The organism is Salinibacterium sp. CAN_S4 (assembly GCF_015752305.1).
Taxonomy (GTDB): Bacteria; Actinomycetota; Actinomycetes; order Actinomycetales; family Microbacteriaceae; genus Rhodoglobus.
Window position 1 is genome coordinate 286581 of the sequence record NZ_JADOVB010000003.1, and the last position, 57671, is coordinate 344251.

The following is a 57671-nucleotide window of genomic DNA, read 5'->3' on the forward strand; positions in this document are numbered from 1 at the left end:
CGGCGGCCGGCTCCCCCGTGCTGTTCTGCGACACCGATGCGTTCGCGACGCGGCTCTGGGAGCGCCGCTACCTCGGCGACGGCTCGACCGCGGCCTTCGACGCGGTGCCGGAGCTACCGCGGCGAGGTCTCTACCTCATCAGCGACATCGACGGTGTGCCGTTCGAGCAGGATGGCATCCGCGACGGCGAGGACTATCGCGAGGCGATGCAGCGCTGGTTCGAGGAGGAACTGACCGCAGACGAGCAGCCGTGGGCCCTCGTGGGTGGAGTCGCGGAGCACCGGCTCGCGGAAAGTATTCGACTGGTGGACGAGACGCTGTGGACGCAGTTCAGCAGCCTGCCAGAGGAACCCCAGGCCTGACGCTTCGCGCGGGACCCGTCAGGCTCGCGAGTCGCGCTTCCTGACGGCCATGGCGGCGAGCGCCTCCCAGATGAGACCGTGTGCGTTATTGACGGTGATATCGGCGTGGTCATAGGCAGGGGCGACCTCCATCACGTCGAAACCCACGACATCCAGTTCCAGCACGATCTGGCGCACCATCCGCAGGAGGTCGACTGGAGCGAGTCCGCCCGGGGCGGGAGTGCCCGTCGCCGGAGCGAAACCGGGATCGAGCACGTCGATGTCGATCGACACGTAGACCTTGGCTGCGCGCTCGCGCGCCGCCGTGATCACATCGGTCATGACCGCCCTCGCGCCGCGTTCCCAGATCTCCTGCATCATGAAGTGCTTCAGGCCGTGGTCCCGCATCCACTTCTGGTCTTCTTCACCCGGCCAGTAACCGCGCAGGCCGACCTGGATGAAGTGTGTGCCGGGGATCGCACCGGACTCGATGAGCCGGCGCATGGGGGTTCCATGGCTCGCGAGGTTGCCCTCGAGGATGTTCGCGGTGTCGGCGTGGGCATCGAAGTGGATCATGACCACGTTGCCGAATCCGTGATGCTCCGCCACGGCCGTCGCCGCCGGCCAGGTGATCGAGTGATCCCCGCCGATCACGACAGGCACGATCCCGCGACTCGCGACCTCGTTGACGCGCTCGTAGATGGCCGCCCGTGATAACTCCCACATGCCGTGGCTGGTCACGGCGTCGCCGTAATCGACGACCTCCAGGTGATCGAACATCTCCACCTGCAGGTCGAGGTGGTAGGTCCCTGGGTCGTACGCGTTGGCCCTGAGCGCCCTCGGGCCGAAGCGCGCGCCCGGACGGTTGGTGGTGCTGTCGTCCCACGGGGCACCCACGATCGCGACATCCGGTTGCCACGCGTCCAGTTGGTGCGGCTCGGTGAGCAGGGGGCGCATGCCGAAAGTGGCAGGTCCCACATAGGACTGGGCATCCAGCTGTCGACGCAGGTTGTCGGGAAGATCACGGATCGGCTCGCTCATGGTGCAACGGTAGCGCTACCGGGTTCGGCTCCGGCTGGTGCTGTTCCGGGTTCGGAATTAGTCGCGACCGAACATCGCCATGACGCGGGTCCCGAGAGGCGCTGCGTCATCCACGATGATCGGATCCGGGAAGACTCCCATGGCACGATACTGCTCCAGCAGGGGCTCGTACTCGGATTCGATGGCGCGCAGGAAGTCGGGCTCGAAGGCGGGATCGACCCCGATGAGTCGCGCTACATCGAAGGTGCGCACGATCCGGAAGCTCGTCACGTGCTGGAGGAACTCGCGGGCGGGGAAGTCACCGTAGGAGAGATGCGTCACGGCCTCGAGGTCGTCGAACGCTGCCACGGCATCGCGCGCACGCTGATTGTGATCCCGGTACACCGGCGCAGGATCTGCGCTGTCGAGGATCGGCTCGAACCGAACACCGACCTCCTCCGCGGTGCGGCCGGCGAGCACATCCGGAACCCACGCATCGTCGAACGCGTGGTAGGCGATGGCTGCCCTGAGATCCTGCGGATTCCGCGACGCCCGTTCGGGAAGCATCAGTGCCCACTGGTCGGGCCGGATCTGGTCGACCACCCTGCCGAGGTGCTCGTTCGAGCTGATGAACAATTGCTGGATCGCCATAACTGGCTCCTTTGGTCAGGCTGCGTGCGGATGCCTCGTGGGATCGAGTGTGGCACCAGCGACCGACCTTCGGAAAGAAGCCCGACCCGCCGTGGACCTGGACGCTCAGTTGCTGTGGACGCTCAGTTGCTGTGGATGCTCAGTGGACCTCGACGATCGCGGCCCGCATCATCTCGATGCGCCTGATGACCTGGCGGAGCACTCCGGCGTCCACCCCGATCTCGGTGAGGGCATCGCTCAGGTGACCGACCGAGGCCGTGTAGATCTCATCGGAGATGCCGAGACCAGAATGGGCGGTGCGCATGCTGCGTCCGTCGTAGAGCTCCGGTCCGCCCAAACCGACGGCAAGAAAAGCCCGTTGATGTGACTTGAGTTGATGAAGATCCACACTGTCGAACCACCCAGCCAACTGGGAATCGTCGAGCATACGCGCGTAGAAATTGTCGACGGCCGCGGCAACACCGCCGTCCCCACCAAGCTCGTCGTAGAGCGCCACGAATCCGATCCTCTTTTCTTCGCTGTCGTGAGTGTACAGACTTGTACACCTCGCGGACCCCACTCCCCCCACGAGAGACATCCGAATGTGTGACAGGGTCAAGGGGTGACCGAGATCCCATCGAAAGTGCTGTCCCACAGTGGGTACCTCGCGACCATCGCCCCCGACCGCTGGGTCGACGGCGCGTACACCCTCACCGTCGACGGAACTCCCCAGTCGCAGGTCAACCTCGACGACCCCACCGAGCTCTTCTTCGAATACGTGCGACGCATGGGCCATGTGATCGACCAGATCGGGATGCCAGGGGAGCCGATCACGGCCGTGCACCTCGGCGCCGGGGCCCTCACCCTCCCCCGCTATGTCGAAGCGACCCGCCCCGGCTCCCGCCAGCAGGTCATCGAGCTGGAATCCGACCTCATCGACCTGGTGCGAGCCGAACTGCCGTGGTCGAAGTCTGCCTCGATCAGGGTGCGCCACGGTGACGCGAGGGCTGTGATGGAGAAGCTTCCTCCGGGGCTGCAGGGTTCCGTCGACCTGCTCGTGGTGGATGTCTTCAGCGGCGCCCGCACCCCGGCGCACGTGACGTCTGTCGAGTTCTACCGCAGTGCGGTCGCGCTGCTCGCGCCCCGTGGCATCCTGATCGCGAATGTCGCTGACGGGCCTGGTCTTGCCTTCGCGCGGTCGCAGGCGGCAACACTGGCCGCCGTGACAGGCCATGTTGCGATCCTCGCCGAAACGCAGATCCTGAAAGGCAGGCGGTTCGGCAACCTCGTGCTCGTAGGTTCGGCCGAAGAACTCCCCTTCGACTGGATGCCGCGGCTGCTCGCCGCGGGTCCGCACCCGTCGAAGATCGTGGCCGGGCCCGAGCTGCGTGACTTCGTCGCGAGCGCCCAGGTCGTCACCGACGACAGTGCCGTGCAGTCACCGCCGCCGTCGAAGGGCATCTTCCAGGTGAAGCCGGGAAGCTCGTAACTCTCCCCCGCTACTCAGGAGCCCGTGATGGGATGGCGGCATGCGTATTCCCCCCGCTCTCGCGGCCGTCGCGGTCGCAGCACTCCTCGCCGGCTGTGCCGCCCAGCCCCAGGGCGCACTGACGACTCCCGTTCCTGCCAGCCCCGAAACCCCGGAGGCGCTCGCCCCTGTTGCCCCGATCGGCGAGCCGACCGTGGTCGCCAGCGGGCTGGATGCCCCGTGGTCGATGGTGAGGCTCGACAGCGGTTCGACGCTCATCAGTGAACGCGACAGCCGGCTGGTCAAGGAACTGACGGCCGATGGGACCGTGCGCGACGTGGGTTCGGTGGACGGCGCGGCCCCCGGTGGCGAGGGCGGACTGCTCGGCCTCGCGGTGGCGGCGGATGATCCGACCGGGTTGTTCGTGTACCTGACAGGAGCGGACGACAACCGGATCGTGCGGTTCGACCTCGGCGGCGAGCCCGGCGGATATTCGCTCGGCGCGAGCAGCGACATCCTGACCGGGATAAAAAAGGCGGGCAACCACAATGGCGGTCGCATCGAGTTCGGCCCGGATGGCACGCTCTACGCCACGGTCGGCGACGCCAGTGACACAGCATCAGCGCAGGATCCATCCAGCCTGAACGGCAAGATCCTGCGGATGAATCCCGACGGTACAGCTCCGGCTGACAACCCGTTCGACGGTTCACTCGTCTACTCGCTCGGGCACCGCAACCCGCAGGGCATCGCCTGGGATGACGACGGCCAGCTCTGGGCGGCCGAGTTCGGCCAGAACACCTGGGACGAGTTCAACATCATCCGGCCCGGTGCCAACTACGGCTGGCCGACGGTCGAAGGCACGTCGGATGACCCGGCCTTCGTGAACCCCGTCTACCAGTGGGCGACGGATGACGCGAGCCCGAGCGGACTCACCTGGGTGGGCGGCACCTTCTTCATGGCGGGCCTCGGCGGCGAGCGGCTGTGGGCCATCAACCCCGGCGCACCGACCACCGCGGTGGACTACTTCGCGGATGGCGTCGGGCGCATCCGGGATGTGATTCCCGGCCCGGACGGCTCACTCTGGATGATGACGAACAACACCGACGGCCGTGGCACCCCGCGCGAGGGCGACGACCGGATCCTGCAGGTCGAGTTGGGCTAGATCGACACGGTCGGCACCGGCCGCGAAGGTCTGCGGCTCGGGTTAACCTCTGAGGGTGGCTGAACTGACCAGGGTGCGAACGTGGGCGACCGCACTCATCGACCTGCACCTCGACCGCAGCTGGAGCTTCGAGTTCGACAACGCGAAGACCCGGGCGGGGCTCTGCAACTACACCCACAAACGCATCAGCGTGTCGAAATACCTGGCCGCCCGGTACGAGGACGATGAGATCCACCAGGTGTTGTTGCACGAGGTCGCCCATGCGATAGCGGGCACTCGCGCGGGCCACGGTCCGTTGTGGAAGTCGATTGCGTCAGACCTCGGGTACGAGGGCAACCGGCTACACGACGGAGCCATTGCGACCGAGTTCGCGCCGTGGGTGGGAACCTGCCCGGCAGGCCACACGCACTACCGCTATCGCAAGCCGACGAGGGCGCTGGCCTGCGGCAAGTGCTCGAGGACGTTCAACGCGGCGCACACGATCGCCTGGGTGAAGAAGTAACGAGCAGTCACGCGAAGTGCTGGTCGAAGGCCGCGGCGATGTTCTTCCAGTGGCCGAGCATCATCCTGCGCTCGTCGCGGTCGGCCAGCTTCTCGTGGTGGATGCCGATCGTGGTGCCGGTGATCGTCTCCTTCACTGTGAGCTGCAGGGTCGAGTCGTGCGGCCAGTCGCTCGGCTGCCATGACAACCGCAGCCTGACGTTCTCGGTGCAGCTGCGGATGGTGCCCTTCACGCCGTCTTTCGTGGCGTACTCCGCGCCGTTCTCGGTCGGCAGCGAGTCGATGTCGCCGAGCCACGTTCCGAGCCCGTCGCCGAGCAGGTACTGCCACACGGCGGGCACCGGAGCCGCCACGGTGGTGCGGACCCCCACTTCCCAGCCGGCGTCTTTCGTCTTGCCCGTAGTGTCACTCATGTAACCCACTGTATTGGTTACCCGGGCCCTATATTGGTGAGGTGAGTGACGAAGCAGGACAGTGGTTCACCGCCGGCGACGGCCATCGCTGGCATTTCGATGCAGGATCCCTCGCCCTCGACTTCGCCTACACCGGCGCCATGGGCGACAACCCGGCATGGGAACGACTGCACTCGCCTGCCGATCTCGCGGGCTGGCTGGACGAGCGATTCCCCGAGGTGGATGGCACGGCGAGCGATCGCGACCTGATCGACGCCCTCGCCCTCCGTCAGGCGATCGCGCGCTCGGCGACAGCGATCAGCCGGGGTGACCGCCCCTCCGCCGACGACGTGGACGTGATCAACCTGTTCGCGGCGACCCCGGACATCCCTCCCGCACTCGAGGGCGGACGCCGCCAGGCCGGGCGCACCCGCGCACGAGCGAGCCAGACGCTCTCGGTGATGGCGCGGGAGGTCATCCAGCTGTTCTCGGCAGACCGCGCCGACCGCATCAGGGAGTGCGCAGCCGACGATTGTCAGCTCGTCTTTTACGACGAGTCACGCTCGAACAATCGCCGCTGGTGCTCCATGCAGCGGTGCGGCAATCGCGCCAAGGTGCGGGCGCACCGGGCGCGATTGCGCTGACTAACCAGTGACTAGTCGACGACCTTGACGTCTTTCCAGAATGCGACGTAGTTCGCGAAGTCTTTGCCGACGCGCTCACGCGATCCCGGCAGGGGCTCGGGGTAGCTGAAGGCGCGGTCCTGGAGCAGGGTGTCGCCGTCCTTCACGGAGAAGTACTGGCAGTCACCCTTCCACGGGCAGTGGTAGGGGGTGGTGCTCTTCTCGAGCAGCTCGCTGTTCACGCTCGACGGCGGGAAATACCAGTTGCCCTCGATCGAGATGAGATCGTCTTTCGGTGCTTCTGCGATGATCGTGTCGCCCAGCATTGCCTTCATGGTGCAGCCCTCCGTGGATGAGTAGGTGTCTTCAGTGGCAACGCTACTGCGGCAACCTGAATTCCCTCAGGATGGTGAACTCGGGCGAATCGTTGGCCGCGCGAGCGGCCTCGACCGCGTCACGGCCGCTGCTCGCGAGCAGCTCCTGCCCGGAAACGCACGCCGACAGGAGGTGCCCCGCCGCATTGCGGAGCCCCGCGAATGCTCCGACCGCAGCGGCGGCCTCCGGCGAGATGTAGTCGATGCCGATGTCAGCGATCGCGTCGATGATGGCGCCAGCGGCGAGCAGGTCTTCGACCGCGAAGCGGCCGTCGGGCCCGCCCGCGGCAACCACGGCGACGGTCGCCCGGTCTCCGAGTTCGACCTGCCTCGCGAGCACCCAGTCCGCGACGGCGGCGCGCGCGCCGGTCGAGCCCGTGATCAGGGCACCCGTGTGCGAGATCGTGCTCGGATCCGGCGAGCTGCCGGTGATGGCATCCACCCAGACCAGGATGTCTGCACCGGGCGACAGCGCGTTCGCGCCGTCGATCCCCCAGTCGAATCGCACCTGGTACTGCGGCTGGTTGCGGGGTAACGAATTCACCTCACGAGGATATCGGCCCTATACACCCTCGGTGGTCGCGCGGCACAGGCCCAACGCGCGGCGCTCCGGAGCGGGAGAATGGAGCAATGCGCGTGCTTCTGAAACTCCAACTCGACTGTGCTCCGGATGCCGCGTGGCGGGCGATTCGCAACCCGGCGGTGTTCCGTGCGGTGTCTGCCCCGTTCACGACCTTCGATTCGCTGGAGCCCGGCGGATTCCCCGACAGCTGGCCGGAAGGCGAGCACCTGCTGCGCGCGAAAGCGTTCGGACTCGCTGTGGTCGGCGAGCAGACCATCGATCTCGAATTCCGTGAGAGCAAGAAAGGTGTGCGTTCGGTTCGCGACACCGGCCGCGGATTGTCGGGCCCGCTCGCGCTCGTCGACCGATGGGAGCACACAATGGCCGTCTCGGCGCTGCCCGGTGCCCGCACGCTCTACCGTGACCAGCTGATCGTCGAAGCAGGCGCGCTCACTCCGGTGCTGTGGGTGGGGTTCTGGGCGTTCTGGCAGTGGCGTGCCCTGCAGATCACACGCCTGGCCCGGGACTGGAAATAGCCGAATGACCGCCCTCGATGTCGCAGACTGGCGCCGCCGGATCTTCGCCACCTACGCCGCGGTGCGCGAATCCACCGACCTGCCTGCGGCCCACGACCTGTGGCGCCGTGAGCGCGACGACCTGTTCGCACATCACCCGTCGACACCGCTGCTGCCTGACGACCTCGCCGAGTTCACGGGACTGCCCGTGAAGCCGTATGACCCGGACTGGCGGTTCGAGGTCGCGCTCACGCCAGCCGACGAACGCCGGATGGAGGTCGAGACGGGCACAGACGGAGTCGTCCCGTTCGAGCTGATCGGCGTCGCCGAGGTTCCCGGAGTCGGCCCGCTCGACGTCTGGCGGCTCGCCTCATACGGTGGCGGCATCTTCGTTCCGGTCAAGGATGCCCTGGCCGGTGCCAGCGGAGGAACCTACGGTGGCGGCCGCTACCTGCTCGACACCGTCAAGGGTGCCGACCTCGGATCCGGGAGCGATCCACAATCTCTCGTGCTCGACTTCAACTTCGCGTACAACCCATCCTGTGCCTACGACCCGATGTGGGCCTGCCCGCTGGCCCAGCCGGGCAACACTGTCGCGGTGGAGATCCCCGTCGGCGAGCGCTACTCGGGCTCCCATTAGGCCGTCTGCTAGACTGGTCTCACTTGCGAAACCATGACGGTTTCCCTGCGTCGTAGAACGCTTCCTCTTCTCCCCGGCTGTGCCTGATACAGGTAGCTTTCGGGTTGTAGATACTTTCACGGCGAACGAGAGCGGCCATCGTCGCCTTCGCCACTGGCCGGATCGTTTCCGGCATGCTCAGAAATACCCACACATGACTGAATCAACCTTCAGCACGCTCGGCGTGCCAGCTCCCCTCGTCGCCTCGCTCACCGCGAGCGGCATCCTGGAGCCGTTCCCCATCCAGCTCGACACCCTGCCAGACACCCTGGCCGGCAAGGACGTGCTCGGCCGCGGGAAGACGGGCTCGGGCAAGACCCTCGCCTTCTCCATCCCGATGGTCGCGCGCCTTGGCGGCAAGCTCGCCGGTGGTAAGCGTCGCCCGGGCCGCCCGCTCGGGCTGGTGCTCGCACCGACCCGCGAGCTCGCCACCCAGATCACCACCGCCATGGAGCCGCTCGCTACGGCCTACGGCCTCAACATCACCACCATCTTCGGTGGCGTCTCGCAGCAGCGACAGGTTGCAGCGCTCAAGGCCGGCGTCGACATCGTCGTTGCCTGCCCTGGCCGCCTCGAAGACCTCATGAAGCAGGGCTTCGTGCAGCTCGACGCGATCGAGGTCACCGTGCTCGACGAGGCAGACCACATGGCCGACCTCGGCTTCCTGCCGGTCGTCACCCGCATCATGGACAAGACTCCCCAGACCGGCCAGCGGATGCTGTTCAGCGCGACGCTCGACAACGGCGTTGACAAGCTCGTTCGCCGCTACCTCCACAATGAGGTGCTGCACTCCGTCGATGAGGCCAACTCGCACGTCGCCGCGATGACCCACCACGTTTTCGAGGTCGCTGGTGTCGACGAGAAGAATGAGCTCATCAAAAAGCTCGCCTCGGGCACCGGTCGCCGCATCCTGTTCATGCGCACCAAGCACCACGCCAAGAAGCTCGCGAAGCAGCTGACCGACTCCGGCATCCCCTCGGTCGACCTGCACGGCAACCTCTCGCAGGTCGCCCGTGACCGCAACCTCGCGTCGTTCGCCTCGGGTGAGACTCGCGTGCTCGTGGCCACCGACGTCGCCGCCCGTGGCGTGCACGTCGATGACATCGAACTCGTGATCCACGTCGACCCGCCGGCCGAGCACAAGGCATACCTGCACCGCTCGGGCCGCACCGCCCGCGCCGGCAAGGAGGGCGAGGTCGTCACGATCGTGCTGCCCGCCCAGCGCAAAGACACCGCAGCGTTGCTGCGCAAAGCCCAGATCACGGTCACCCCGCAGCACGTGACAGCCGCCTCGGCGTCGGTCACCGCGCTGGTGGGGGATGTCGCGGCCTACGTCACCCCCGCGCCCCGTGCCGCGGTGCAGCAGCAGGGCGGCGGTCGCTCGCAGGGCGCCAACGCCCAGCGCAAGCGCGCCGGCCGCGATGGATCCTCGGATGCACCCCGCCGCGACCGCTCGGGCCGCCCCGCTTCCGGAAACGGTCGCGGTTCAGGCCGCCCGGCAACCGGCGGAGAACGCCGCGGCAGCGAGCAGCGCACAGACCAGCGTTCGGCCCAGCCGCACGCACAGTCCTCGCATGCACAGTCGTCACACGCCCAGCCCGCCCGTGCCCCTCGCGAGGAGCAGGCACCGTCGCGACCGCGCGGCGGCAACGGTCGCGCGCAGGCCGCCGGCGGCCCCATCCGCGTCGGCCAGGTCGTCCGTCCGAATGCCGGTGGCGGACAGCGTCGCGGACGCTGATCCTCCGGCCACCAACGCCACAGCGGAACGCCGCTCGAACCTCGGTTCGGGCGGCGTTTCCGCGTTCGCGGACAAAGTTTGCGGGCGTCCATAACTCCTGCAGTTCGCGCCGGAGCACGCGGTTGATCGGCCCAACAACGGCGCAACACCGCTGTCACGCCGCAACCTGCAGGAGTTATGAACACGCGGTGACGGCGCCGACCCGGAGTGCACACACCCACGTGTGCACCCCGGTTCACGAGGGAGAGCTCGTCGCGATCCGCGAGAGTGTTACTTGGCGAGCGTCGCTACAGCCTGCGCCCAGAGGAAGTACTTGTTGGAGCCGAGGTCACCGACCGTGGTGATGTTGAATGCAGCCTTGAGGTGCTCGGCATCGCTGTCGCTCACGCCCTGAAGTGCTGAAACCGGTGCTTTAGCGAGCTCGTCGATGCTCGAGCTTTCGTATGCCTTGTCGAACTTGTCGGTGATGCCAGCCATCATGTGCCCTTCATAGTGGCGAAGATATCGCGACACCACCCTAATAATCCGGCGACTTCCATGGTGAAAATCTTTAGTGAACACGCCCTACGCTGGCCGACCCTCGGCACGCCCGTTCAGGCGTGCCGAGGGTTGCACTAGCGGGTCACCACCACGAAACCGCCCGCACGCACAGTGACCTTCGACGCTCCTGAGATGGTGCGCTCCTCGACCAGTGTTCCTGTGCGGTCGTAGCTGCGCACCGTCGCATCCTGCCCAGCCGCGCCGACTGACGCACGCAACGGCACCAGCGCGGCCGAGTTCACGAGTTCCGTCGAGGCCGACTCCCCGCCAAGCGTGAGGCGCGACAGCAGCGGGCGCACGATGAGCGCGTCCAGGTCCACCGTGCCCTTGAGCCCGGTGACCGTCACATCGGTTCGGGCCGACAGCGCAGGGACGAGCAGCGGCTGGGGCAACAGCGCACCCGGAACCGCGGTGATGCCCTGCTCACCGACCGAGTGCCTGAGCACGCCGATCGGCAGTCGACCGGTGCGCCAGAGCGACGTTGCCTGGGCATCCGCCGGCTGGTCGACGACAGGCTCCACACTGCGAGCGCCAGCGCCTGGAAGGGGAATCGTTGCCGACTCTCCCTTCGCCAGCTCGAGGTATTCGCCCGCGCTGTACTGGGATTCCCCGGTGTACGCGGCGTCCGGAGTGACGACAGCACCGGTCGTGGTCGTGGCATCCTCGGCCTCGACGACGGTCAGGCCATCGGTCAGGGTGATGGATGTCGCGGCGAGCGCTCGAGCGGCGACATCCGGATTCGCATCCAGGGCGATCATCGACAGCAGACCGTGGATCGTGCTCTCTGCGCCACTGTTCCTGTTCACGGAGCCATCGGCCTGCACTCCGTCATACGTCACACCCGTCGTAGGGTCGTAGACGGCGGTGCCAGACTTGTTCGCCCCGAAGTACCAGGCCGCCGTGATGCCGGCGAGCTCCTTCAACCCCGGTTTCTGGGCCGCATCCGCGACATCGAGCAGGGATTGCAGCCTGGAGTCGACCCCGTACGCGATCTGTGTCTTGTCGACCGGGGTCGGCAGCCACGCATTGTCGGGGCCGCCACCGGTCAGCAGCACCGGCACGAACTGGGCGGAATCCGCGACGGCAGGCGGAAGCAACTCACTGCTGCCGAGCGCGACTGACGCCTTCGCGAGGGCCGCCGGCATCTGGGAGGCGTACGCGTGCCACAGCGAGCGCGATTGCGTGTACGGCAGGATCGCGCCATACGGCCAGGTGCGTGTATCACCGGAACCCAGCTGGGCGATGCCGTCCGCCAGCTTCGACAGCGCGGCCTTCGGCGCAGGGTCATCCGGAGCGGCGGTCGTGTACGCGGCGAGGCCGAGCACGGCCTCGGCCGAGATGTCTGCGCCATCGTTGATGAGCCAGGCCGGCACGCTCACGCCGTCAGCGATGTCATAGGTTCCGTAGTCCTGCAGCACCTGGCGGTCGAGCGCTTCGACGCCGAGCTGGAGTCGCTGCTGCAGGAACGCCGAGAACTCTGGATCCACATCCCGGAACGCCGCGTATCCCTCACCGAGCGCCCACAGCGTGCGGGCGAGCCAGTAGCTCGAGCCGCTGTCTGACGGGTCTGGCAGCTCGACGGGCAACGGGCTCGGGTTGAAGTCCCCGTCGCTCTGCATCCAGAGCACCACATTGCCGGCGTTGGGCCCGCTCACCGTCTGGAAATACGCGACGGATCGGAGCAACTCATAGGCCTTGTCACGGCTCTCGACCGAGCCGGTCTGAACCCAGTGCCGCAGGTAGACCACGGCGGCGCGGGTGATGTCGTCAGCGTTGTATGCGCCCTGCCCGTAGTCGCCGGTGGCGGGGTCGAAGGGACCACCCCCGACCCGCTCGAACGTGCCGCCGGGGCGCGCATCGGCGTAGGTCCAGGGCACCGTGAGATCCGGGCTGCCCGCGAGCTCATAGGTGGTGTGCTCGGCGGTGTCGGCTGGCGATACCGTGTCGAGCAGGAAGTCGAGGTGGGCCAGATTGGTGAGCGCGGCCGGAGCCGCTTCCACCGTCGGCGCCGCTGAGGCCGGCGCACTCACCAACCCCATCGTCGCCACCATCGCGGCCATCGTGAGCGACGCCGTCCATCGGCCTGTCGAGGTGTTGTTCTTCATTGAACTGTCCTTTGTCCCGTGTCGTTGGCTAGAGCGCTCTATCGAGGCGAGCGACCCCGATCTTCGTGTCGGCCATGCCGTAGAAGACCCACAGCTGCCCGTCGATTTCTTCGATCGCGGTGGGGAACACCACGTTGGGCACGATGCCGTTGAGCTCCTCTTCCGTCTCGGCTTCGAGCAGAGCCTGCGGGGTGCGGTCGAGCACCCTGGACGGGTCGACGGCATCCAGGATCATTCCGCCCGCCCGATAGTTCACGTTCTTCTGCTGCTCGAACGCGCTGTCGATCACGCCGGTCACTCCGTGATGCAGGATGAGCCATCCCTCCGGCACGCGCAACGGTGGCGGTCCCCCGCCGATCTTCAGTTCCTCGAACGCGAACTCCGGGCCCGCGACGAATCGATGCTGCCCCCAGAGCGTGATGTTCCGGATGTCGGCGAGCACGAGCTCGACGGGGATGTAGCTGATCCAGATGCTCTGCCGCGGGTCATCCACCCCCGCGGGAACGCGCACACCCTCCCCTGGTGCAGTCTCACCGATGTCCCACATCGGTCGGTGCAGCACGGCGAAGCTCTCCACGCCGTCCGGCGCGGTGACCGGCTCGGGAAAGAACACCGTGTCCTTGTTGTGGAAGAGGCCCAGGTCGATGTCGAGGCTTTCCTCGTAGAGGAAGTGCGCCGGACCGAGCCGGCGCCACTCGCGAAGGTCCGTCGACACCGCGATCGCGGTGCGCGGGCCGAGCGGCCCGTAGGCGACATAGGTCATCACGTGGGTTCCGAGGCGCGGGATGAACGTCACACGCGGATCCTCCACACCGGCGTGGTCGGCGCCGTACTCGAATCCGCGATCCGGCTCGAGCACGACACCCTCGCGTACGACACCCGTAGGCTCGCCGTCCACGATCACGACCCTGGCGAGACCCACCCGGCTGACATTGCCGGCAGCGACGATCCTGGGCAGCAGGTAGAGAGTGCCGTCCTGGTCGCGGCCGGACCCGGGGTTCAGCACCCCCTCGGCCTCCAGGTCGTTGCCGGGCTCGGGCGTCATGACGACACCCACTCGTGTCAGCTTGTACGGAAACGTCATCCTTTGACTCCTGATCCAATGTCGGTTGAGGTGAAATAGCGCTGGAACACGATGAACAGCACCACGACGGGTGCTGCGAGAACCAGCGCGCCAGCGAGAATCGCCCCGAACGGGTTCGCCGCTGACGCAGAAATGGTGGTGATGTAGTTGGCAAGCGAGACGGCAAGCGGCTGGAGGGCCGCATCCTTCGTGACGAGGAAGGGCCACAGGAACTCGTTCCACGGGCCGATGAAGGTCAGCAGGATGACCGTGACAAGCGCCGGGCGCACGAGAGGGATCGCGATGCTCCAGAGCAGCCGCAGCTCGGAGGCCCCATCGATCCGGGCAGCTTCGAACAGCTCTTTGGGGAGCTGCAGGAAGTAGGCACGGAAAATGATGACCGCTGTCGAGTTGATAAAGAACGGGAGGATCATCCCGAGGTAGTTATCCGCGAGACCGAAGTCCCTGGCGATGAGCACATACAGCGGGATCATCAGCAGCTGGAAGGGCACGACCTGCACGAGCAGGGCGAGCGCGAAGGTCGTACCCCGACCCCGCCACTGCAGCATCGCGAGCGAATATCCCGCGAGCAGTGCGAACACGAGAGTTCCGATCAGCACTCCCCCGGTGAAGATCCCCGAGTTGACCAGCCCGGTGAGCAGGTTGATCCTGGAGTTGATCGCGCCGTAGTTGTCGAGGGTGAGGTTCGCCGGATTCGGGAACGCACCGCCGATCGTCGGATCGACCGTCGTCTGCAGTGACCCGATCACCATGTAGTAGAACGGGAACAGGAAGACGAGAGCTCCGAGCGCGAGCACGATCCCGCGAATGAGGGAACCGGTTCTCGAGAGTTCGGAGCCCCGCCGCGCACGACGGGTCGTCTTCGGGGGTGATTGTTGCACAGTCATCGGTCGTCTCCTCCCGCGAAGCGGTTCTGCAGGAAGGCGATGATCAGCACGAGGATGACCAGCACGATGCCGATCGCCGCCGCGACATCGGGCTGACCCTGCTGCAGCCCCTTTTGGTACATGATCAGCACCGGTGACGCCGAGGCTCCGTTCGGGCCCCCACCCCCGGTCAGCAGGTACGGCTCGGTGAACAGGTTGGCCCCGGTCACCGTGGAGACGAGGAGCACGAGCACCGTCGCCGAACGCACTCCGGGAACCGTTACGGAGAAGAAGCTGCGTACGGCCCCTGCCCCGTCGGTCGATGCCGATTCGTAGAGTTCCTTCGGTACGGCCTGAAGTGCGGCCAGGTAGAGAAGGATGTAGAACCCGAGCTGTTTCCAGGTGACGAAGATCGCGATCGTAGGCATGGCCAGCTGCTCATTGATGAGCCAGGAAGGATCAGGAGCCAGCGGACCGAGCACCTGGTTGACGAAGCCGTTGCCGCTGAAGAGGAACAGCCAGATCGCGACCACAGCGACGCTCGCGGTCACGTACGGCACGTAGTAGCTGACCCTGAGGAAGGTCTTGAAACGCGTGATTTTGTTGAGCGCTGTCGCGAGAACGAGTGACAACACCACGGTCAGTGGCACGTTGATGAGCAGGAAGACGCCGACATTGGCGAACGACCGGAGCACGGCAGGGTCGCTGAGCGCTGTGACGAAATTGTCGAGACCGACGAAAGGCCGATCCACCTGCGCACCGGGAGCGGCGAAGAAGAAATCGTGGAACGCGATGTAGACCGAGTACCCGATCGGAAACGCGAATACAGCGAGAATGAAGACCAGGTAGGGGGCGCTGAAGAGCAGGCCCAGCGGGTTCCGGCCGAGCAATCGCCCCCGCCGGCGATTCCCGGGGGCGCCGGCGGCGGTAGCCGCCGGCGCCGAAAGGAGGTCGGTCATGGCTACGGCTGCTTCGCGATCTCGTCGATCTCGATCGCAGCGTCATCCAGAGCAGACTCTGGGTCGCCCTTGCCGAAGATCACCGATTCCGACCAGGCATCGCGGAAGGTCTGCAGCATTTGGACGGTGTTCGGTCCCGACGGCACCTCGACGGTGCGCGAGGCCTGGTCACCGAACGCTTCGTAGGCCGGGTTTGCCGCGAAGTAGTCGGCGTAAGTGGACTGCAGATCCGTGCGGATGGGCATCTGGCCGGTCAGCTCGAGCAGCTTCTGGTCCTGCTCGGTGCTCGTCGAGAATTTCAGCACATCCCACGCTGTCGCCTGGTTTTCGCAGGCCGAGTAGAGTCCGATGTTCTTGGCGTCGCTGAAGGTCCAGGCGTCGGCGGGGTCTGTGCCATCCTTCGTCGGGACAGCGACCGAGCCCCAGTTCACGTCGTCATAGACCGACACGGCCCACGGCCCGACGATCGCCATGGACGAATACCCCTCGGCGAACGAGTCGCCCTGGAACTGCTCCTTGCTGGAGTAGTTGTTCTCGTACATGGTCGCCCAGAAGTCGGCGACGTCGTATCCGGCCTGATCGGCGAATGTCGACTCGTCATTCTCGACGATCTGCTTGCCGCCGGTTGCCGCCGCATACAGCGGATAGAAGTCGAACTGCACCTGGAAGAACTCGCTCGTGGGAGCGGGCTGGATGGCGACCGTGGAGACACCGGAATCGACGAGGGTCTTCGACGTTGCGAGGAACTCCTCGTACGTCGAGAGCTTAGGGTTCTCAGGGTCGAGGCCCGCTTCCGCGAACAGATCCTTGTTGTAGAAGATCACGACAGGGTTCGACTTCCACGGCATCTGGAAGTAATCGCCCTCGGGATTCTGGTACTGCTGCGCGATGTCGCCGCTGCGCTCTTCGATGTATTCGGCACCGCCGTCGATCGATGACAGGTCGACGAGTCCACCCTGCTTCTCGAACTGGCCGACGGCAGACGGCGCGGTGTTGTAGATGAGGCACGGAGCGTTTCCGGCGGTAATCGCGGCCCCGATGACCTCTTCACTGCTCTTACCTGCGGGGATCTCCTGTCCCTTGATCTGCTCGTCGGGATTGGCGGCATTCCACGCGTCGACCATCTGCTGGCCCCACTGCACTTCCTGCTCGTTGTTGGAGTACCAGATGGTGATGTCACCTCGTCCGTCGCTGGCGGTGGAAGCACCCCCTCCGCCCGAACACGCCGTCAGGGCGAGTGCCCCCACTGCGATGACTGCTGTGGCAATTGCTTTCGGTGTTCTCACGTTCGTTCTCCTTCATGGATAGGCGCGGCCGCATTGCCGCTGGTAGTGGAGCGAGGGGGTGCGGTGGAATCCAGCACGACGAGCGCGGCGGGGTCCAGGTCGATGTCGGCAACCTGTTCGCCATCGATCAGGCGCAGCAGGGCGGATGCCGCGGCCTCCCCCCACTTGCGGGCGGTGGTCTTGACGGTCGTGAGGGAGGGGTGGAGATATCCACCGACATCGCTGCCGTCGAATCCGGTGATCGAGAGGTCACGGGGAACATCGAGTCCGGCTCGCTGTGCGACACCGAGCCCGGCGATGGCCATGGGGTCGTTCGAGTAGACGATCGCGGTCGGCCGGTCGGTCAGGGCGAGCAGCCGGGCTGTTGCCGCGGCGCCCTCTGCAGCGCTGAAGTCGGTTTCGATCAGGATGTCGTCGGAAAGCCCCCGCTCGCGCATCGCCTCCTGGAACGAGTCACGGCGACGACGGCCGTGGAGCATCACGGCAGGGCCTCCGACGTGCGCAATCCGGGTGTGGCCGAGATCGGCGAGGTGTGCAACAGTGTCACGGATGCCGGCAGCGTCATCCACCGTCACGGCCGGGAACGGGGACGCGATGTCAGGTCGACCGAGCGTGACAGCGCTAAGCTCCAGTTCGCTCGCGAGCGCGAGTCGCGAGTCATTCGCACGGAGGTCGGAGATGATCACGCCATCAACCCGACCGTGACTGGCCAGCTGGCGATAACTCCTGGCTTCAGCCTCTTCGCCCTCGACCATGCTCAGCACGAGCGCCTGCCCTGCCGGAGCGAGCACTGACTCGATCCCCGAGATGAACGACGGGAAGAACGGGTCTCCGGCGATGATGTCGGGGTCCCGGGCGAGCACCAGTCCGAGCGCGAACGCTCGATCGGTGCTGAGCGACCTTGCCCTGACGCTCGGGCGCCAGCCCAGTTCGTCGGCGACCTCCAGGATGCGCTTCCTGGTCTCGGCGGAGACGCCGGGGCGGTCGTTCAGGGCGAAGGAGACAAGCCCCTTGCTGACCCCGGCGCGACGCGCGACGTCGAGAATGGTCGGTCGGTCGGATTTGGGTACGAACGACACAAGACCTCCTCATCGAGAACTACCCGGAGAACTGAACCGGTTTAGTCACCCTAACCCGAGGCTTGGCGGAATGCATAGGGGTGGCGACATCGGCGAATGTGTGGCACTCTCACGCGCGCGACTCCTACCGGTCCGGAGACACGGAAATGTGAGGCTTCATCGCGATACCCCCTTTACTGGGTTGAGTGAGGTGACCTCAATTCTGCGAAGCTTCGGACATGACGACACAGCAACCACCTGAATCGTCCATTGGGACACCTCCCTCATCAACCCCTCCCACTGCCGCGACGATGTCGATGCCACAGGGCCCATCGGGTTCTAAGAAGCCGATCGGGCTGGCCCTGACAGCACTCATCGTCGGGATTGTGGCCTTCCTCTCCGGACTGGTTCCCGTGTTCGGAGCGCTCGTCGGGCTCGCGGCCATCGTGTTCGGGGCCCTCGCCCTCAGGAAAGGTCAGTCGAAAGCGATGGCCATTACAGGTATCGCCCTGGGCGGAATCGCCGCCATCGCTTCGATCGGAATCACTTTTGGAATCGGCGCCGCAATCAACAACGCGTCGGTAACCGAGCCGACCACGATCGTGGCGGAAAGTGCCGCTCCCGAGCCGGATTCAGCCTCCGCAGATCCGATTGCGGAATCCACACCGTCGGCCGCGCCAACGCCCGAAGCTCCGGCCGTCCCCGTCGAGTACCTGTCCGCTCTGACAAAGGCTGAGAGCTACTCGAGCATCATGAGCATGAGCAAGGTCGGGATCTATGGTCAACTCACCTCGGAGTACGGAGAGAAGTTCTCGGCAGAGGCAGCCCAGTACGCGGTCGACAATGTTCAAGCCGACTGGAGCGCTAATGCTCTTGCCAAGGCAAAGACCTACCAGGACAGCATGGCAATGTCACCCGAGGCCATCCGCGATCAGCTCACCAGTGAATTCGGGGAGCAGTTCACGACCGAAGAAGCCGACTACGCGATTCTTCACCTGAACGACTAGAGCGCAGACGCCGCTCGAATGCCGCTCGGACAATGAACCGGGCGGCATTCCTGCGCGCAGACGTCGCGGCTCGATCTACTTCAGGTCGCAAGCCGGTGCGCCGGTTGAGAATCGCAGAATTACACAGTCAGGACGACGGAACGACTACGGCAGAACGCCCACCGAGGCGAGAGCCGCACGCAGCAGTGCGCCGCGTCCACCCTCCATGTCGGAGGTGACGGATTCGGCGGCGGCCTCGGACGGACGCATCCACGTGACCTCGAGCGCGTCCTGGCGCGGCTCGCACGTTCCGGTGATCGGCACCACGTAGGCGAGCGAAACTGCATGCTGGCGGGCATCCATGAACTGACTCTCGCCGGGCCACGGGAAATACTCGGCCACAGAGAAAGGCAGCGGGCTGGACGGCAGAAGCGGGAAGGCCATCGGGCCGAGGTCCTTCTCGAGGTGGCGGAACAGCGCATCCCTCAGCGTCTCGCCATACATCACGCGGCCGGAGACGAGAGTGCGGGTGAACTCGCCGTCATTGGCGCGCAACAGCGTGCCGACCTCCGTGACGCGACCCAGCCCATCGACCCGCACGGGCACGGCCTCGACATAGAGCAGCGGCAGGCGTCGCCGGGTCTCCGCGAGTTCCTCATCGCTCAACCAGCCTGAGTTCGGGTCGGGAGTGCCTGTTGATGCCATGCTCCATTGTTACCCACAGCGCTCGCGCGCGCCGACCGGCATGCAGCAGTGCGAGTATGGGGAGGTGAAATTGGACGAGTCAGCGATTCTCTGGTCAGCTCCCGAACGCGACAGGGCGGGCCGCCCCCTGCTCGTCCTGCTGCACGGCTACGGCTCGCACGAGGGAGACCTGTTCTCGATGTCGCCCGCTCTGCCCCTGGAACCGGTGATCGCCTCGGTGCGCGCTCCCCTCGCCGAAAGCGGCGGCTGGGCCTGGTGGTCGCGCCAGGACAGCCCGGCTGGCGAACCGGCACCGGAGAGAGTGGATGCCGCAGCCAGAGCCGTCATCGACTGGCTCGACACCATCGACTCCGGCGCCGTCAGCCTTCTCGGGTTCTCGCAGGGCGGGGCGCTCGCGCTGCAACTGCTGCGGCTCGACCCCGAGCGCTTCGCGGCGACGGTCTCCCTCTCCGGATTCATCGCGTCGGCCGAGCATGCCGGCGATGCGCGGCTGGCCGAGGTGAAGCCCGCGGTCTTCTGGGGCCGGGGAACCGACGACCCGGTCATCCCGAGCCGCGCCGTCGATCGCACGGCAGAGTGGATGCCCGCCCACACGACAGCGACGATCCGCACCTATGAGGGCATCGGCCACTCCATCTCCACGCCGGAGCTCGCCGAATTCAGCGGCTTCCTGCGCAGCCACGCCTAGCGTGAGGTTTCGCGGGTTGTACCGATCGACGGCGTCCCCATCGTGGGCCGCCCAGGGCCTCCTTCACCGTCGAGCCCGGCCAGGTCAAGCCCTTGTCGGCACACTGTCACCGGGATGAAGCTCGAAGTATTCATTTTCTGAAGGAGACCCCTGTGCCTAAACGCAATACCCTCGTTCGCAGCATGCACGACCTCGGACTCGCAGCCTGGTTCGGAGGCGCCCTCATGGGTGCAGTCGGCCTCAACGGTGCGGCATCAGAGGCGAAAGATCCCACGGAACGGCTGTCGCTGTCGTCAGCGGGCTGGGCAAAGTGGGCGCCAGTTCAGCTGGGAGCACTCGTCGTGCACGGAATCGGCGGTGTCGGGCTCATCCTGTCCAACAAGGCTCGACTCGCTGGCCAGCCCGAAGCCCGTACCAACACCGTGGTGAAGGTCATCGTCACGGCCCTCGCCGGTGGCTCCGCGCTGTATTCGGGCATCCTGGGGACGCAAATCGCCGAGCACGCCTCCGAGGGCGGCGACGCCGTGACGAAGCCGGGGCCGGGAGCGTCCGAAGAGCTGGCCGCGGCCCAGAAACAGCAGAACATCCTGCAGTGGGTTACACCCGTGCTGACCGGAATCCTCCTCATTCTCGCCGCACAGCAGGGTGAGCAGCAGCGCCCGGTCGCCGGCCTGCTGAGGAGCAGGGCCAGGAAGCTCACCGGCCGTTGAACGGAATTCTCGACGAGTCGGCCATGGTGTGGTCGGCTCCCGAGGGCGAACGTGTGGGGCGGCCGCTTCTGGTCGCCCTGCACGGCCACAACGGCGATGAGCATCAGCTGGCGGTAGCGGCGGCGGTGCTCCCACCCGGGTTGGTGATCGTGACCCCGCGCGCTCCCTACCGCGAGCCGGGCGGTTGGTCATGGTTCGAGCTCAGCGAAAGCGGGAAGGATGCCGCGGCCTCCGTCACCGGACAGTTGCTGTCGTGGCTCGACCGTCAGTCTGGGTACACCTCGCTCGGCATTCTCGGGTTGTCGCAGGGATCAGCGATGGCCATGTCTTTGCTGCGCAGGGATCCACACCGCTTCGACTACGCACTCCAACTCAGCGGATTCGCGATCGACACGTCCCCCGATGCAGAACTCGCCAGGCTGCGTCCCCCGATGTTCTCGGCGCACGGCGATCTCGATACGGTCATTCCCCACGATCGCGCCGCCGATACCGCCCACTGGTTGAGACAACACACCACGCTGACGGAGAAGAAATACGCGGGTCTGGATCATTCGGTATCCACCGACGAGATGATGGACGCTGCTGCCTTCGTATCGCAACAGCTGAGAGCACCGGCTGCTGCAGGATGACAGTCTGAGGATGACGGTCTGAGGAGGACGGTCTTTGGATGACGGTGGCGCGCGGGATGATGGTGGGATGAGCTCGGTGCTCGACAGCTTCTCCCCCGCGACCAGGGAATGGTTCGGCGGGGCCTTCAGCGCGCCCACCCCGGCCCAGTTGGGAGCGTGGGAGTCCATCGCGTCCGGAGCCCACGCGCTCGTTGTGGCACCCACCGGCTCGGGGAAGACGCTCGCCGCTTTCCTCTACGCGATCGACCAGCTGGCATCGAAGCCGGTGCCAGAGAACCCCAAAGCCAGAACGCGCGTGCTGTACATCTCTCCGCTTAAAGCTCTGGGGGTGGATGTGCAGCGCAACCTCCGCGCGCCGCTCGTCGGTGTCACGCAGACGGCACGGCGGCTCGGGCTGCCCGCCCCCGACGTGACGGTCGGGGTGCGCAGCGGCGACACGACAGCCGGTGACAGGCGGCTGCTCGCGCGGCTTCCGCCGGACATCCTGATCACCACGCCGGAATCGCTCTACCTGATGCTCACCTCGGCCGCCCGCGAGACCCTCGCGAACGTCGACACCGTCATCATTGACGAAGTGCATGCCGTCGCGTCGACGAAGCGTGGTGCGCACCTCGCCGTCTCCCTCGAGAGACTGGATGAACTGCTGCCGAAGCCCGCGCAGCGCATCGGCCTCTCGGCTACGGTTCGACCGCTGGAGGAGGTGGCACGCTTCCTCGGAGGGCGCGCCCCCGTGACCATCGTTCAGCCGCCGGCTGCAAAGACGTTCGACCTCTCCGTAGTCGTGCCGGTCGACGATATGACGGTGCCCGGCAGTGTTGAATCTCGCAGCGTCGAGCCTCGCGGGGGTTCCTCGGCGGGCGCGACAGCCGAAGCCACCGGATCGATCTGGCCGCACGTCGAAGAGCGCATCGTCGACGAGATCCTGCAGCACCGGTCGACCATCGTTTTCGCGAACTCCCGGCGGCTGGCCGAGCGGCTGACGTCGAGGCTCAACGACATCTATGTGGAGCGGCTCGACCTCGAACCCGTGCCGGTCGCTGCATCGGCGATGGGCGGCACCACTGTCGTCGAGACCACTGTCGTCGAGACCTCTGTCGTCGAGACCTCTGTCGTCGAGACCATGCGTGACACGACAGCCGGGCTCCTCGCACGCGCACACCACGGCTCGGTTTCGAAGGAGCAGCGCGCCACGATCGAAGACGACCTGAAATCCGGCAGGTTGCGCTGCGTGGTTGCTACGAGCTCGCTCGAACTCGGCATCGATATGGGGGCTGTCGATCTTGTGATCCAGGTGGAGTCCCCGCCGTCGGTCGCGAGCGGGCTGCAGCGCATCGGCCGCGCCGGTCACCAGGTCGGTGAGATCTCAAAAGGCATGCTGTTCCCCAAGCACCGCACCGACCTCATCCATACCACCGTGGCCGTGGAAAGGATGAAGTCGGGGCAGATCGAAGCGATCGCGGTCCCGGCAAACCCCCTCGACGTGCTCGCACAGCAGACCGTCGCCGCCGCCGCGCTCGAGGCCATCGACGTCGAAGAATGGTTCGAGACGGTCCGGCGCAGCGCGCCCTTCGCCACACTGCCCCGCAGCGCGTACGACGCAACGCTCGATCTGCTCGCCGGCCTGTACCCCAGTGATGAGTTCGCCGAACTTCGCCCCCGCATCGTGTGGGACCGTGTCGCCGGAACGATCGTGGGTCGGCCCGGCGCTCAACGGCTTGCCGTGACATCCGGCGGCACGATCCCGGACCGTGGACTCTTCGGCGTCTTCATGGTCGGCGGCGAACCCGGCGCACCCGGCAGGCGCGTCGGCGAGCTCGACGAAGAGATGGTCTACGAGTCGCGCGTCGGCGACGTCTTCGCGCTCGGCACCACGAGTTGGCGAATCGAAGACATCACCCACGACCAGGTGCTGGTCTCCCCCGCCTTCGGGCAGCCGGGCAAAGTGCCGTTCTGGAAGGGCGACGGGCTGGGACGTCCCGCTGAACTGGGCGCGGCGATCGGCGCATTCGTGCGCGAGATCTCGACGAGCACCGCCGCCGAAGCGCGCACCCGAGTAGAAGAGATCGGCCTGGATGACCGTGCTGTGAACAACCTCGTCGCGCTCGTCGCGGAGCAGCAACAGTCCACCGGGCAGGTGCCCACCGACCGCACACTCGTCGTCGAACGGTTCAAGGATGAGCTGGGCGACTGGCGGGTCGTCTTACATTCCCCGTACGGCATACCCGTCCACGCGCCGTGGGCACTTGCCATCAGCGCCCGGGTCCGTGACCGGCTGGGAGTCGATGGCGCGGCCATGGCCGGCGACGACGGCATTGTCGTGCGTATCCCCGACTCCGATGGTGAGCCCCCCGGAGCCGAACTGTTCCTGTTCGATCGGGAAGAGCTCGAGTCCACCGTCACCGAGGAGGTCGGCGGTTCCGCGCTGTTCGCGGCACGCTTCAGGGAGTGCGCAGCGCGGGCGCTGCTGCTGCCGCGGCGTGACCCCGGGCGACGGTCCCCGCTGTGGCAACAGCGGCAACGGGCATCCCAATTGCTGGATGTCGCTCGCAAATACCCGAGCTTCCCGATCGTGCTCGAGACCGTGCGCGAAGTGCTGCAGGACGTCTACGACCTGCCAGCACTGATGACGCTCACCACCGAGCTCGCGACGCGCAAGATCCGCATGGTCGAGAGCGAAACCGACGTGCCGTCCCCGTTCGCCCGCTCGCTGCTGTTCGGCTACGTCGCCGCGTTCATGTACGAGGGCGATTCGCCCCTCGCCGAGCGCCGGGCGGCCGCGCTCTCGCTCGACCCCACGCTGCTCGCCGAGCTGCTGGGGCGTGCCGAGCTGCGCGAACTGCTCGACCCCGCTGTCATCGAGCAGACCGAGCTCGAGCTGCAGCGGCTTGCTCCCGACCGTAAAGCCCGCGATGCGGAGGGCGTCGTCGACCTGCTCAGGATGCTCGGACCGCTGTCCATCGCCGAGATCGCCGAGCGCTCACTGACGTCGGTGCTGGCCACTCCCTCCGCCGAGAGTTCCACTTCTGTCGCTCCGGAAGCCGAACTGGCGACAGAAGCGGAACATTCGGCGGATTTCGGGGCCCTGAACGGCGTACTGGAGTTGCTCACGAGAGCCAACCGCGTGCTGCGGGTCACCATCGCCGGCACGCAGCAGTGGGCCGTCGTAGAAGATGCCGCACGGCTGCGGGACGCGCTCGGAGTGCCACTTCCCATCGGTGTGCCTGCCGCGTTCATCGAGCCCGTTCCCGACCCGGTCGGCGACCTGGTGAGCCGCTTCGCCCGCACCCACGGCCCCTTCATCGTGCAGGATGCCGCGACCCGGTTCGGCCTCGGAACAGCCGTCGTCACAGACACCCTCCGTCGGCTCGCGGCCGATCGCCGCGTCATCGACGGGGAGTTCCGTCCCGGCGCCAGCGGAACCGAGTGGTGCTCGGTCGAGGTGCTGCGCCGACTGCGGTCGCGCTCCCTGGCCGCGCTCCGCCAGGAGGTGGAGCCCGTCGAGCAGGCCGCGCTCGGCCGCTTCCTCCCCGCCTGGCAGGGTGTCATCGGCAGCTCCGCGAGCGGGTCCCTGCGCGGAATCGACGGCGTAGCGCAGGTCATCGAACAGCTCGCCGGCGTCTCGCTTCCCGCGTCAGCCTGGGAATCCCTCGTGCTTCCCGCCAGGGTCGCGAACTACTCGCAGGCCTGGCTCGACGAATTGACGGTGACGGGCGAGGTCATCTGGTCGGGCAACGGAGTGCTGCCCGGCAGCGATGGCTGGGTGAGCCTGCACCTCGCCGACACCGCCCGCCTGACTCTCGCGGCTCCCGGCGGTGACGATACGACGGAACTCCAGCGCTCCATCCTCGAGGCGATGGCGGGAGGCGGCGCATATTTCTTCCGTCAACTCGGCCAGGCCGTCGGTAGCACCGACGACAAGAAGCTCAACGCCGCACTGTGGGAACTGGTGTGGTCGGGGCTTGTCACCAACGACACCCTGTCGCCGCTGAGGTCGTACCTCGGCGGCCCCGCCGCCCCGCGCCGTTCCCGTTCGCCCCGCGGTCGTTCGAGCTCGGCGCGGGTGATGAGCTCGGGTCCACCCACCGGTGGCGGTCGCTGGTCTCTTCTGCCGCTCGCGGAGGGAGACACGACCATTCGCGCAAAAGCGATGGCCGAGTCCCTGCTCGAACGACACGGAGTCGTGACGCGGGGTGCCGTCGTCAGCGAGGGAATCAGGGGCGGTTTCGCCCTCGCGTACAAAGTGCTGAGCGGATTCGAGGAGTCCGGTCGCGCCCGACGCGGGTACTTCGTCGACGGGTTGGGGGCTGCGCAGTTCGCGACCGGCGCCACAGTGGACCGTCTGCGGAACTTCACGATCGACCCGGAGTCGACGCCGAAGCTTGAGGCCATCACGCTCGCGGCGACCGACCCCGCCAACCCCTATGGTGCAGCGCTGCCGTGGCCCGGTGCCCCCGTCGCCAGTGATCCAGAGCCTGGCTCGACGGCACAGGAGCCGGCCGAGAAACGCGGTCACCGGCCGGGGCGCAAGGCTGGTGCGATGGTGGTGATGGTGGATGGCGCCCTCGTGCTCTACGTGGAGCGCGGCGGCAAGACTGTGCTCACCTTCACCTCGGAGGAGGCTGCCCTGCGCGCTGCCGCAGTCTCGCTGGCGATGACGGTTCGCACAAGGCTCGGTGCGCTGCGGATAGAGAGAATCAACGGCGACTTCTCCGTCGGAACGCAATTGGGGATAATGCTGACCGATGCGGGATTCGCGGCGACACCGCAGGGGCTGAGGCTGCGTGCCTGAGGGAGATACGGTCTACCGTTCTGCGAAGAACCTGGCGGCGGTGTTCGACGGCACGGTGCTGACGCGCTGCGACATCCGCGTGCCGAAATTCGCCACGGTCGACCTGTCGGGCCAGGTGATCGACGAGGTGGTCAGCAGGGGCAAACACCTGCTTATGCGCGTCGGGGAATATACGTTCCACAGCCATCTCAAGATGGAGGGCTCGTGGCACATCTATCCGAATGGCGCGCGCTGGAGACGGCCAGAGTGGCAGGCTCGCGCGATCATCGCGAATGCCGACCACACGGCCGTCGGATTCGAACTGGGCCTGTTCGAGGTGGTGAATCGCGACAACGAGGACGACGTCGTCGGATACCTCGGCCCCGATCTGCTCGGGCCCGACTGGGACGCTGACCGGGCCATCGCCAACCTCACCAGCGACCCGGGCCGCGAGATCGGCCTGGCGCTGCTCGACCAGAGAAACCTGGCCGGCCTCGGCAACGTCTACCGCTGCGAGCTGTGCTTTCTGCGAGGGGTGCTGCCGACCAGGCCCGTCGCAGAGGTCAATGACGTGCCAGGGATGGTCGCCCTCGCGAAGAGGCTCATCGAAGCCAATAAGGACCGCACGGAACGCACCACCACTGGCAGGCTGCGGGGCGACACCGACTGGGTCTATGGCCGCGCGGGCAGGCCTTGCCTGCGGTGTGGCACCCGGATTCTTAAAGGTGCGCTGGGCGACAACCCACTGCAATTGAGGGACACGTATTGGTGCCCGAACTGCCAGAGCTGAGCACCATTCGCCACGCAGCGGGCGCTAACTGCGCAGTCGCCACCATCGGGACGCGAACATGCACAGGATGCTGATCGCCGTCGCTATCCCAAGGGCGATGAGTAACGGTGCACCGTAAATCAGCGCCTGGAAGGTCGTGTAATCGAAAGTCGTCTGCGACTCCTGGCTGGCCGCGAACATCTGCTGGAGCAGCGAGAGAAGATAGACGCCCCCCAGGATCAGAACGACCGACACCGCGGCGAGCGCAATGATGAACGGGTTGATTCTGTGGTCGTCCTCGCGCTCTTCAGCCGGGGCATCAGTGACCGGCGCAGTGACGGTGGGCAAGGCTGTGGGCGGTGCCGCAATGGGCTGTGCCGGAATGGGCTGGGCGGCGGACGGAGCGGATGCGAGCGGCCCCGCATATCCGGGCTGGAATGCTGGATCGAACCTGGGGTCGAATCGGGCGTCGTCGCTCATGGCTCGACGCTATCACCGGGCGATTCATCCACGATGCCCACGAAGCGGCTGCCGATGCCGTCGATCTCTCGGCGCACCAGTCCGCCCGCGACCGGCTGCAGGTCGTCGGGGCGATGGTCAGCGCAGCTGATCCAGGTGAAGGCGGGCCACCACTTCTTGGGTCGGGCGGCTTCGGTGAACCCGCAGACGTCACAGGTCAGCTGCACCCACACGGCTTTCTTGCCCGTGCGGTTGGCCCAGGACTGAGCCAGCCACGCCGGCGGATCGGCTCGTAGCGCCTCGAGCTGCTGCTCAGACATCCGGGTGGGAAGATCGTGACGCCTCGCCATCTCGAGAGAGATGTCGAGCCGTAATGCGGCTTCTCGACGGGAGATTATCGTCATGGTGTCACCTCGGAGATCGGTGTGCGTGAACGTCGGCTCGCCGCTCGCACCGCGCCCATGCTGGCGGCGACGACGAGCACCATCGCGAGCAGGTCGAGGGCGGTCAGCGGCTGGCGGAGGATGAGAAGCCCGGCCAGCGCCGCGAGCACGGGCGCGAGACTGAGCAGGATGGAGAACGTTGCGGCGGGCAGTCTGCGCAGGGCCAGCAGTTCGAGGCCATACGGGATCGTCGACGACAGGACCGCCACCGCGAGCCCGAGCAGCAGGATCTGAGGATGCACGATCGCGGCTCCCGCGGTCACCGCGCCGAACGGCACGACCACGATCGCAGCCGCGGTCATCGCCAGCGCGAGACCGTCGAGTCGCTCGAAGCGCTGGCCCGTGCGCGCGGACATCAGGATGTACGCCACCCACAGCGCACCGGCCCCTGCCGCGAACAGCACACCGATCGGGTCGAGCGAGTCGAACCCGCCCCGGCCGAGAATCGCGACTCCGGCAAAGGCGAGCACCGCCCACAACCAGCTCGACGCCTTACGACTGATCACGACGGACAGGATGAGCGGACCGAGCACCTCGATCGTGACCGTCACCCCCAGCGGAAGCCGCGCGAGGGCCTCGTAGAACAGCACGTTCATGCCGGCGAGCGACAGACCGAAGACGACGACCGTCATCCAGTCTTCCCGGGACCGGCCGCGGAGTCGCGGGCGGAACAGCAGCATCAGGATGGCGGCCGAAAAGGCCAGCCGCAGGCTCACCATGCCGACAGCACCGACGGCCGGGAACAGCGTCACGGCGAACGCCGCACCGACCTCCTGGCAGACCAGCCCGACGACGACGAGGCCGGTTGCGCCGAGGGCGGGCCCGTTACGCGTGGATACGGCGCTCACGCGTCGCGGTGACGCGGTTACGCGGTGACGGCGGCGTCTTCGGCGGGAGCCGCGCTGGAGAGCACGCCGAGAAGCAGCACTGCGGCTTCCTCATCGACAATTCCCTGGGCGAGGGCGAGCTCGGACACGAGAATCTGGCGGGCCTTCTCGAGCATGCGCTTCTCGCCGGCCGAGACACCCTTCTCCTGGTCACGGCGCCACAGGTCCCTGACGACCTCGCTGACGCGGTAGACGCTTCCGCTGGCCATCTTCTCCTGATTGGACTTGTAGCGGCGCGACCAGTTGCTGGGCTCTTCGGTGAACTCGTCGGTGAGCACCTTGTAGACAGCGGTAACGCCATCGGCGTCGATCACGTCACGCACGCCGACGAGCTCGACGTTGTCGACGGGCAGCTGGATGGTCAGCTCGCTCGTGTGCACGCGCAGGGTCATCAGCTTGGTTTCGACGCCCCGGATGGCACGCGAGGTGATCGCGGTGATGGTCACGGCTCCGTGATGGGGGTAAACAAGGGTCTCGCCGATTTCGATCTTCATGAGTGTGTCGTTTCTTTTATTGGGGATTCGAGAATCCAGGGGGGAAGCAGGTCTACGAGCTGGCGAACCAGGTCGTCGTCTGAGAGTTCGATGTGTCCGCGCATCCACGCACTGATCAGGGTCACAGCGCCACCGCCTACGAAGGTCGAGACGAGCCTCGCATCGACATTCTCGGGTGCACCGCCGACGGTGATGATCGAATCCATGAGCCGGATGCAGTAGCTCTGGACGAGCTCGTCATAGGCCGTGCGCGTGTGCGGGGTTCGCAGCGCGCTCGAGTAGAGCGGCAAGTTGTCGACGATGTGCGCTATCAGGTGACCGAAGCCCAGGCGTGCGATGGCGCGACCCGGGAGCAGGTCGTCGCGGCGCCAGTCGACGTCGAGCCCGCCTAGCTCGACGAACTGGCTGCGCAGCACCTCCAGAGCGAGGTCGTCGAGGCTGCCGAAATGGGCATAGAACGTGCTCCGGCTGACCCGGGCGACCCGCACGATGTCGGCCACGGTCAGGGGCTCATCGCTGTCGGAGATCAACTGGCGCACGGCTGCAAAGACCATCTGGCGGGTGTGCTCGGCACGGGGGTCGGTGCTCGGCTTCGAAGAAAGGGTTCCGCTCGACTGGAACTCAGGGTTACCAGTAGTAAGCATCAGATGATTCTACCACTTATCGGACACGAGTCCGGTAAGTGGGTTCAGGGCCGCTTCAGCCCTGCGCGGACAGGATCTCGCTCAGTTCGTCGATGCCGCCGACGATAAGGCTCGGAGCCTCGAAATAGCTCGGGTACGAGGCCCCGGAACGGTTCACCCACGCGGTCTGGAGGCCGGCCTTCGCGGCTCCGTGGATGTCCCACGGGTGCACGGCGACCAACAGCATCTCCAGAGGCGTGACCCCGCAGGCCGTGGCGGCATACTCGTAGGCCGCACGCACCGGCTTCCAGGCCGGGGCATCCTCCACCGTCAGAAGTGCCTCGAACTCATCACGGATGCCGGCCGCAGTGAACATCGCGTCGGACAGCCCGGTCGATCCGTTCGTCAGTGTCACGAGCCGGAATCCTGAACCTGACAGCCCACGAACCCCGCCGACCACGTCAGGATGAAGTTCGAGCTGGCCGAAGCCGCTCATCACATGAGTAATGGCTTCGTCGACACCGCGATCCAGTGCCACGCCGCGAAAGGCATCGCGCAGCATCTCGGCGCCCACGACAGCGAATTTCTCGCTGGTTCCGGATGCCGCGAGCGCGAACCCGTCACGCAGCAGCGCGGCAAACCAGGTCTTCGCCAGAGAGCCGGGCGCCCCGACCTCCTCGAACCTCGCGGCCATCGGGGTCATGTCTGACAACGTCTCATTCACATCGAAGACGATCACAACTGGCTTCGGATTCATGTCCCACCCCCGGGGTACGGTCCGTCAGGTATGGGCGACGTAGACCGTGTTCGACGATACGCCGCCGGTGAGCGGGTTGTCGAAGTCGACGACGTGCGCCTCGGGATCGGCGAAGACGAGAGCCATCACCGCCGGGGCAAAACGGAGGCGAAGCCGGTTGCTACCGACTCAGCTCGGCTTTTGCCATCGCGATAAGACCACCCTCGGGCCAAATCGTCCCTCGTGCGGACCGCGCAGCGCCTCGAGGTGCTAGGTACACTGGGTATTCCGCTGGGTAAGTCCATCCCGGGCGGGCAGCAGCTGTTCGCACTCTGGGAGTACGTGATGATCGTGCTGGCCGGCCCTCGGGTCGGCAAAACGACGACGTGGACGGCACCCGCGATCCCGCGCGCTGGTGGGAGAGGTCTGGATCTTCGACCCGCAGGGCATCGCCCTCGAGCAGGCGACCTGGTGGTGGAACCCGCTCTCCTACGTCAAGGATGACGTGAAAGCGTTCAAGCTCGCTGAGCACTTCGCCTCGTCCGCTCGGGCGGACGGTGCGGTGCAGGATGCGTTCTTCGAGCCCGCCGGGCAGGATCTTCTCGCCGGCATGCTCCTCGCGGCAGCGCTCGGGCGCCGCCCGATCACCCAGGTCTTCACCTGGCTCAGCGAGCCGACCAACGAAGAGCCCGTCGACCTGCTCCGGTTACACGAATACGACCTCATCGCCGCCGACGTGCAGGGCGTCATCATGGCCCCGGAAAAGCAGCGCGGCGGCGTCTATGGAACGGCCCGCCAGATGGCGGCGTGCTTGAAGATCCGCGCGATCGATCGGTGGGTGGCACCCATCGGCGGTAACCTGACCGGCGATCGCCGGCCCCACTTCGACCCCGACGCGTTCGTTCGCGGCACCGGCACTCTTTACTCCCTGTCCAAAGAGGGCCAGGGCAGCGCCGGCGCTCTGGTGACCGCGCTCACCGCCGCGGTGGTCGAGGCCGCCGAAGAGTACGCGACCCTACAACCCGGAGGCCGGCTGGCCGTGCCGATGCTCGTCGTGCTCGACGAGGCAGCGAACGTGTGCCGCTGGAAAAACCTCCCCGACCTGTACTCGCACTATGGCTCCCGGGGTATTCCGATCATGTCGCTGTTTCAGTCCTGGTCACAGGGTCAGGTGGTATTCGGCCGCGACGGCATGCGCAAGCTCTGGTCCGCCTCCAACGTGAAGCTGTACCTCGGAGGCGTGTCCGAGGCTGACTTCCTCCGCGAGCTGTCTGAGCTCGTGGGCGACTACGACAAGTCCAACTCCTCGGTCAGCTACAACGAGGGCCTGCGCTCCACGAACCACCAGCTGCGCCGTGAGCGCATCCTGGATGCTTCGGAGCTTGCCGCACTACCTCGCGGCCGCGCGGTGATGCTGTCCTCCGGATCTCCAGCAGCGCTGATCGAGACGGTGCCATGGATGAAGGGCAAACACGCGGCCGCCGTGCGCGCTTCGATCGCCGTGCACGACCCCGCCGTACCCGTCGCTGTGACGGCTCCCTCGGCCGCTCCGGTCGCCACGATCGATCCTGACGACCTCGAGGAGGGTCGCTCGTGAGTGGTGACGTCGCGGAGTGGGACGAGCAGCCCCCGCGGCCAGCAACGGTGCCGGCGGGAGAGTCCCAGTTGTTCTTCGGCTCGGTCGATGAGTTCGTGCGCGAGAAGCTGCGCTACACCTACGCACGACGGGTCGGCCCGAAGGGCTCCACCCGGTGGGATGCCAACTGGTGGCTGTACCCCGAGGCGATCAGTCGACTCGACGCACTGTGGCGCGCATGGGAGGCGCTGCGCCTCGAGCCGACATTCGGGATGAGCGTGTGGTGGCGCGATCACGCTGACCACCACATGCGGATGCTCATGTCCCCGGACGGCGTGTTCGCGAACGCGCGCAGCGAAAACTCCGCAGGCGACCCGCTGCCATACAACCCGCCACCGGCGGGCATGTTCAGCGACGCGCGAACCCTGCCGAGCTGAAAGGTAGGCCACCGATCTCGAACCCACCAGAACCACCTGTTGCGCTCGCCACCTAGACTTGCCGCCGATGGGTTTCGAGACACGCAGGCTATCGGACAGTCGCCGGCTGAAGATGCTCTGATTAACACGTGTATTGGCGGTACTGGGGACAATGACTGAGCAATGCGGTGCAAAACGAAGACAACGTTCTCGACAGTTGCAGCCGATGCTTGAGCTACGATCGCTGCCCAGATTCAGGTATGGGCCAGTTCCTCGACCCCAGCTCGGCGAATCGAGTTAGGTTGCACTTCGAATTGCCTACCATGCGCAAACGAGCTGTACTTTATGAACTCAGCCCGACCCCAATCCACACGGTCAGCATTGCGTGACGGCTGTTCTAAAGTCCAGACTTCGACCATGCCCCACCGCTCGCCACACGAATTTTGAGCGGCGATCGCCGTCGCTTCATCGATGGTTTCGGGTTCAATGATGCCAGATCCGGCCTACCGGCAGGGCGGCGGAAGTCAGGAAAGGCAGCTCGGTCGGAAACCCGTGAGAGCTGAGCTGCTCCTTCTGAGCAGCCGCGGTGGCCTCGTCGCCGAGGGCGCCGATCGTCGTCAACCGGAGCCGCCGGCGTGCCTGGTTAATTGCCGCGATAGCGGCTTCCTCGGTCGGTCCCCGCTTCCGGCCGAGCGTACGGGACATATTCTTGTGTTCTCGAGAGAGTGATCGCATGTTAGCGAATGCTCCACAACACCAGCAAGGGGCGGCGGCGTGACCAGTCATCTTGATCCGCGGGTAGCTCGGACCCGGGACGACGTGTCGGTGGTTGCACTGCGGCTTCTTATCGAGGACGGTTGGGATGCTGTCACGCATGCTCGAGTCGCAGCGTTAGCGGGCTACTCCCGCGCGACTATTTACTCTCATTGGCCCGAGCGGGATGATCTGGTCCGCCATGCTTTCGCGGTGTTCGGCGAGATGCCACACTACGAGGCGACGGGGAGCGTGACCGCGGATCTGCTCGGTGAGTTGCAGACCTTCTGCCGGGCAATGGTCGAGCGCCGCCTGGATCGAGCGCTTGCGATGCTGGCCGAGCGTGCTCAAACCACCGAATCGATCACGCCGGTCCGCGATGACTTTGTCGCAACGGGCGAGCGACCGATGCGCGAATCCCTCCAGTGGATAGATGATCCGGCCCGCCGCGAGGCCGCGCTCTTGATGTTGTGCGGGCTCGTCACTCACTCCGTGCTCATGCATGGCTCAGCACCAACCGACCTAGTCCTGGATGCCGCGGTGGACATCGTGCTTCGGGGCGCACCGATCGATGCCTGACCTTGAGCGCTTTGCACGAATCGAGGTTCGTTCGGCTATCGAGCTGAGCCAGTGGTTGCTAGATCACCATCAGCAGCACGATGCCGTCTGGCTCGTGACCTACAAGAAAGTCGTGCCGGCTCGGTACGTCGCGACGAGCGAAGTGCTCGACGAACTCGTCGCGTTCGGATGGATCGACGGCATCCGCCGCGCACTCGATGAAGAGCGAACGATGCAGCTCATCAGTCCGAGGCGCACCCAGCCGTGGGCGAAGACCTGCAAGGATCGAGCGGAACGGCTAACCGCCGCCGGGTCCATGCATCCGAGCGGTCTGGATTCGGTCAATTGCGCTAAAGAGTCCGGAGCCTGGGAGGTCATGGTCGAGGTCGACGCTCTCATCGTTCCCGATGATCTCCGCGCCGCTCTTGAAGGGGCACACCCCGCATGGGCCGAATTCTCGAACTTCCCTCCGTCAGTTCGCCGAAATATCCTCCGCTGGATCGCTATTGCAAGGAGTGAGCCGACCCGGATCAAGCGCATCGCGCTCACCGCATCTGAAGCCCAGGAAGGTAGACGGGTCAAAAGCAACGGATGACCGGCTCACTGCGCTCATCGCTCAATGACGAGCGATCCGAGAGGCCCCGACGTGCTCGTCAATCCACTCGATCAGGGGCACGAGCCGGCTCCAGGTCTCGAGTACCTCGCTTGGTGGGCTGTCCAGCGGGAGTGTGCGAAGTGCCGCATAGTGCTGCAGTCGAAGCAAAGCGATCGCCGGATGTGTCGGGTCGTAGCCACGCGGAGCGGTCTTGAGAGGCGCGCCGGCGAGCTCGAAACCAGACGCTTCCAGCTCGGCCAGCGCTGCTTGCAGCTTGGAGGCAACGACGGGCTGTTCGGCGATGGACGCGCGAGCGCGATCGAGTTGGTCGCGCGCGGGATCGTAGAGTCCGCCACCAACCTCGATGCGATCAGGGTTCACGTTCAGATATACCGCTCCGACTGATCCGGCCATCATGCTCGCGTCAGTGCGGTACGGATCTTTGTTTTTACTGAATCGCACATCTCGGTGAGGCCGCATCACTTTACCCGCGCCGTAGATCGGCTCGGCAGCGGCAAGGAACGCTTCGAGCGGCTGTCGGACGAACGCTGTGTATGCGGCACGGTTTGCTTCGAAGTAAGCCTTCGTATTGTCCGCCGCAAGCCCGCTGAGGAACTCCGCCGTGTCTGGAGCGAATCCGGTCAGTTCTGGGCCTTCAGTTGGTGCGTTACTTGCCATTCGTTCCGCCTTCGATCGTTTCCAGCGCTGACCGCCGAGGTCATCTATTGAACAGATTGTACAGGTTCGTGTATGGTCAATCCATCGTGGTCATCCAGCCCGGTATTCGGGTAGGACCAAGCCGCCAACACCTTGAGGAGCGAACACTTTTGACGTATTCACGGCAAGCACTTAACGACGACATTCAGGACGTGCTGGGCGGCTGCCAGGCAATCCACGAAGCTACCCAGGCGATGATCGACGCCAGCGAAAGCCAAGAAGCCCGAGAAATGTTCAAGATGGGCATGATGGGCACCAGCATGGGACTCGATAATTTTCGGGCGTACCTAACCGCGCACGGGCTTGAAGAAAATCCCACCCGTCGCAACGCGCTGGTCGGCATCGCAACTGACTGCACAGCTGTTGCCAAGGAGGGCGATCAGCAGCGGATGGTGTCGCACTATCTCAGGTCGATTCACTACGCACTTGGCGGATATAACTATTACGTGTCAGCAACCAAAGCTTTAGGTGATGAGGCACTCATGGAAAAGTTCGCAGGTGACATCGTCAACCTCGAAAGAGGCTTGGCGGGATTTGAAAGCTTCCTCAGGCAGACCGCATGATCTCAGGTGAGCCCGCGTCATAATTCGACAGACACGAGGTGTCTCGCCGCCCTCACGCCGGGGAGACCGTGTCGAATCCTATAGGTTACGAGGCGTCTAGTCGAGTGGAGTTGAAGGTGCGCAAGTAGGGATTTCAAGCGCCCGATAGCAAATTCTTGCGCCAGATCAGCTTCCGAAACTACTTTGCAGCTAGCGGTTTGGAAATCCCGTCGTGACGGTCAGTCAAATCGACAGCAGTCCATTCGTTGCCTGCAACGGAGTCGGCAAAGCCGGTCCTGTGGCGGCACCGGAGCGAAGCTGTGCAGCGAAGAGCTCTGGGTTCAGGCGGAGAGGTGTGAGTTGCTAGGCCTGCCCCGACCGCTGAATTCCAGCCTTTGTCACCGCAGTCTCCAATCGCTGATCGAACGACCAGTCACCGTCGAGGTGCAGGAAGATATCGAACGCTGATTGGTTTCCCTGCCAAGCGGCGAAAGCCGATACCTGTCCTAAGCGCGATGCGTACTGGCGGAGTGTCGCGTACTGGAGGAACTGTTCCTCCATAGCGGCCTTGGGGGTGCCGGCCTTGAAACTCATGGCGACAAATCCGAACCGCTCCCCAATGGGTGCGTTGACCTCGACGTACATCGAGTGAAGTCTGCGATCCTTCCTGGTCGTGGCACGCAGGTCTCTGGGGGCGCCGCTGAGTTGGGCTCTCTGTGGGAGATCCATCTCGAGAAGGTTGAGGCTGGCTTGGAGCCACCCGCGGGGCCGGTGAGTGTTCAACATATCAAGGGTCTCGATCATGTCGCGCGTCAACGGCTGTGTGGGTTTGGGAGCGAAGGTTGTTCGCTGGCTACTCTCGTAGAAGTACCAGGCGTCGAGATCTTCAGTGAGGTTGGATATGAGCTCGGTCACGTCAACATCCTCATCCGTGTAGAGCCCCATGGTGAGGTAGTGCATGACGTAGTCAAGTTCATCGTTCGCCAGCACTGTGTTCTTTTCGGCCGCCCTCCTTCTCCGCGAGAGGAAGTGCACGAGCTCACTCGGCCGTGCCAAGAGCTCGGTCGCGATCTCCAGGTCATGCACGTTCACGATCCAGGGGGCCGAAGTGCCCGCTGGGATCAGGCCACTTTCGACTAGCTCGGCGGTGACAGTGGCAAGGAAGTTCAGGTCTTCAAGCGTCAGAGCGACGGTGTAGACCTCGGTGATGATACCCGTGTCGAGATCCCAATTCTTTTGCGGGGTGTCGACCGTGCCGTCTGCCTGCATTGACGAGGCGCTGCGAATGTGAAGAGAGGAGCCCCCTTGAATGATTGCGCGGAGTCGTTCGGCCTGCTCCGCAGCTTTCGTGATGATCGGACCAAGCTCAAGCCAGAGCCGGCCGGCGGCACCAGAACGTGCAAGCGGCGTGATGCGGTTGCTCTTGGCTTCGAGCACGATCGCCACATTGCCCACGAGTATGAGGCCATCCGCCTCGAATCGTTTGTGCTCGCCATCTGTGTACTCGACGTTGACGAGAGCCGTGTCGGGACGAAGCGAGTTCACGAGGGCGCGCATTCCGCGCCTCTCGAGGAGCTCACCGCGTCGCTTCATGTATATCTGATCCATCGGTTTGGCGGACAGCTCGATCTCGAACAGCTCACGCATTCCGAAGATGAGCCAGGTGGGCTGGACCAGCAGCCACGCCCTCTCGCCATCCGCGTTCGTCTTTGTCACGAAGGGACGAGTTCGCATCGGGTTGTTTCCCGCCAGGAAGTCCTTGACGAGCCCAGTGTGCTTCGCGTCGAGGTCGATGCTGAGGCGGTCGAGGAGCGCGCGGAGGGGCGCGTCAGCCAAGTTGGTGCGCTCCTTGAGCTGCTCGAACGTCAATGAGATTGCCGAGCCGAAGTCTGAGAAACCCTGAACGGTGGCAATGTGCTTCTTCGCCTCTTCGATGCCGCCAGGGCGATTCTCTAGGAATGCCAGAAGCTCGGGAGACTCTGCGACGCGCTCATCGAGGTCGGTCGCGGCACCACGGATTCTGTCGAACGCACTCTGTGCGACGAAGGAGTTCAATGCTTCGTAGACGGCGAACATCTCTTCCGCCCCGAATCCGAGCTTTTCGACCAGGGAGTGACGGACCTCACCCGTGAACAGCTCTTTCAGCAGCTGCGTCTCTTTGTCGTGGAATCTGGGGAGTCGAAGAAAGACCTCTCGAGAGATTGCGGCGTGCGTGAGACGCGGTACAACGTGCCCAGGTCCGTTGGTCGTGTGGCTTGCCCGAATGAGCGAGAACATTGTGCGCATGTTCGCCGCGAATAATGCATCTGGGATCAGCGAGTGCATGGTTGAGAGAGCCCGAGCCTTACGTGACTGGTCTGTGATGCGCTTTCTGGAACGCTCAGCGAAGATGAGAGCTGCGAACTCAGGTATCGCCATGAGCTTGTCAGTCTTGCCCGTCTCATCTTGTTGATCGTTGAGTGGCGTCACCGAGAGGCTGAAGTTCGCGATGGCATCAAACGCGTCCAGCCGCACACTTGCTCGACGTATACGTCTAATATCAGCTCGTTCGCGCAGGCCGGCAAGAAGGCCAATCAGTCTGGGGAATCGTCGAATCAACGTCATGTGTCCATGATCTCGTGCTGGCGGTGGCCGACGGTGTCAGGCTGGCGAAGGATAAGTTGCCAGGTGTCTCGTCGGATCGCGCAGATGACGCGGAAATAGAGATTTCAGGCCCGCCATGGCAAATTTTCGCGCCAATTAAGTCTCGAGCCGGCATTGCACACGGTGGTGCTCGGGAACCGATACTGAGACGGCTTCGAAGGTCGAAAGCGTTATAGGCGCCCATTGGACGGTTAGCGAGCGGTTTTAGAATCCCACCGTCATGGTCAAGCAAATCGACAGCAGCCCCCCATCAATGCCGCTGTTGTAGCCGTGGTACTCCGTCACACAACCGGTGAGCATAGAACCGAGCACGAGAGCGCCAGCCAGAGTCATGCCCGACCAGAGCCTTCTCCTCTGTGTCATCCTCCCATTGTCGGCCGCGAACACCGCCCATGAAAAATCTTCACGTGCGAGGAGCACAACTCGCCCGACCACTTTTGACAAACTGACCACGTGCATCTGGCAGCCATCCGCAAGTCATGAGAAGGGCTGGTCGCTCCAGCGAATCTCCAAGCTGAGGCAGCTGTGCTTTTCCGTGTGCGACGTCTCATATTTAGACGACCGACTGAGACCGAACATCGGATTCGAGACACGGAGGTTATGCGACACATGTTCGACAGGCCAGATCAGAGAGTGCCAGGGTTCGATTTCCTTTTCGCAAAAGGCCCGCTGAACGCCACCAACCAAGCAGCACCTCGTAGCGGTTGTTCGCTAGTTCGGTCTACCGAACCGTGATGACACCGAGCACAGTCTCCGTTGATAGGTCGTAGACAGAAACGCTCCTCGGCCCAGGACTACGGGTCGGTGCAGCGGTCGTCGGAGGGCGGCCAAGTAACTGAAGGGCGAACGCATAACCGTCCACTCCGTCATCGGTCGTAACGGCGATCAGGTCCGGCCGAGGTACATCGTCAATAGCCCCGTAGGTGAGTCCCAAGGAATTTACCGGATACGAACCCGTGGATGCTCTTGGCGTTTGCCAGACGCTGCCGAGGGTGAAAGCAGCAACCGCAACTCCGATGACAAGGGCCGCGATGATGACCGGCTGCTTCCATCGTGCTCTGGCCTGGCCCTGTTCCATGATCACCTTTCGCAGTCGACAGAATAGTCGCTGCACGTGAACCGCCATCTGAGGCGGGGACCGTTATTGGGGTCCGTAGCGCGGGCGCAGACTCGATAGCGATCACGCGGGTCAGTGCGCCTCCGGATTCGAACGCTGCCTCAATGGCGGGCTACATCAGCTCGGCAGGCTCTTTCCGGTCGCGGCAGCCACCTGTGCGCCGAGGCTTGCAACGTTTGGCAGCTGCGCACCGAGCCGGATAAGGCAATCTCCATCGCGGCAGCTCGCAGGCAAGGAGACGACACCCGTCGACACGGTTACTTCGAGGGGGAGCCGATCGAGATTTCGCCGCTCACCAGAGCAGCGGAAAGACAATCGGCGATCCTCACCGCATCCTCCTCCGTAGCCCCTGAGACAAGTTCAATCCCCAATCTCGAGGACGGCAGGTCCGCGCTCTGCACGGACGTCAGAATGCTTGGATCCTCCAAGCACGAGTTCCGAGAATCGAAGCGGGGGTCTGCGACACCAACGCTCCAAAATTCGCCATCACCAGGGACGCGGTCGTAAGCGTTAGAACCCACACCTGAACAGGCGGTGAGCATCATGGCCAGGACCGGCATCGCAACAAGAACTTTTAGCAGACTCTTCATTCTCGATCACTTCGTGCGCGTCGGGGCCTATGTGGTCGGCCGGTCGGCAGTAGACCTAATGCCCCACGCGTTATCCGACCGCCATGGTTTGATATGTGAGCATACGGCAGGTTTTCTCGATGACAATCTTTTGGGCCGAAGGCGGTGGGGGCTTCGTTAGGAGTGCCGACAAGGGACCTCCGTAGTGCTCTTCCGCCATTTCAGCCTCCGCGGACTTCGGCATGCGTTGGCGTCGCGATTGCTTTGCCTGACAGCAAACCCGATAACGCGGCTTCAGGCGCACGCGCTCGAGCAGGTCATCAAGTTGCTTCGAAACCTTCGCGGGACAGATCGTCTCACCGAGGTCGATCGGCCGCTGGGCCGCACAGACCTGGTTGAATCCCATAGGTTTCGAGGCGTCTCATCGGCTCAAACTGAGATCGCCTAAAACGCAATTTCGAGCGCGCGATGGCAAAATGTTGCGCCCTACCTGGTGTAGAGCAGCCGGCAGTGTTCGGTGACTGTCACTGGCCGGATCCTAGAAACAAAGGCGTCTTGGTTGCCTGTTAGACGAACCCGCTTGTGCGCCGGACCGCCCCCGGCGGGTGTCAAACGAGTCGGTCAGTCCGCGGTGAAGTGAGCGACGTATCGGCGCTGCCACGGCGTTTCCACCGCGCGTGGGCTGTAGTGCTGACGAACGAATTCCACTGCCTTGCCGGCAGGCACACCGTCCAGTATGGCAATACACGCCAGCGCGGTGCCGGTGCGCCCGTGGCCGCCATCACAGGCGATCTCGACTCGCTCTCCCTCTGAACGACGCCACGCTTCGCGCAGCGCATCCCGGGCGTCGTCGCGGTCTCGTGGCAGCAGAAAGTCTGGCCATCGCACCCACCGTGCTTCCCATTCGACCGGGGTCGGCCTCTGGCCCAGAAGGTAGACCGCAAAACCGGGGGTAGCGCCGTTAGGGATCGGTTGATGAAGGCCGCGGCCGCGCAGCGAACGGCCCGACGGTAACCTCATCACACCAAACTCGTCAGCACCCCAAACGCTACGCACGATCCCAACCTATCGACCAGACAGGCGGGCGTCAGCGACGAGCAGGAAAAGCGAGTCCGGGCCGCGCTCGATCAAGCCAGTGCCTGACCGCGCGTTAGCCACTCACGGCACGCTCCGACAATCCGTGACCGTAACAGGGACGATCAGCGCGACACGTCCGCGGCCAATCCGCCCGATGGCTGCGGGTGCCGGCGCCGTGTCAGAAGGGAACCTCATAGGATCCGAGGATGCCAGCTGACCAGGACTACCCGCGTGGGCGGTGAGAGGCGAGCTGCCCAGCGTGCGTCTCGGTCGGTGCAGAGCGAGAAAGAGGAGACGCATTGACGGACCGCTCCGGCTACGCCACGAGTGAACGCTCTTGCTAGTCTCGCGATCGCTGAGTTGGCTGAGCGCATGGAGATACTGATTTTGGGCGGGACGGCTCTGTTGGGGCGGGCAATCGCACACGCCGCGCTGGATCGTGGACACGCTGTGACCTGCGTGGCGCGTGGCAGTTTGTCTGCCCCGAATGGGGCGACCTTCATATCTGCTGACCGCGATGACGACAACGCTCTGGCGTTGGTCGCTTCGCGATCCTGGGCGGCAGTGATCGACGTGTCACGTCAGCCTGGGCAGGTTCGTCGTGCTGTGAGTGACCTGAGCACCCGACACTGGGTGTTCATCTCTTCCAGCAACGTCTACGCCGACTTCTCGACCATCGAGCAGGACGAGAACGCACAGCTTCGCCCTCCATTTCAGGGCGAGGTGATGGAGGACATGTCGACCTACGGCGAGGCGAAGGTCGCCTGCGAGAACGCCATCCGCGCCAGTGATTCTTCGGCCACGATCGTGCGCTCGGGCCTCATCGGAGGGCCGGGTGATTGGTCGGGCCGGACCGGGTACTGGCCATGGCGATTCGCGAATCCCTCTGGGGAAGATGTCATCGTCCCTGACGACCCCGACTTCCCGTGCGCGCTCATTGACGTACGCGATCTTGCTTCATGGGTAATCACCGCCGCCGAACAGCACCTCGATGCAACGGTCAACGCGACGGGCCCGACCGTTCCCTTCCACGAAGTGATCGCCACTGCCGCGCGGGTGACCAACAGTGCCGCACAGCCACGTGCCGTTCCGGCCGCGAAGTTGGCCGAGCTCGAGATCGGTTCCTGGATGGGCCCGGCCTCCCTTCCGCTTTGGATCGATGACCCAGCCTGGCGTGGTTTCGCCACGTTGAACACCGACCGGGCGCGTGTTGCCGGCCTCGTGACGCGGCCGCTGGAGGACACCCTGCGGGACGCCCTCGCCTACGAGAACCAACGCACAGAGCCCAGACAGGCTGGCCTCAGCGACGAGCAGGAACAGCGAGTCCGGGCCGCGCTCGATCAAGCCAGCGCCTGACCGCGCGTTGGCCACTCAGGGCACGATCCGACAATCCGTGACCGTAACGGGGACCTTCTGCGGGTCACTTTCTGTTTTCAGTAGCGGATCCGTCTGCGGGTTGATGTCTGACAGCAACTGCCGCTTGCAAATAGACGGTCGTCGCGGATCTCCCTTATGCACTTGTTTCTAATCAGGAAACTCGTGCTAGTGTTTCTTGTATGGAAACAGCAGACTTTGGCGACCAGCCCACACCAGAACAAGCTCGTGCCCTCCTCGCCGCAGCCGACGCGGAAGAACACGCCACGATCAATCGACCGGTGCCGGTCTGGTACTTCCCCGTCGTTGCGTCGGGGGTACTTGTGCTGTTCTCCCTCAACGCCATCGAGGAACCGACGGGTGTTCTCCGGGTCGTCACCATGATGCTGATTCTGAGTATCGCGATAGGCATCGCCGCCCTTTTCGGGAAGATCACCGCGAACCAACCTGGCTACAGGAGGATCCAGGTCACGTGGGGCCCGACCATCCTGATGACGATGCTCGCCGCCGCCTTCCCCGTCGCGGCCATCGCCCTCGATGGGGCCGTGGGGTCGTGGGTGTGGATCGTGTGCGGGGCTGCGCTTGCCGTCCTGGTGCTCGCGACCGGAATACCGTACCAGCGTAAGCATGCCCATGGTTGAGGGACGGTTCGACCCGCTGATTCATGCACCGCAGAGGTTGCGGATCTGCGCGATGCTCTCTCGGGCTGACGGCATCGAGTTCGGTGAGATTCAGCGCCGTACCGGCCTGTCGAAGTCAGCACTCAGCAAGCACTTGACCCAGCTGATCGACGCTGACCTCCTCGCCGACGAACAGTTCCTCAGAGCAGGAAGCGCACGCCTGATGCTCTCTCTGACCGACCATGGCCGGAAAGCCTACGAAGCACACCGCAAAGCACTCGAAGAGCTCCTCGCAGCCGAAGACAACATCTCGGCACTTACCGAACCCCGACACGCCCCTTAGGGCTAGACTCCACCACACCCAGCAACGGCGCCCGAAAGCCGGACGGCCAACGGATACAGTCCCGCGCAGCTGCAAAGCACCACCCACCTCAGCCAACTTGTCGCGTTTACCCCACCCGTAAGGAAATCCCGCTCACATGCTTCTTACGAGACAACCATTCGCAGCTCCGACTGTCTTACAACCGTAGGGATATGAGACTTTGACCGAGAGCGTATGACGCCCGGTCATCGGGCTCAAGGTCGTGACATTTATATGGGCACCCCCTCGCCCAACCTGCTGCGGCTCCCATAGACGGCGTGCAATTGGCCTGTGTGTGGTGCGCTTGCGGGCAATGCGAGTTACGGACAAGAGCAGCTATCGAACCGCTAATCGTCAGGGACCAGCCAGCGCAAGAATTGCACAGATAGTGTCCTGTGGAGTCACCCCGCTAGATTTTCTAGGCCCGTATTGAGAGCCGGTCAGACAATAGCTATCTGGTGCCATGTTCGCTTGTCAGAAAGCACGCGGCGCGCACACACTCAAGGAAGTCGCGCCTCCACCTTTCACCGGCTGAAGTCGCAGCCTGGTATCGGATCCGAAGCAGCTACGTTCACAGAGCATCGGTGTATTGCTCCGGACACCCAAACCGACGCCAACTCTGGAATCGGCGAGAATGCGATCAGGCCAAGGTCGCGACCGCGGCAACTACCGCGAGCATCTGCACAGGCTTTAACCTGGACATCATTCGATCTCCAATTCGGCCAATCATTGCCTCTGAGAGCGCTATTTCATTTCCTTGATGCTTCACTTTATAGGGTCATGTCCATCCGGAGTGCGATGGCCGATGTCAGGTCAAACTACTTCGTGGTGGGTAGCGCTATTGAGCACTTGATGCGCCGAGCGCCTATCAAGGAACGCCAAAACGATGCTGACCGGAAACCTTCGCGGAGAGTCGGCTCGCTGGCCAAGGACTGTCGGCACCCAGCCAGATTTTGTTAAATCCTTCTGACGAGGTGTGGCGCGAGAGCTTCACGGAGCGATTCTTCAGCGCGAAGAAATCGGCTGCGTGTGGTGGTTGCGGGCTGTTGGAGCAGTTCCGACACTTCGGCCAAGGTGAACCCGTCCCAGTGCACTAAGCGGATGACTTCGGCCTGATCCGAGGGCAGTCGTGAAACAGCATCGCACACTTCAGAACCGGCATCTAAGTCGGGGGCGTCGCCGCTGCTCCCGGTAAGCAGTCGAAGTCGGTTCGCCAACCTTAGGCGTCGACGCTCCGTCCGCTCCGCGTTAGCGAGAACGTTTCGGGCAATGCCAAATAGCCACATCCGTGCCTGATCGTCGAAGACAGAAAGGGAGCCGCCTCGACGCCACGCCGTCATCATGGTTTCCGCGACCAGGTCGGCGGCCCGATCTTGTCCTACCCGACGGGTGAAGTAGCCAAGAATGTCGACGGAGTTGGTTCTGATGGCATTGAGGACCCGATGTTCTGGCGTTTCGCGGATGGTCAAGGTTCTTCGCCCGTGCAGCGTGTCTCGCCGTCGAACGTCAGCCCCATCCACTGCCCCGGATCAGTTCCTAAACCGCGCTCCTCGAGCTCCGCTAGGACGGCCAAATTGAGCGCGAGCGCGAATGCCTGCTGGTACTCGTCATCCGCTGTCAGATAGTCCGGGGTGCCGTAGCTCGTGTCCGTCTGCGTCCCGTCTTCTTCCGTCCTTGTCATGTCACGGTCGGCACGAAGAATCCGGATCCCCTCATTGATATCGAGCTTGTCGAAGATGTCAGGTGACGCGAGGATATCTTCGACTGCGGCCCTCATCTCTGGGTCCTCGCCGCCGATCGACCCGAACCGTCTTTCGCAGGTAGCACCGCTGGGAACGGTAAAGGTGGTGGTCGCAACGGGAGACTTCGCCCATTCTGAGTACCACGGGCCGAAGGTGACCGCTGCAGCCGCAGCCCCTGCGGTCGCAACGACAATCATTGCTGCGATACCAACGGTGGCAGCTCGGGACAGGTGTCGCCCCGCTGTACTTGCGCGTCCGCGATCTGTGCGAGCGGCAATTGCCATTCGCTCAAGCTCGACCTTGATTTCCGCGGTGACGATTACATCGCGTGGCGCCGCATTCGCCAGTAAGCCGTCCAGGTCATCGGGTGGTTCGATGACGGCCCTCTCCTCTGTTCAAATGCTGTCTCTCTTCAGTACATGTCCGAATACCACCCAAACGACGACAGGCTGTCAAAAGATCCCACACGTGCACCGCCCGGTTGTACTAGAGAATCGTCCTCCGATCCCGATCCCGATCCCGCCCAGCACATGCCTCAGCAAAAACAATCACGAACACGAATTCGATCAGAGCCCGCATCACTCGCTCAGGTGCACGAACTCTGCTGTCGACTTGCTGCCGTTCCCAATCATCAGGACGCACTACGACAAATGTCTTCCTTCGGCGGGTCCGACGTCGTGTCAGGGTTCATATCATCAACAAGCTCAACCCGAGGTTCAATGGTCGCCAGGGATGAAGACGTGTCACCAGCCGGGGTAGGGCGTCGGGTGAGCGTCGCTCTGCCAGTCGAGCACTTCGCGCGCACGGCTAAGACGGCCCGTGGGGTCTAGCGGAAATGCTGCCGGCTGCATCCGGGCGAAACCGGGCATCAAGACACGAGCGGCGTGTAGCCCAGCCGACCGCACTCTTTCGGTCGTAACGTCGAGGATGACGACCCGTCCGGCTTCCTGCAGTGTCGTCACGAATGCGGACGACGACTGAACAGAAGCAGCGAGACCGGAAGCAGTGACGCGCGCGCGGGTGCGAGCGACCACCTTAGGGTCGATTCCGTATTGAATGTGCGCCATGGGGTCAATTAGCCCACGGTGGTTGTTTTCGAAGGCGTGTGCATATTGTCGCGTCGGATCAAATGGGGCGAGCCCGGCGATCGCTCCGTTGCCGAGCGCAGCCGAGTTGCGGATGAGGCTTTTCTCAGTTGCCAGGTCGCGAGCGGACGCGTGCTGGATGAGTGCCTCGACGACCGCGAGCTCGCTCGCCTGATCAGCAATGGCGTGGGCGGCAAACCCGAGCGACACGATCTCATCTACGCGGTCGTCGACGACGGCAAGTCGGACGGGCAGGCCGGTAGTGGACTGTATCGCCAGGACTGTCACCTGCAGCGGTGATGACTCGAACACCTGTTGGACAAGTTCGGGTAGCGGGGCTTCTTGGGCGGTCGCTGTGGAGGACCACCAGACGGCCATTGCATCGTGCGCGACGATGTGTGCGCATGCCCGTTCGACGGCGTCCTCCCACGACCTTCCCGCCTGTAGCCCGACCAGGTTGTTCGCGTTGGTGGCAGATGAAGCATCGTCGCCTTCGCGCAGGTACCCGGCGTGCACGAGACTGAGCGGCACCCACACCTCACCGTCTTGGTCTCGTCCGAGCACCCACTCGCGTGTGCGTTGAGGCTCGAACAACGAGAACGGGAAGCCCGGGATGTTGTGCAGGGCTGGGTCGTGAGGTTCCCAATCCCGCAGGTCGAACCAGCGTTCGCCGCCTTGCACGATCTCGACTGCCGACGCGCTTTTACGAACGCCTTCTCGAAGGTCGGCACCGCAGTAGTGAGCGATTCCAGACAGGATGCCGGGCTCGAGGAGCTCGATGGCCGTGGTGGTGCCTGCGTCCAATGCTCCCGCCGGGGCGAGGGCATCTGGCCGAAACCGTCGATCAACGCTCTCCAGATACGGCAGCTCCGCGTGTAGGTGGACGAAGCCGGTCGGGAGAGGGTGGGTGCTCGTCCGCCGAACAATCCGACGCAGAACACCCGTGAGCGGATCGACCAAGGGTGCCGGTGTAAGCGGATGAGCATGCCAGGAGCCGTCGACCCAGCGCTCCAGCGCACCGGGGAGAACGGGCAAGACACGTTGGCTTGGCCAGCTTGGCAAGGGGTCGGCGAGGACCGCAGGGCGGAGTAGGGCGGTAGCCGTTCTAGGGTCGGGGATCGTTGCGAGCAAGCAGTCCAATGCTGTCCGAACCGAAGTGACGCTGTCGCGGGTAGTCAGCCGGACGCGATGCCAGTACCCAGCGAAGGGGAAGAGGCACGTTTGTTCTCGCCCACTTCTGCTCACCTCGGCGGCGAGAGCAATGAGCGCCTCACCAGAGGTGACAACGTGGTCGTCTCGACCACGGGTGGGAGGATCCACCGACCCTGTCTGTCGTCGCAGGTCGTCAAGCACTGTTGTCCCCTGTGGGCTGTGAAGCACCGAGAGCGCGGCCGCGATTCGCCACTGTTGCCCGTCATTTCCCACAACGATGCACACTTCGGGGGTCAGCTCGAAGACCTCGATCCGCGCTGGCGCGGGCTCATCGTCTCCTTGGCTGCTACCGGGGCCGGTTGCGGTCACGCGTGCGGGAGAGGGAAGTAGTTGAGATCCGCCTCGGCGAGGCGGGTCGTGCGCCAGCCCAGCTCGACGGCGAGATTCTGCACGCGACCGTTCCCAAGGAACGGGAATGCTGCAGGCGCGTTCCCGACCGTCCCCGGCACGATCATCCGGACAGCGGCCATCCCCGTGCTTGCAACATCCGGCGAAGTGATGTCAACGACGATCACCTCGTGCCCGGCGCTCTCGATCGCCGCACGGTAACCCTCCGGTGAGCGGGTCGGCAGCGATGGGATGCTGGTGATGTCGCGGACTGGCGGGCGTTCCAAGAGCGGCGCGACCCGGTCGACGGCGCGGGGGTCGAGGAAGACTTGCTGCTGCACCATCAGGTCGTCGCAATCACGCATGTCCGCCCGGTACGAATCGAGATAACGCCGATCGGCACGCCACGGTTTGAAGGACCGGCTGTTGAGTTCACCGCGGGCCATTGCGTCCCAGTGCGCGCCGTCGGTGCGGAGAAGGTCACGGCTGCCCTCTTGGAGGGTGCACGCTTCGGTCCACGCTTTCAACGCGGCGGCTTCGGCGGTGTTGCGGCACGCGAAGCCGACGTTCACGAGCTGATCGACGTCATTGTGGAGGACGCCGGCGGCGACGGGAACACCGAACTCGTTGTCGAGCATCACGATCGACGGTCGCTGTCCGGCATCCTGGGGCACGCCTGTCCACAGCGCCTGCATCTCGTGTGTCGGCTGCACGGCATCGAACGGGTGAGCGTTGAGCCACCACACCATGGTGACGTGGCGCTCGATGATCTCCTCAAGAGCCGAGGCCATTGCGTAGTCCATCGTAGGGCCCGCGGCGATTCCCGCGAATGGGCAGAAGTTGGTGACGGGCGCGCCGGAATATCCGGCGGTGAACCAGTTGACGTAGACCATGCTCGCCGGGACGAGGAGGTCTTCCCCTGTTGTGAGGGAGTGTCCGGGCACCCAGTGGATGGGGAGGTCCTCGGTCAGCCGGACGAAGGGGAAGCCGGGGGTGTCGTACTGTTCGTCGGAATACAGCACGAGCGAGGCAGGGTCGAGCACTCGCATCCCGGGCGAACGGGACAGGTCGCGGTAGCTTCCGAAGGTGACCGGGAGGGTGTCCAGCAGGTTGCCACAGTACCGTTCGACCGCTTCACCGACGGCACTGGCCGCGGCCTGTGCTGGGTCTCCGAATGCGGACCCTTGGCAGGAGGTGTTGTTCGCCCAGCGGGACACGCGACGCATGTTACAGACGTCGCTCTGCGTAGTCGCTAGTGATGCGGGGATGCTGGGATGGTGCGTCACCGCACGCGTCCGTTGCACCAGGCCGGTTAGCGGGTCCACGAGGTCTTCCACCGCGTGGGGAAGTGATCGTGAGACCACACTGTCGGGGAGGGGGAGGACCGGGTGGCGTTTCACACCGCCGTCACCGTCGATCTCGAGGACAACGTCGCCGGGCAGCTCATCCTGAAGGTGCCGGGCGAGGGTGGTGAATACCGGGCCGAGCAGCGCCGGGGCTGCTCCGCTGTCTCCACCGACGGCTGGCGTCCGGAGGGCGCGGTGCGCGACGGGATCGAACGCGGCAGCCAGTCGGCGGGCGGCGAAATCCTCGTAGTTCGCTCCGGTCCCCGGTCGCACAAAAGGTCCGAGCCACGCGGTGGACCGGGTGAGTTCTGCGGCGACCCAGGGTGTGCGTGCGTCGGAGCAGAGGCGGTCGAAGGAAATGAAGGTCGCGTCATCACCGCCGCGCAGGCAGTGCACAAGCAGTTCTCCGGTGCGGAATGCTCGGTGGATGACACGCTGCCAGTCATCGGCGGGTACTGCTCGCGCTGGCCAGCCGATGCTCTGAGTGGCGGTCAGCAGGGCGGCGGTCATCGCGGGGTCTCCGATCACCAAGAGATCGCCGCGCTTGGCATTAAAGCCGTCACTGTCGTCAAAGATGACCGGCGGCAGTGCTGGCTCGAGGGTGGTATCGAAGACGCCGTCTGCGGTGAGGATGTCTTTGAGGGTTTGCGCGCTGCTCTCCCAACCCTCCGGTAGTGCGGGGGACACGGAGCCGGTGGCGAATGCCTCCACGAGGCGGACGACGGTGTCGGCTGTGACATCGAGGGCGAACGATTCTCCTCGGGGGGTCGTCACGAGTGTGCGTTCCCCCGGGAGCGCACGGATCTCGACGTGGGGTGAAGTAGTCAGGGTGGTAGGCATGAGGTCTCCTGCGGAGGGGCCGTGATCCGGCGCGGATGCGGTGATTGGGGAAGGTAAGGGTGCCCCGCTGGATGGCGGGGCACCCTGGTACTCCACTTGGGATTAGGCCCAGGCGAAGGCGGTGGAGACGTGTCCGTGGTTGTTCGCGTTGGGGGCGAGGATCTGGTCCTCGTTCCGCTCGGTCGCGATCGGCGTGACGTTGATGGTCTGCATTGTTTTCACCTCCTTTCGATGGTCGGGGTGGCTCCGGCTGGTGTCGCCGGAGGGGTCGATGGTGTGTGGGCCAGCAGTGAGCGGTACTCGGCGTTCGAGGCAAGGAGCTCCTCGTGGGCGCCGTCAGCGAGGACGCCTCCTTCGCCGAGAAGAACCACACGGGAAGCGCGGGTAATGGTGGCGAGTCGGTGGGCGATGATGATCGTGGTGCGGCTGGCGCGGGCTCGCATCAACGCGGTCCCGAGTTCGGCTTCGCTCAGGGCATCGAGGTGCGCGGTTGTTTCGTCCAGGACAAGCACCGCAGGGTCTCGAAGGAAGGCTTGCGCCATGGCCAAGCGTTGGCGTTGCCCGCCGGAGAGGGTGGCGCCAGCCTCGCCGATCCGCTGATTTAGACCGTCCGGCCAGGAACGGACCGTGTCGGTGAGCGCGGCATTGCGCAGCGCAGCCCAGAGCGCGTCGTCGTCCGCGGCGGGATCGGCGAGGAGCAGGTTGGAGCGGACAGTTCCGCGGAAGAGGTACGGGTGCTGCCCGACGAGGAGCACGTGGGTGCGGAGGTGTTCTTGCGTGGCCTCGTTGAGGGGCACGCCGTCGAGCAGTATCCGGCCGTGGGTGGGGTCCCAGAACCGCACAAGTAGGGCGGCGAGGGTGGACTTGCCGGCCCCGGACGCCCCGACGATCGCGACCGTCTCGCCCGCGGCGATGTCGAGGTCGATGCCCAGAAGGACCGATTCATCGGCCCGATAACTGAAGTGGACGTTCTCCAAACGCAGCGATCCACCACCGGTCATGGTGACGGGCTCCTCCGGGTCAACAACGGTTCCGGACGCATGGATAACTTCGAGTACGCGCCGTGCGGCGGCGGAGATTTCGCCGAGTTTCTGGAACATTGCGAAGACGGTGACAGCTGGTGCGAACGCGGCGCCGACGAGCACCATCGCCACCGGAAACACGGTCGGGTCCAGGTCACCGGCAGCCACGCGGCCGGCTTGAACGATGAGCATTCCGATTGTCGTGCACGCCACGATCAGGTCAGCGGCAGCGGTTTCGGCGCCCGCGCGGAGCGCGAAAGCTCGCTTGCGGCGTTGAACCCGACGGGTGGCCTCGAGGACCACATCGCGGTGGTGGTTCGCGAGGCCGAGTGCGAGGATCTCACGCAGGCTCTCGGCACCTTCGAACGATACCGCCGCCAAGCGTCCCAGCTCGGCGCGTACCTGAACGCCTTGGCGGGTCTGGATGCGCGCGAACAGCCACGGGACGGCAAGGAGCGCAATCACGCCCCCGGTTACGATAAGTGCGCTCGGCCCGACCAGGATCAGGAGCACACCGGTGACCAGAATCGGTCCGATGACCGCGTTGACCGCGGACCCGAGGGTGTGCGCGTAGAACCATTCGAGTGCCTCGACATCCGCCATCGCGGACCCGGCGACCTCGCCCGCCCGGCGGTGCTTCATGCCGGCCGGGGTGATCCGTTCGATGGCGTCGTGCACGCGCAGTCGGAGAGATTCGATGATCCGGTAGGCGAGGACGTGGCTCAGCCAAGACTCCACCCAGGTGAAGACACCGTTCGCAATCACGGCCGCGACCAGTCCGACGACAAGCAACGTCACCATGTCGTCGGGGCCTATGTTCCGTGCGGTGATCGTGGCGGCGATCGCCGCGCTGAGGGCGGCCGCCGCTGCGGCGGCTGACTGGTAGGCGGTCATGCTGAGAGTCGACCGGACAAAGAGCGCGCGCCGCTCGGTGACCGTTCCGAGGAGGCGGACGACCGGTGCCAGCAATCGCGCGGGCGGGGTGATGTGACCGGTGGGTGCGGAGCTCATGAGAGGACCCCGTCGAACTGGGCGGCGTGCAACCGCGCCAGGACCCCGTCGCGGGCGAGGAGCTCGTCGTATCGTCCGGCCTGTGCAATGCGGCCTGCATCCATGACGATGATCTGGTCGGCGTCGGTGATCGCGGCGAGGCGGTGTGCGATGACGATGACCGTGCGCTCAGAACCGTCACGGAGTCGGGTTTCTTTCAGTCGAGCGAGGATGGCCCGCTCACGGCGGGCGTCAAGAGCGCTAGATGCCTCGTCCAACAGCAGCACCGGGGAATCTCGCAGGAGCGCCCGCGCGATCGCGAGACGTTGCCGCTGCCCGCCCGAGAGGAGGCCGCCGTTGTCGCCGAGCGGTGCATCGAGCCCTCCGCTGGCGGTGTCGAGTAACTCTTCCGCACCCGCATCGTGAATAGCTGCAATCATGTCGTGCTCGGTGGCGGAGGGTGCGACCAGGAGGAGGTTGTGGCGGATGCTGCCGGCGAAGAGCACGGGATCCTGGGAGACGATCGACACCGCGCGGGAGCAACCCTCTTGACCGAGGAGAGGGGTCGGCACGTCGCCCAACGTCAGCTCTCCGCTGTCGGGAACGGCGAATCCGAGAAGTAGTGACGCGAGCGTGGATTTTCCAGAGCCAGAGGCACCGACGATCGCCGTCGTCGTGCCTTCTTTGATCCGGAAAGAGACGTCGCTCAGCGCATCGTGGTTGGCGCCTGGGTACCGGAAGGTGACACCGGAGGCGGCAACCATTGTTGGGGGAATATCAGCGCGCGACTCCCAGCCAAGTGAGCTTGCCTGCGGCTGATCAACGTCGCGGGCGGATGCCTCCTCACCACCGCGAGCACCGGGGGAATCGCCAATGCTCAATAGAGCGAGGATCCTGTTGCCGGCAGAGACTCCGGCATACCCGGCGTGCCAGTGGTTCGCGAGATCGCGGAATGGTCGGAACACTTCGAACGCCAGCATTGTGATGAGAAACAGCGACGCCGCGTCCAGCGCCCCATTGTTCACCTGCACGATGCCGGTGATGAGTGCGACGGCAGGCCCGGCGATCAGGAAGAAGCCGGTGAGGCCCGACTCCACGAGCGACAGTCGGAGCTGCGCGAGCGTCGCGGCAAGAAGTGATTCCCCGGCCTCCACCAGCTGAGTTCGACGGTGTTTCGTGGCTCCCAGTGCCTTGAGTGTCGGCATCCCTCGGACGGAGTCGACGACGTCGGCGTGCAGGGCGGAGTAAGCAGCCCAATGCTCTTCGCCGCGGCCTGCCAGCGCGGCGTCCCACAGACGAGGGAGGAACGGGACGACAAGGGCGACGGCACCGACGATGAGTCCGGTGACCGGGTCGATGATGACGAGCACGATCACGAGCGACACGGACGTGAGGAACGTGACGACGACTTGCGGCAAGTAACGGCCGAAGTAGGGCTCGAGATTTTCCACCGCATCGACCAGGAGCGACTGTCGTTCGCCGCTGCGTGATCCAGTGCTGGCGACCGGGCCCGCCGAGATCTCCGCATCGAGAATCCGCGTCCGCAGCTCGGACTTTATCCGCCCCGCCACCCCATGCACCGTCAGCTCCCTGAGCACCGCCAGCAACGGCCTCACCAAGAGAGCCGCTCCGAACACGAGAGCAGGCACAGCAAGCTCGATAAGCGTCACCCCGGACACGATTCCGGTGAAGAGTCCTGCAATCGCGACCGCCTGAATTACCGCGACGGCACTGAGTGCGACCCCTATGGCAACAACCGTGAGCAGGAGCGGCATCGCGCGGTCGGCGAGGCGGAGCAAGCGGAGATGAATCACATGACCTCGTGTCTGATTTGACTTTTACTGAGAACCGTTATCAAGTAGTACCACACATCATCGAGCGAAACGAACCCGTGACCACCTCAGCACGTCCCCAACCGGCACCCTTCACTGACGGCGTTAAGACACCACTTCCCTCACTGGATCACCGTCCGCGCGATCGTTCCGCCAGACGTGCAGCGGGATGGGCGATCTCGTTGAGTGGGGGGCTCGTCGCCTCGGCGGTCGTCACGGTCGGCATCGGACCGGTGTCGATCGCACCAGACGTTGTCGCGGGAATCATCGCGTCTCACGTTTTCGGCATCGGAGTTCCGGCTGCGGCGTCGGATGACAACATCGTGTGGCTCATCCGCGTTCCCCGAGTCCTCCTGGGCATCCTCGTCGGCGCGGCTCTGGCGATGACCGGGGTGGCCGTGCAATCGTTGGTGCGGAACCCGCTGGCCGACCCTTACCTGCTCGGTATCTCTTCGGGTGCGTCGACGGGTGCGGCGGCCAGCATCCTGTTCGGTTTCGGTGCGGGGGCCGGCGCGCTTGCTCTCACGGGCAGCGCATTCGTCGGCGCTGCAGCCGCGATCGTGCTCGTCTTCTCGATCACCCGTCTCGGCGGTCGCCTCATCCCTTCTCGGCTTGTCTTCGCCGGCATCGCGGTCAGTTTCGCGTTGACGGCGCTGACAAACTTCCTCGTCTTCGCGAGCGACTCTCGTGATGGCACCAGGGCTGTGCTGTTCTGGATGCTCGGCTCTTTGGGGCAGGCCCGCTGGCAGTCCCTGCCGATCGCCCTCATCGGTGTGCTCGTCGCTGCCGTGTTTCTCACCGGCTGGTCACGGCGCCTCGACGCAATCGCGATCGGAGACGACACCGCCCGCGGCCTCGGCACCAACCCGACCAGATTCCGCGCCCTCGCCGCCCTCGTGGTGAGCGTAGCCATCGCCGCCGCCGTCTCAGTATCAGGGGCGATCGGGTTCGTGGGCCTTGTCATCCCGCACCTCGCCCGAAGGCTCGTGGGCTCCAACCACCGCGCGTCGCTCCCCGTCGCCGCTCTTCTCGGTGGCCTTCTCCTCATCTGGGCCGACGCGTTCGCGCGAACCGCTTTTGCACCTCGAGAACTCCCGCTCGGCGTCCTCACCGCCCTGATCGGCACACCGCTGCTCATCATCCTCGTCCGCCGCCTCACCGCCCGCTGAGGCGATCACACCCCCAATGAACCCCACCCAAAGCACCACCTCACCGAGAAAGCAGAACAGCACACCATGACCACACGTGATCGACTCCGCACGCCAACGGCCGCCGCCTTTCTGGCAACCATGGCACTTGCCATTACCGCATGCTCCAGCCCCTCCACCGCCTCAGATAGCGGCGATGCCACCGCGTCCGGCTACCCGTTGACCATCGACAACTGCGGCGCGGACCTCTCCATCAACACCGAGCCGGAAAGTATCCTGACCATCGGCACATCTGCGCTCTCCCTGCTCGATGCCGCCGGAGCGGCAGACCGGATCGTCGCGCGATCCGGCGAGTTCGATGCCGACCTGCCGACGGGCCTCACCACAGACCTCTCGGACGTGGAAATCGTTGACCCGTCCGACCCGACCACAGAAAAGATCGTCGGCGCGAACGCAGACGTCGTCGTCGGCTACGGCGTCTTCAACTCCACCGACGAAGACCTCGCCGCGGCCGGTGTCACCAACATCGTGATCGACGGCGAGTGCAGCCACGACGCCGCACTCACCGACCCCACCGACTTCGATGCGATCTTCGCCGACATCAAACGCCTCGGCACCGTTTTCGGCACCGACGACATCGCCGCGCAGAACGTCGCGGCCCTGCGCGAAGAGCTCGACGAACTGGACGCTGCCGCATCCACCAGCGACCCACGATCCGCGGCGGTCGTCTACTACTTCTCGTCGGCATCCACGCTCTCCGCCCGTGGTGGCCAGGGAATCGCAAACGACATCCTGAACCGCGCGGGCCTCACCAATGTCTACGGCCAGGAGCCGTCGGTCTACCTGGAAACCAACATCGAGACCCTCCTCGACACTGACCCCGCCTTCATCGTCCTGGCCTATGGCCTCTACGGAGAAGACTTCGAAACCGCCAAAGCACTCCTGCTAGCTGAGCCAGGCGCCCTCGACCTCACCGCCGTCAAGAACGACGCCGTCGTCGGCGTTCTCGCCTCAGACCTCGCGCCTGACCCCGACGCCATCCGCGGTCTGCGCTCGGTCATCGAGAACACGACCGCTCTCACCGAATGATCACCGTCGGCGACCTGTCCGTGAACTACGGGCAGGTCGCCGCCGTGACCGGCGTCTCGCTCACCGCTCGAGACGGCGGCATCGTCGGGCTCGTCGGCCCAAACGGGTCGGGCAAGTCCACAGTCCTGCGCGCCATCCTGGGTGCCCTCGAAGCCACATCCGGCCAGATCACCGTCGACGGAGACGAAACAACAACCCTCTCCAGCCGGGAGCGTGCCCGCCGCATCGCTGTCGTCGCACAGGAAGAGCCCTCTGGACTGCCCCTAACCGCCTGGGACTCCGTGCTGCTCGGCCGATCCGTCCACGTCACGGGATGGAAAAGCTACCGGCCCGAAGATACATATGCTGCCGAAGAGGCCATGCGCAGCACAGGCACGCTGCACCTTGCATCACGGTCCACCGATGAGCTGTCCGGTGGTGAGCGTCAACGGGTACTGATCGCCCGTGCCTTGGCTCAGGCCGCCACGCACCTGCTGCTGGACGAGCCGACCAACCATCTCGATGTGCGATACCAGCACGAACTCCTGACCCTGATCGCAAGACTCCCGCTCTGCACCATCGTTGTCCTCCACGACCTCAACCTTGCCGCGCGCTACTGCGACCACATCGTGCTCCTTGATCGCGGACGAGTCGTCGCAGCAGGCGTCCCTGCAGCCGTACTCACTCCCAAGCACATCGAGCCGGTGTACGAGATAGGGGCGACGCGCACGGACGTAGACGGGGTGCCCCAGCTGTTATTCACGCCGAGATGATCCCGGGATTACGCGCCCCTAGACGGGGCTGACCTCACGATGAGCACGGCGCTCTGGTCGGTCCCACCTCGCCGTGCTCGGGCTCTCATCGACATCGACGATGTCCGGATACTCTGAATTTTCCTAAGTTTTCCGGACGGTTCAGTTGTCTTAATCATGCCGCGGTTGCGGCCTTGGGTTGAAGCGTTTCGTAGTCCATGGGGTCCACGTAGCCGAGTGCTGAGTGGCGTCGGCGGGGGTTGTAGTACGCTTCGATCCATTCAAAGATCGCGGTCGCCAGCTCGGCCCTGATAGCCCAGGTTCGGCGGTCGAGGAGTTCGATTTGCCTGGCTCCGAAGAACGATGTCACAGGCGGGTTCTCGCAGGATGAGGCGACTTTCCTATCGATCCAAACAGGCCGGCCTCGCGCAATCGGGTGCCGAATAGCCAGGAAGTGGACCGACTGGGCTTCTCTGACCGTCTGGGCTTCTCTGACCGTCTGGGCTTCTCTGACCGAGTGGACGATCGTGCTGACGGGTTTGCTCCGCCATCGGGCCATGTCGATCGCGTCGACGAAGAGCTCGGTGCG

General features: G+C 64.7%; 56 protein-coding genes (2 of these 56 cut by a window edge). 25 read left to right on the plus strand and 31 right to left on the minus strand.

All coding sequences use genetic code 11. The features are described 5' to 3' along the window. A protein-coding gene (locus IWX81_RS10355) for an AAA family ATPase (protein WP_199281218.1) crosses the window boundary here: on the plus strand, positions 1–362 show its 3' portion. The gene continues 307 nt to the left of window position 1, outside the view; the window shows 362 of its 669 coding nt (coding positions 308–669); the start codon falls outside the window, past its left edge; the stop codon is at positions 360–362. Between the two features lie 18 nt (positions 363–380). On the opposite strand, the gene speB is transcribed toward IWX81_RS10355, so the two are convergent. The 3 genes from speB to IWX81_RS10370 form a co-directional block, all read right to left on the minus strand. Beyond that, entirely contained in the window at positions 381–1382 is a 1002-nt protein-coding gene (gene speB, locus IWX81_RS10360) for an agmatinase (protein ID WP_199281219.1), read from the minus strand. Between the two features lie 57 nt (positions 1383–1439). Further along, positions 1440–2012 carry a hypothetical protein gene (locus IWX81_RS10365; RefSeq protein WP_199281220.1) on the minus strand — a complete coding sequence of 191 codons (573 nt, stop codon included), beginning with the start codon at positions 2010–2012 and terminating at the stop codon, positions 1440–1442. Positions 2013–2151: 139 nt separating this feature from the next. Next, positions 2152–2508 (minus strand): group I truncated hemoglobin, encoded by a 357-nt coding sequence (locus IWX81_RS10370; protein WP_199281221.1) that lies wholly within the window; start codon positions 2506–2508, stop codon positions 2152–2154. Between the two features lie 105 nt (positions 2509–2613). Here IWX81_RS10370 and IWX81_RS10375 point away from each other — a divergent pair, with 105 nt between their 5' ends. Genes IWX81_RS10375 through IWX81_RS10385 form a run of 3 tightly spaced genes read left to right on the plus strand, consistent with a single transcriptional unit; the run spans position 2614 to position 5123 of the window. Beyond that, positions 2614–3480, plus strand: coding sequence for a spermidine synthase (locus IWX81_RS10375; RefSeq protein WP_199281222.1), 867 nt, complete (start codon positions 2614–2616; stop codon positions 3478–3480). Positions 3481–3520: 40 nt separating this feature from the next. Then, on the plus strand, positions 3521–4621 hold the full coding sequence (locus IWX81_RS10380) for a PQQ-dependent sugar dehydrogenase (RefSeq protein ID WP_199281223.1): 1101 nt from the start codon (positions 3521–3523) through the stop codon (positions 4619–4621). Positions 4622–4676: 55 nt separating this feature from the next. Further along, a complete protein-coding gene (locus tag IWX81_RS10385; RefSeq protein WP_199281224.1) occupies positions 4677–5123 on the plus strand; it encodes a SprT-like domain-containing protein in 447 nt (148 codons plus the stop codon). A gap of 7 nt (positions 5124–5130) precedes the next feature. Here the strand turns inward: IWX81_RS10385 and IWX81_RS10390 are convergent, their stop codons facing one another. Further along, positions 5131–5535: an SRPBCC family protein gene (locus IWX81_RS10390; RefSeq protein WP_199281225.1), complete on the minus strand. Its 405-nt coding sequence runs from the start codon at positions 5533–5535 to the stop codon at positions 5131–5133. Positions 5536–5576: 41 nt separating this feature from the next. Here IWX81_RS10390 and IWX81_RS10395 point away from each other — a divergent pair, with 41 nt between their 5' ends. Next, positions 5577–6158 (plus strand): CGNR zinc finger domain-containing protein, encoded by a 582-nt coding sequence (locus tag IWX81_RS10395; RefSeq protein WP_334593844.1) that lies wholly within the window; start codon positions 5577–5579, stop codon positions 6156–6158. An 11-nt stretch (positions 6159–6169) separates the two neighbouring features. Here IWX81_RS10395 and IWX81_RS10400 read toward each other — a convergent pair whose 3' ends face one another. Continuing rightward, positions 6170–6472 (minus strand): DUF427 domain-containing protein, encoded by a 303-nt coding sequence (locus IWX81_RS10400; protein ID WP_199281226.1) that lies wholly within the window; start codon positions 6470–6472, stop codon positions 6170–6172. 43 nt (positions 6473–6515) lie between these two features. Beyond that, positions 6516–7055, minus strand: a complete 540-nt coding sequence (locus tag IWX81_RS10405) for a 2-phosphosulfolactate phosphatase (RefSeq protein WP_199281227.1) — start codon at positions 7053–7055, stop codon at positions 6516–6518. Between the two features lie 86 nt (positions 7056–7141). Here IWX81_RS10405 and IWX81_RS10410 point away from each other — a divergent pair, with 86 nt between their 5' ends. The 3 genes from IWX81_RS10410 to IWX81_RS10420 all read left to right on the plus strand — a co-directional run bounded on the left by IWX81_RS10410 (position 7142) and on the right by IWX81_RS10420 (position 10005). Next, positions 7142–7609 carry a hypothetical protein gene (locus tag IWX81_RS10410; protein ID WP_199281228.1) on the plus strand — a complete coding sequence of 156 codons (468 nt, stop codon included), beginning with the start codon at positions 7142–7144 and terminating at the stop codon, positions 7607–7609. 4 nt (positions 7610–7613) lie between these two features. Continuing rightward, positions 7614–8228, plus strand: coding sequence for a DUF1684 domain-containing protein (locus IWX81_RS10415; RefSeq protein ID WP_199281229.1), 615 nt, complete (start codon positions 7614–7616; stop codon positions 8226–8228). A 193-nt stretch (positions 8229–8421) separates the two neighbouring features. Then, on the plus strand, positions 8422–10005 hold the full coding sequence (locus tag IWX81_RS10420; protein ID WP_199281230.1) for a DEAD/DEAH box helicase: 1584 nt from the start codon (positions 8422–8424) through the stop codon (positions 10003–10005). A gap of 270 nt (positions 10006–10275) precedes the next feature. Here the strand turns inward: IWX81_RS10420 and IWX81_RS10425 are convergent, their stop codons facing one another. The 7 genes from IWX81_RS10425 to IWX81_RS10455 all read right to left on the minus strand — a co-directional run bounded on the left by IWX81_RS10425 (position 10276) and on the right by IWX81_RS10455 (position 17924). Further along, entirely contained in the window at positions 10276–10485 is a 210-nt protein-coding gene (locus IWX81_RS10425; protein ID WP_334593853.1) for a hypothetical protein, read from the minus strand. Between the two features lie 134 nt (positions 10486–10619). Next, a complete protein-coding gene (locus IWX81_RS10430; RefSeq protein ID WP_199281231.1) occupies positions 10620–12650 on the minus strand; it encodes a hypothetical protein in 2031 nt (676 codons plus the stop codon). A gap of 28 nt (positions 12651–12678) precedes the next feature. Further along, a complete protein-coding gene (locus tag IWX81_RS10435; protein WP_199281232.1) occupies positions 12679–13734 on the minus strand; it encodes a glycoside hydrolase family 130 protein in 1056 nt (351 codons plus the stop codon). After that, positions 13731–14621, minus strand: a complete 891-nt coding sequence (locus IWX81_RS10440; protein WP_199281233.1) for a carbohydrate ABC transporter permease — start codon at positions 14619–14621, stop codon at positions 13731–13733. Before IWX81_RS10440 ends, IWX81_RS10435 begins: the two co-directional genes overlap by 4 nt. Continuing rightward, complete coding sequence (locus IWX81_RS10445) at positions 14618–15559, minus strand: carbohydrate ABC transporter permease (RefSeq protein WP_199281234.1); 942 nt, start codon at positions 15557–15559, stop codon at positions 14618–14620. The genes IWX81_RS10440 and IWX81_RS10445 overlap by 4 nt, the downstream gene beginning before the upstream one ends. A 2-nt stretch (positions 15560–15561) precedes the next feature. Next, positions 15562–16845 carry an extracellular solute-binding protein gene (locus IWX81_RS10450; RefSeq protein ID WP_199281235.1) on the minus strand — a complete coding sequence of 428 codons (1284 nt, stop codon included), beginning with the start codon at positions 16843–16845 and terminating at the stop codon, positions 15562–15564. Continuing rightward, positions 16842–17924, minus strand: coding sequence for a LacI family DNA-binding transcriptional regulator (locus tag IWX81_RS10455; protein ID WP_199281236.1), 1083 nt, complete (start codon positions 17922–17924; stop codon positions 16842–16844). The genes IWX81_RS10450 and IWX81_RS10455 overlap by 4 nt, the downstream gene beginning before the upstream one ends. A gap of 296 nt (positions 17925–18220) precedes the next feature. Here IWX81_RS10455 and IWX81_RS10460 point away from each other — a divergent pair, with 296 nt between their 5' ends. Further along, on the plus strand, positions 18221–18910 hold the full coding sequence (locus IWX81_RS10460) for an Ltp family lipoprotein (RefSeq protein ID WP_334593857.1): 690 nt from the start codon (positions 18221–18223) through the stop codon (positions 18908–18910). Between the two features lie 144 nt (positions 18911–19054). Here the strand turns inward: IWX81_RS10460 and IWX81_RS10465 are convergent, their stop codons facing one another. Continuing rightward, positions 19055–19594 (minus strand): NUDIX hydrolase family protein, encoded by a 540-nt coding sequence (locus IWX81_RS10465; protein WP_199281237.1) that lies wholly within the window; start codon positions 19592–19594, stop codon positions 19055–19057. Between the two features lie 64 nt (positions 19595–19658). Here IWX81_RS10465 and IWX81_RS10470 point away from each other — a divergent pair, with 64 nt between their 5' ends. The 5 genes from IWX81_RS10470 (at position 19659) to IWX81_RS10490 (ending at position 27179) form a co-directional block, all read left to right on the plus strand. After that, complete coding sequence (locus tag IWX81_RS10470; protein WP_334593860.1) at positions 19659–20282, plus strand: alpha/beta hydrolase; 624 nt, start codon at positions 19659–19661, stop codon at positions 20280–20282. A gap of 152 nt (positions 20283–20434) precedes the next feature. Continuing rightward, the gene (locus tag IWX81_RS10475; protein ID WP_199281239.1) at positions 20435–20992 is read left to right on the plus strand and encodes a hypothetical protein; all 558 of its coding nucleotides are present in this window, start codon (positions 20435–20437) and stop codon (positions 20990–20992) included. Then, positions 20989–21621, plus strand: a complete 633-nt coding sequence (locus IWX81_RS10480) for an alpha/beta hydrolase (RefSeq protein WP_199281240.1) — start codon at positions 20989–20991, stop codon at positions 21619–21621. The genes IWX81_RS10475 and IWX81_RS10480 overlap by 4 nt, the downstream gene beginning before the upstream one ends. A gap of 67 nt (positions 21622–21688) precedes the next feature. Next, on the plus strand, positions 21689–26410 hold the full coding sequence (locus tag IWX81_RS10485) for an ATP-dependent helicase (protein WP_199281241.1): 4722 nt from the start codon (positions 21689–21691) through the stop codon (positions 26408–26410). Then, entirely contained in the window at positions 26403–27179 is a 777-nt protein-coding gene (locus IWX81_RS10490) for an Fpg/Nei family DNA glycosylase (RefSeq protein ID WP_199281242.1), read from the plus strand. The genes IWX81_RS10485 and IWX81_RS10490 overlap by 8 nt, the downstream gene beginning before the upstream one ends. 24 nt (positions 27180–27203) lie before the next feature. On the opposite strand, the gene IWX81_RS10495 is transcribed toward IWX81_RS10490, so the two are convergent. The 6 genes from IWX81_RS10495 to IWX81_RS10520 are packed head-to-tail and all read right to left on the minus strand — an operon-like array spanning position 27204 to position 30821. After that, positions 27204–27638: a hypothetical protein gene (locus IWX81_RS10495; RefSeq protein ID WP_199281243.1), complete on the minus strand. Its 435-nt coding sequence runs from the start codon at positions 27636–27638 to the stop codon at positions 27204–27206. Beyond that, positions 27635–28015, minus strand: a complete 381-nt coding sequence (locus IWX81_RS10500; protein WP_199281305.1) for a hypothetical protein — start codon at positions 28013–28015, stop codon at positions 27635–27637. Before IWX81_RS10500 ends, IWX81_RS10495 begins: the two co-directional genes overlap by 4 nt. A 2-nt stretch (positions 28016–28017) precedes the next feature. Then, positions 28018–28908, minus strand: coding sequence for an EamA family transporter (locus tag IWX81_RS10505; protein WP_334593864.1), 891 nt, complete (start codon positions 28906–28908; stop codon positions 28018–28020). Between the two features lie 17 nt (positions 28909–28925). Next, positions 28926–29441, minus strand: coding sequence for a CarD family transcriptional regulator (locus IWX81_RS10510; RefSeq protein WP_199281244.1), 516 nt, complete (start codon positions 29439–29441; stop codon positions 28926–28928). Then, positions 29438–30085 carry a TetR/AcrR family transcriptional regulator gene (locus IWX81_RS10515; protein WP_199281245.1) on the minus strand — a complete coding sequence of 216 codons (648 nt, stop codon included), beginning with the start codon at positions 30083–30085 and terminating at the stop codon, positions 29438–29440. The genes IWX81_RS10510 and IWX81_RS10515 overlap by 4 nt, the downstream gene beginning before the upstream one ends. Positions 30086–30140: 55 nt before the next feature. Further along, on the minus strand, positions 30141–30821 hold the full coding sequence (locus IWX81_RS10520; RefSeq protein WP_199281246.1) for a haloacid dehalogenase type II: 681 nt from the start codon (positions 30819–30821) through the stop codon (positions 30141–30143). A gap of 394 nt (positions 30822–31215) precedes the next feature. Between IWX81_RS10520 and IWX81_RS10530 the strand changes: the two genes are divergently transcribed. The 4 genes from IWX81_RS10530 to IWX81_RS10545 all read left to right on the plus strand — a co-directional run bounded on the left by IWX81_RS10530 (position 31216) and on the right by IWX81_RS10545 (position 34698). Next, positions 31216–32397, plus strand: coding sequence for a type IV secretory system conjugative DNA transfer family protein (locus tag IWX81_RS10530; RefSeq protein ID WP_334593867.1), 1182 nt, complete (start codon positions 31216–31218; stop codon positions 32395–32397). Further along, positions 32394–32813 carry a DUF4913 domain-containing protein gene (locus IWX81_RS10535; RefSeq protein WP_199281247.1) on the plus strand — a complete coding sequence of 140 codons (420 nt, stop codon included), beginning with the start codon at positions 32394–32396 and terminating at the stop codon, positions 32811–32813. Before IWX81_RS10530 ends, IWX81_RS10535 begins: the two co-directional genes overlap by 4 nt. A 753-nt stretch (positions 32814–33566) precedes the next feature. Continuing rightward, a complete protein-coding gene (locus tag IWX81_RS10540) occupies positions 33567–34124 on the plus strand; it encodes a TetR/AcrR family transcriptional regulator (protein WP_199281248.1) in 558 nt (185 codons plus the stop codon). Further along, a complete protein-coding gene (locus tag IWX81_RS10545) occupies positions 34117–34698 on the plus strand; it encodes a YdeI/OmpD-associated family protein (RefSeq protein ID WP_199281249.1) in 582 nt (193 codons plus the stop codon). The genes IWX81_RS10540 and IWX81_RS10545 overlap by 8 nt, the downstream gene beginning before the upstream one ends. 21 nt (positions 34699–34719) lie before the next feature. Here the strand turns inward: IWX81_RS10545 and IWX81_RS10550 are convergent, their stop codons facing one another. After that, positions 34720–35376 (minus strand): DUF2461 domain-containing protein, encoded by a 657-nt coding sequence (locus IWX81_RS10550; protein ID WP_199281250.1) that lies wholly within the window; start codon positions 35374–35376, stop codon positions 34720–34722. Between the two features lie 86 nt (positions 35377–35462). Here IWX81_RS10550 and IWX81_RS10555 point away from each other — a divergent pair, with 86 nt between their 5' ends. After that, the gene (locus IWX81_RS10555; RefSeq protein ID WP_199281251.1) at positions 35463–35978 is read left to right on the plus strand and encodes a DUF892 family protein; all 516 of its coding nucleotides are present in this window, start codon (positions 35463–35465) and stop codon (positions 35976–35978) included. Between the two features lie 342 nt (positions 35979–36320). Here IWX81_RS10555 and IWX81_RS10560 read toward each other — a convergent pair whose 3' ends face one another. The 3 genes from IWX81_RS10560 to IWX81_RS10570 form a co-directional block, all read right to left on the minus strand. After that, entirely contained in the window at positions 36321–38561 is a 2241-nt protein-coding gene (locus tag IWX81_RS10560; RefSeq protein WP_334593874.1) for a hypothetical protein, read from the minus strand. Positions 38562–38804: 243 nt separating this feature from the next. After that, positions 38805–38963, minus strand: coding sequence for a hypothetical protein (locus tag IWX81_RS10565; RefSeq protein ID WP_199281253.1), 159 nt, complete (start codon positions 38961–38963; stop codon positions 38805–38807). 1944 nt (positions 38964–40907) lie between these two features. After that, complete coding sequence (locus IWX81_RS10570; protein ID WP_334593876.1) at positions 40908–41174, minus strand: protein-tyrosine phosphatase family protein; 267 nt, start codon at positions 41172–41174, stop codon at positions 40908–40910. Positions 41175–41735: 561 nt separating this feature from the next. Between IWX81_RS10570 and IWX81_RS10575 the strand changes: the two genes are divergently transcribed. The 3 genes from IWX81_RS10575 (at position 41736) to IWX81_RS10585 (ending at position 43700) form a co-directional block, all read left to right on the plus strand. Continuing rightward, positions 41736–42719: an NAD-dependent epimerase/dehydratase family protein gene (locus IWX81_RS10575; RefSeq protein WP_199281255.1), complete on the plus strand. Its 984-nt coding sequence runs from the start codon at positions 41736–41738 to the stop codon at positions 42717–42719. Positions 42720–42919: 200 nt separating this feature from the next. Further along, positions 42920–43378, plus strand: coding sequence for a hypothetical protein (locus tag IWX81_RS10580; RefSeq protein ID WP_199281256.1), 459 nt, complete (start codon positions 42920–42922; stop codon positions 43376–43378). Further along, positions 43371–43700 (plus strand): transcriptional regulator, encoded by a 330-nt coding sequence (locus IWX81_RS10585; RefSeq protein WP_199281257.1) that lies wholly within the window; start codon positions 43371–43373, stop codon positions 43698–43700. The genes IWX81_RS10580 and IWX81_RS10585 overlap by 8 nt, the downstream gene beginning before the upstream one ends. Before the next feature lie 974 nt (positions 43701–44674). On the opposite strand, the gene IWX81_RS10590 is transcribed toward IWX81_RS10585, so the two are convergent. The 6 genes from IWX81_RS10590 to IWX81_RS10620 form a co-directional block, all read right to left on the minus strand. Continuing rightward, positions 44675–45187, minus strand: a complete 513-nt coding sequence (locus IWX81_RS10590; protein WP_334593879.1) for an RNA polymerase sigma factor — start codon at positions 45185–45187, stop codon at positions 44675–44677. Then, entirely contained in the window at positions 45184–45495 is a 312-nt protein-coding gene (locus IWX81_RS10595; RefSeq protein ID WP_199281258.1) for a hypothetical protein, read from the minus strand. Before IWX81_RS10595 ends, IWX81_RS10590 begins: the two co-directional genes overlap by 4 nt. A 708-nt stretch (positions 45496–46203) precedes the next feature. Next, positions 46204–47349 (minus strand): YcaO-like family protein, encoded by a 1146-nt coding sequence (locus IWX81_RS10605; protein WP_199281259.1) that lies wholly within the window; start codon positions 47347–47349, stop codon positions 46204–46206. Positions 47350–48062: 713 nt separating this feature from the next. Then, positions 48063–50270, minus strand: coding sequence for a YcaO-like family protein (locus IWX81_RS10610; RefSeq protein ID WP_199281260.1), 2208 nt, complete (start codon positions 50268–50270; stop codon positions 48063–48065). 218 nt (positions 50271–50488) lie between these two features. After that, the gene (locus IWX81_RS10615; protein ID WP_199281261.1) at positions 50489–52303 is read right to left on the minus strand and encodes an ABC transporter ATP-binding protein; all 1815 of its coding nucleotides are present in this window, start codon (positions 52301–52303) and stop codon (positions 50489–50491) included. Then, positions 52300–54096 (minus strand): ABC transporter ATP-binding protein/permease, encoded by a 1797-nt coding sequence (locus tag IWX81_RS10620; protein ID WP_199281262.1) that lies wholly within the window; start codon positions 54094–54096, stop codon positions 52300–52302. The genes IWX81_RS10615 and IWX81_RS10620 overlap by 4 nt, the downstream gene beginning before the upstream one ends. A gap of 200 nt (positions 54097–54296) precedes the next feature. Between IWX81_RS10620 and IWX81_RS10625 the strand changes: the two genes are divergently transcribed. The 3 genes from IWX81_RS10625 to IWX81_RS10635 all read left to right on the plus strand — a co-directional run bounded on the left by IWX81_RS10625 (position 54297) and on the right by IWX81_RS10635 (position 57103). Then, on the plus strand, positions 54297–55283 hold the full coding sequence (locus tag IWX81_RS10625) for a FecCD family ABC transporter permease (RefSeq protein ID WP_334593884.1): 987 nt from the start codon (positions 54297–54299) through the stop codon (positions 55281–55283). Positions 55284–55349: 66 nt separating this feature from the next. Next, complete coding sequence (locus IWX81_RS10630) at positions 55350–56351, plus strand: ABC transporter substrate-binding protein (RefSeq protein ID WP_199281263.1); 1002 nt, start codon at positions 55350–55352, stop codon at positions 56349–56351. Next, the gene (locus IWX81_RS10635) at positions 56348–57103 is read left to right on the plus strand and encodes an ABC transporter ATP-binding protein (protein ID WP_199281264.1); all 756 of its coding nucleotides are present in this window, start codon (positions 56348–56350) and stop codon (positions 57101–57103) included. Before IWX81_RS10630 ends, IWX81_RS10635 begins: the two co-directional genes overlap by 4 nt. Before the next feature lie 154 nt (positions 57104–57257). On the opposite strand, the gene IWX81_RS10640 is transcribed toward IWX81_RS10635, so the two are convergent. After that, positions 57258–57671 carry the 3' portion of a DDE-type integrase/transposase/recombinase gene (locus IWX81_RS10640; RefSeq protein ID WP_199281265.1) on the minus strand. 240 nt of this gene lie beyond the right edge of the window, so the window shows 414 of its 654 coding nt (coding positions 241–654); its start codon lies off the right edge, out of view; it ends in the stop codon at positions 57258–57260.

Excerpts from the sequence above, each read along its gene's own strand:
- IWX81_RS10515 (WP_199281245.1), bottom strand. The coding sequence starts at position 30,085 with ATGCTTACTACTGGTAACCCTGAGTTCCAGTCGAGCGGAACCCTTTCT.
- IWX81_RS10585 (WP_199281257.1), top strand. The coding sequence starts at position 43,371 with ATGGTTGAGGGACGGTTCGACCCGCTGATTCATGCACCGCAGAGGTTG.
- IWX81_RS10495 (WP_199281243.1), bottom strand. The coding sequence starts at position 27,638 with ATGAGCGACGACGCCCGATTCGACCCCAGGTTCGATCCAGCATTCCAG.
- IWX81_RS10365 (WP_199281220.1), bottom strand. The coding sequence starts at position 2,012 with ATGGCGATCCAGCAATTGTTCATCAGCTCGAACGAGCACCTCGGCAGG.
- IWX81_RS10425 (WP_334593853.1), bottom strand. The coding sequence starts at position 10,485 with ATGATGGCTGGCATCACCGACAAGTTCGACAAGGCATACGAAAGCTCG.
- IWX81_RS10420 (WP_199281230.1), top strand. The coding sequence starts at position 8,422 with ATGACTGAATCAACCTTCAGCACGCTCGGCGTGCCAGCTCCCCTCGTC.
- IWX81_RS10545 (WP_199281249.1), top strand. The coding sequence starts at position 34,117 with ATGCCTGACCTTGAGCGCTTTGCACGAATCGAGGTTCGTTCGGCTATC.
- IWX81_RS10565 (WP_199281253.1), bottom strand. The coding sequence starts at position 38,963 with ATGACACAGAGGAGAAGGCTCTGGTCGGGCATGACTCTGGCTGGCGCT.
- IWX81_RS10615 (WP_199281261.1), bottom strand. The coding sequence starts at position 52,303 with ATGAGCTCCGCACCCACCGGTCACATCACCCCGCCCGCGCGATTGCTG.
- speB (WP_199281219.1), bottom strand. The coding sequence starts at position 1,382 with ATGAGCGAGCCGATCCGTGATCTTCCCGACAACCTGCGTCGACAGCTG.
- IWX81_RS10520 (WP_199281246.1), bottom strand. The coding sequence starts at position 30,821 with ATGAATCCGAAGCCAGTTGTGATCGTCTTCGATGTGAATGAGACGTTG.
- IWX81_RS10610 (WP_199281260.1), bottom strand. The coding sequence starts at position 50,270 with ATGCCTACCACCCTGACTACTTCACCCCACGTCGAGATCCGTGCGCTC.
- IWX81_RS10380 (WP_199281223.1), top strand. The coding sequence starts at position 3,521 with ATGCGTATTCCCCCCGCTCTCGCGGCCGTCGCGGTCGCAGCACTCCTC.
- IWX81_RS10460 (WP_334593857.1), top strand. The coding sequence starts at position 18,221 with ATGCCACAGGGCCCATCGGGTTCTAAGAAGCCGATCGGGCTGGCCCTG.
- IWX81_RS10390 (WP_199281225.1), bottom strand. The coding sequence starts at position 5,535 with ATGAGTGACACTACGGGCAAGACGAAAGACGCCGGCTGGGAAGTGGGG.
- IWX81_RS10580 (WP_199281256.1), top strand. The coding sequence starts at position 42,920 with ATGGAAACAGCAGACTTTGGCGACCAGCCCACACCAGAACAAGCTCGT.
- IWX81_RS10465 (WP_199281237.1), bottom strand. The coding sequence starts at position 19,594 with ATGGCATCAACAGGCACTCCCGACCCGAACTCAGGCTGGTTGAGCGAT.
- IWX81_RS10400 (WP_199281226.1), bottom strand. The coding sequence starts at position 6,472 with ATGAAGGCAATGCTGGGCGACACGATCATCGCAGAAGCACCGAAAGAC.
- IWX81_RS10440 (WP_199281233.1), bottom strand. The coding sequence starts at position 14,621 with ATGACTGTGCAACAATCACCCCCGAAGACGACCCGTCGTGCGCGGCGG.
- IWX81_RS10510 (WP_199281244.1), bottom strand. The coding sequence starts at position 29,441 with ATGAAGATCGAAATCGGCGAGACCCTTGTTTACCCCCATCACGGAGCC.
- IWX81_RS10560 (WP_334593874.1), bottom strand. The coding sequence starts at position 38,561 with ATGACGTTGATTCGACGATTCCCCAGACTGATTGGCCTTCTTGCCGGC.
- IWX81_RS10430 (WP_199281231.1), bottom strand. The coding sequence starts at position 12,650 with ATGAAGAACAACACCTCGACAGGCCGATGGACGGCGTCGCTCACGATG.
- IWX81_RS10630 (WP_199281263.1), top strand. The coding sequence starts at position 55,350 with ATGACCACACGTGATCGACTCCGCACGCCAACGGCCGCCGCCTTTCTG.
- IWX81_RS10445 (WP_199281234.1), bottom strand. The coding sequence starts at position 15,559 with ATGACCGACCTCCTTTCGGCGCCGGCGGCTACCGCCGCCGGCGCCCCC.
- IWX81_RS10415 (WP_199281229.1), top strand. The coding sequence starts at position 7,614 with ATGACCGCCCTCGATGTCGCAGACTGGCGCCGCCGGATCTTCGCCACC.
- IWX81_RS10435 (WP_199281232.1), bottom strand. The coding sequence starts at position 13,734 with ATGACGTTTCCGTACAAGCTGACACGAGTGGGTGTCGTCATGACGCCC.
- IWX81_RS10575 (WP_199281255.1), top strand. The coding sequence starts at position 41,736 with ATGGAGATACTGATTTTGGGCGGGACGGCTCTGTTGGGGCGGGCAATC.
- IWX81_RS10485 (WP_199281241.1), top strand. The coding sequence starts at position 21,689 with ATGAGCTCGGTGCTCGACAGCTTCTCCCCCGCGACCAGGGAATGGTTC.
- IWX81_RS10635 (WP_199281264.1), top strand. The coding sequence starts at position 56,348 with ATGATCACCGTCGGCGACCTGTCCGTGAACTACGGGCAGGTCGCCGCC.
- IWX81_RS10550 (WP_199281250.1), bottom strand. The coding sequence starts at position 35,376 with ATGGCAAGTAACGCACCAACTGAAGGCCCAGAACTGACCGGATTCGCT.
- IWX81_RS10595 (WP_199281258.1), bottom strand. The coding sequence starts at position 45,495 with ATGAGGGCCGCAGTCGAAGATATCCTCGCGTCACCTGACATCTTCGAC.
- IWX81_RS10410 (WP_199281228.1), top strand. The coding sequence starts at position 7,142 with ATGCGCGTGCTTCTGAAACTCCAACTCGACTGTGCTCCGGATGCCGCG.